This is a genomic window from Streptomyces sp. LMG1-1-1.1 (assembly GCF_040815545.1).
In the GTDB taxonomy this organism is placed as follows: Bacteria; Actinomycetota; Actinomycetes; order Streptomycetales; family Streptomycetaceae; genus Streptomyces.
The window spans coordinates 1-55,386 of sequence record NZ_JBFPNH010000087.1 but is presented as its reverse complement, the minus strand read 5'-3'; the positions used below and the strand labels follow the sequence as shown (position 1 = coordinate 55,386).

Below are 55,386 nucleotides of genomic sequence, written 5' to 3'. Positions count from 1 at the left end.
CTGGTGCGGCGCGGCGGCCCGCACGGTCGCCGCCAGGTGCAGCTTGGTCAGCGCGCCCCGCGGCCGGGTCGAGCCGGTGGTACGGCCGTGCTCGGTGCGGGCGCGGGAACGGCGCCCGGCCGCACCCTCGCCGAGGCCGGGCACGCTCAGCATCCTCGTACGGAACGGCTCCGCGGCCTTCACCGCGGCCCGCTCACCGGACGCGGCACCCGAACCCTGCGGCGCGGGCGCCGGCTCGGGCGCCGGCGCGTCTCCGGCCGCCGGCGCGTCCTCCGGCGCCGGTACGTCCTCGGGCGCGGGCCCCTCGCCCTGCGGAGGGATGCCGCCGCCCTCGGGGCCGCCGCCGGGACCCCCGTCACCGGGCCCTCCGTCGCCGGGACCGTCGGGCTCCGGGTCCTCGTCGGGCTCCTCGCCCTTGAACTGCTCAAGGGTCTCGTCGAGCTTGTCCTCGTCGAGGCCCGGCGCGTCGAACGGCGAGCGCCGCCGCCGGTGGGGGAGGGCGAGCAGCGCGGCCTGCCGCACGTCCTCCGAGGTCACCTCGGTCCGCCCCGCCCACGCGGCGAGCGCGCTCGCCGTCCTGGCCATCACGATGTCGGCGCGCATGCCGTCCACCTCGAACGCGGCGCAGGTCGCGGCGATCTGGAGCAGCACCGCGTCCCCGAGCGCCACGCTCGGCAGCAACGTCCGCGCGGCGACGATCCGTTCGCGCAGCGCGCTCTCCTCGCCCGCCCACCGCGCCGCGAAACCGGCCGCGTCGTCCTCGAACGCCAGCCGGCGCCGTACGACCTCCACCCGCTCCTCGGGCACCCGGGAGGCCGCGACCTCCACGGTCAGCCCGAACCGGTCGAGCAACTGCGGCCGCAGTTCCCCCTCCTCGGGGTTCATCGTCCCCACCAGCAGGAAGCGCGCCGCGTGCCGCACGGAGACGCCCTCGCGCTCGACGTGCGAGGCGCCCATGGCGGCGGCGTCGAGGAGATGGTCGATCAGGTGATCGCTCAGCAGGTTGACCTCGTCGACGTAGAGGATCCCCCGGTGCGCGGCGGCGAGCAGCCCCGGCTCGAAGGCCTTCACACCGTCGGCGAGCGCCTTCTCGATGTCGAGCGCTCCGACGAGCCGGTCCTCGGAGGCGCCGACGGGCAGTTCGACCATGCGCGCGGGACGGGAGGTCCCGGTCGCGTCGCCGTGCGGACCGTCCGGGCACGCGGGGTCGGGCGCGCCCGGGTCGCAGCTGAACCGGCAGCCGGCGACCACCGGCACCTCCGGCAGCAGTTCGGCGAGCGCCCGCACCGCGGTGGACTTCGCGGTGCCCTTCTCGCCCCGCACGAGGACACCGCCCACGGAGGGGCTGACCGCGTTCAGCAGCAGCGCGAGCCGTAGGTCGTCCATGCCGACGACGGCCGTGAACGGGTAGCGGGTGCTCATCGGGCGGTCACTCCTTCGAGAGGTACGGAAGTCGGGGCGGGGTGCGCGCTCACGGCGCGCCCGGCGGCACGAACGGCAGCCCCGCCGGGGCTCCCTCCTCGATGAGCCGGAGGAGCGCGTCGGTGTCGGCGTGCTCCTCGATCAGGTCGCCGAGCCGGTCGAGCTGTTCCTCGCGGAGGGTGTGGAACGACGTGTCGGGGGCGGGGACGAACCGGCGTCCCGCGGCCGCCGCGACCTCGCGCAGGAACGCCCGGCGGAAGCCGTCGCTCTCCAGCGAGCCGTGCCAGTGGGTGCCCCAGACGGAGCCGACGCGACAGCCGTCGAGGAACGGGTCCCCGCCGAGCACCTCGGCCACGCCGTGGTGGATCTCGTACCCCTCGACGCGCTCGCCGAGCGCCTCGCCGACCGGCCGGGCGAGGGTCTTCTCGACGCCGAACCGCACCCGTACGGGGAGCAGCCCGAGTCCGTCGACCACGCCGGCCTTCGACTCGACGTCGTCCTCGATGCGCTCGCCGAGCGCCTGGAAGCCGCCGCAGATGCCGAGCACCGGCCGGCCCTCGGCCGCGCGCCGGGCCAGCTCGCCGGCGAGCCCCCGCTCGCGCAGCCACGCCAGCGCCTTGACCGTCCCCCGGGTGCCGGGCACGACGACCAGGTCGGCGTCGACGAGCTCCTCCGGGCGGTCCACGAACCGGACGACGACACCGGGCTCGGCGGCCAGCGCGTCGACGTCGGTGAAGTTGGACATCAGCGGTACGGCGCAGACGGCGACCCGCAGCACGTCGGCGCCGACCGGCGGCGCGACGACGGACTCGCGGACGGTGCCGCGCAGCGAGACCCGGAGGCCGTCCTCCTCGTCGATGCCGAGCCCGTGGGCGTACGGCAGGACGCCGAACGTCCGGCGCCCGGTGAGGCCGTGCAGCATGTCGAGGCCGGGTTCCAGCAGGGTGACGTCGCCCCGGAACTTGTTCACCAGGTATCCGGCGACGAGGGACTGGTCCTCGGGGCTCAGCAGCGCCGTCGTGCCGAAGAACTGGGCGAAGACGCCGCCCCGGTCGATGTCGCCGACGACGACCACGGGCAGCTTCGCGGCCCGCGCGATGCCCATGTTCACGATGTCCGTGCGCCGCAGGTTGATCTCGGCCGGACTGCCCGCCCCTTCGCAGATCACGGCGTCGTACATGCCCCGGAGTTCCTCCAGGCACGCGAGGACGGGCTCGAAGAGTTCCTTCTGCCGGCCGCCGTGGTAGCCGCGGGCGCTCAGTTCGCCGACCGGCTTGCCCATGAGGACGACCTGGCTGGAGCGGTCGCTGCCGGGCTTGAGCAGCACCGGGTTCATCAGGGCGGTCGGCTCCACCCGGGCCGCCTGCGCCTGCATGGCCTGGGCGCGGCCTATCTCGGCGCCCTCCCTCGTGACGAAGGAGTTGAGGGACATGTTCTGTCCCTTGAACGGTGCGACCCTGATGCCCTGCCGGACCAGCCAGCGGCAGATGCCGGCCGTCACGACGCTCTTACCGGCGTCCGACGTGGTCCCGGCGACGAGCAGTCCGCCACCCCTCATGCGTTCCTCCGCTTCAGCGCGCTCACGATCAGCCGGCCGCCCACGCAGGCGGCCAGGGTCAGTCCGGTGATCCGGCGGGACAGCCGGACCGCCCGCTCGATGTCGGCGACCTCGACGGCCCGCCCCTCCCCGTTGAGCACGGGCCGGTGCTCGACCCGCCCGCCGTACGCGAGGGTGCCGCCGAGCCGCACGCCGAGCGCGCCCGCGAAGGAGGCCTCGACCGGGCCCGCGTTGGGGCTGGGGTGCTTCGCCGCGTCCGCCCGCCAGGCCCGTACGGCTCCGCGCGGATCGCCGCCGGCGACGGTCGCGAGGGCGGCGGTGAGCCGGGCCCCAGGCCAGCCGGCCACGTCGTCGAGCCGGGCCGAGGCCCAGCCGAAGCGGCGGTGGCGGGGGGACTTGTGCCCGACCATCGCGTCGAGGGTGTTGACGGCGCGGAAGCCGACGAGCCCCGGCACGCCCGCGACGGCGCCCCAGAAGAGGGCGCCGACCACGGCGTCGGAGGTGTTCTCGGCGACGGACTCGACGACCGCGCGGGCCATCGCGGGACCGTCGAGGGAGTGCGGGTCGCGGCCGCAGAGGTGGGGCAGCCGCTCGCGGGCCCCCTCCAGGTCCCCGGCGGCGAGCGCGCCTCCGATGGTGCGGGCCTCTCGCCCCAGGGTCGTGCCGCCGACGACGGCCCAGACGGTCGCCGCGGTCAGGGCGACGGAGGCGGCGCGGTTGCCGCGTACGGTCCGGGCGGCGAGGGCGCCGGCGGCCGCGGTGGTGCCGGCGCAGACGGCGGTGTGCAGGGCGCCCCAACCGCGGTGGTCGCGCCACAGGGCCCGTTCGACGCCGGCCGCGGCCCGGCCGAACACGGCGACGGGATGTCCGCGTCGGGGATCGCCGACGAGCCGGTCGACGACGAGGCCGAGGGCCGCACCGTACGCGAAGACACCGGTGGCTCGGGAAACGCTGCGGCTGCAGCCGGGCATGGCGCTATGTCCTCACTCAGGGTCCGCGCCCTGGATCGACGTGACGGGCGGCGCGAGTTCCTGGCTCCCGGACCCTGCGGATCCGGTCACAGTGGCGGGACCGCGCCGGATTCGCACCGGGCTTCCTCTGCTGCCGCCGTAATGGCCTCGGCAGTCCACCACGGCCCGAGAACACCCGTCAACTCACCCTTGACCTGCGTCGCGTCACTGTGCGAAGCACCACAAACACGACGGCCGGGCGGTCCGCACCCAAGGTGCGGACCGCCCGGCCGAGGTACCCGGGACCGTCAGGCGACGATCAGGTAGATGCCGTACGCCACGGCCGCGAGGCAGAGGCCGAAGCAGGCGTAGGCGCCGGTGCGGGCCAGGGTGGCGGAGCCGCCCTGGGCGGCGGCCTGCTCCTGCTTGGAGAGGCCGATGACGCCGAGGGTGAAGAGGCCCACCAGGGCGACGGTCGCCACGAGGCTGACTCCGAAGACGGAGCCGAGAGCTGCCCAGTCGATCTTCATGTCGTTGGTTCCTTACACCGCTGCGGCGGGGGCCTGGGGAGCGGCCGGGTCGATGGGAGCCGGCGCGGGGATGGTGGTCTTGAGGTCCTCGTCCGCGACGGCGGCGACGGAGCCGGCCGGCGGCGGGGTGACGGCCGCGATGGCGGTGGTCACGACACCGTCCGCCTGGGCCTCGTCCTCGACGTCGTTGACGTTGGTGTGGTCGACGACCTGGCGGCGGGAGACGAGCCAGATGCCGAGGCAGGAGGCGACCAGGAAGGCCGCGACGAGGTAGACGCCCCAGTCGCCCTGGCGGGCGACGTACTCGGCTCCGGCGGCGACCAGGCCGGCGGCCGGCAGGGTCAGGCCCCAGGCCACGAACATGCGGGTGGCGGTCGACCAGCGGACGACGCCGCCCTTGCGGCCCAGACCCGCGCCCATGACGGCACCGGAGACGGAGTGCGTGGTCGAGAGGGAGAAGCCCAGGTGGGAGGAGGCCAGGATGACCGTGGCCGCGCTGGTCTGGGCGGCGAAGCCCTGCTGCGGCTTGAGGTCGGTGAGGCCCTTGCCCATGGTGCGGATGATGCGCCAGCCACCGAGGTAGGTGCCGAGGGCGATGGCCGCACCGGCGGAGACGATGACCCAGACCGGCGGGTTGGAGCCGGGGGCGAGGGTGCCGCCGGCGACCAGGGCGAGGGTGATGATGCCCATCGTCTTCTGGGCGTCGTTGGTGCCGTGGGCGAGGGAGACGAGACCGGCGGACGCGATCTGGCCGACCCGGTAGCCCTTGGCGGTGTGCTGCTCCTCGGTCTTCGCGCCGATCCTGTACGTCAGCTTCGTGCCCAGCATCGCGGCGATGCCCGCGACGACCGGGGCGGCGACGGCCGGGATGAGGACCTTGGTGACGACGACCTCGCCGTTGACACCGCTGAGGCCGATGGAGGCGATGGTCGCGCCGATGAGGCCGCCCATGAGGGCATGGGAGGAGCTGGACGGCAGTCCGACCAGCCACGTCACCAGGTTCCAGAGGATCGCGCCGACGAGCGCGGCGAGGATCACTTCGGGCTGGATGCCCTCCTCGTTCACCAGGCCCTTGGAGATCGTCTTGGCGACCTCCACGGACAGGAACGCTCCGACGAGGTTCAGCACGGCGGACATGGCCACCGCCGTCTTGGGCTTGAGCGCACCGGTCGAGATGGTCGTGGCCATCGCGTTGGCGGTGTCGTGGAAACCGTTCGTGAAATCGAACACGAGAGCTGTCACGACCACAATGGCGAGCAGCAGCGTGATGTGTTCCATTTACCCAGGCAATCGTTTGACGTCAGTGGCTCGTTGAACGTAGGCAACCTGGGTGAACGGAAGATGAACTGGGGCGGGCGGCGTGGTGTCCCTATCCGGTGTCAAGAGATTCCGCTTAGCTCCCGGACCGGGGTCCTGTCCACGATGCGGTCGCCCTGCGACCCCTGGTAATCCAGGCGGTTCCCGGGCACATGCGACCTGCCCCGGTTCCTCCCCCACCACCCCGTTCCGCTCCCTGGACCGGACCATCCGACCGGGGGACCCCGTCGAGGAGACCCATGTCACCCCCAGGGGGAGTGCGGGCGCACCGGTCCGGAGCCCCCGACCGGGTCCGTCCGGTGGCAGGCCGCCGCCGCCCTGCCGACACTGGGAGCGTGCGCCCGGCTACAGCGACGGCAGCGGCCGTCACCACCCTGATCGGTGTCGGCGCGGCCGCGGTAGCGGCCGGCCGGTACGCCAGCGACGTCGCCCTCAAGGTGCCGTCAGGACGTCCCCTGCCCGGGGACCCCCGACTGACCGTGCACGCCACGGGCCCCGAACGGATCACCCTCACCCGCAGCCTCGCCTCGCTGCGCCCCGGCACGTACGGACTGGAGGCCCCCGGCCTGCACGCCGTCGTCGGCCCCGTCCTCGACCGCGTCCCGCACACCGCCGACACCGTCGTCCGGCGTCTGGAACGCGTCGAGCTCGGCACCCCGGGGCCCGGCGCCCGCGTCCGCCTCACCCCCCAGCTGCACCGCGGCACCCCGGCCGCCGCCCTCGGCCTCCCGTACGAGGACGTCGAGATCCCCGGCGAACTCGGCCCCCTGCCCGCCTGGCTCGTCCCCGGCCCGCGCACCATCTGGGTGATCGCCCTGCACGGCCTCGGCACCACCCGCGAGCACCCGCTGAACGTCGTCCCCTTCTTCAACCGGCGCAAGATCCCCGTCCTCGTCCCCACCTACCGCGGCGACGAGGGCGCGCCCCCGTCCCCGGACGGCCTCGCCCACCTCGGCGACTCCGAGTGGCGGGACGTCGACGCCGCCATCCGCTACGCCGTCCGCCGCGGCGCCGCCCAGGTCGTCCTGCACGGCTGGGGGACCGGCGCATCGATGGCCCTGCGCGCCGCCGCCGAGTCCGGGGTGCGCGACCGGATCGCCGGCCTCGTCCTCGACTCGCCGGTCCTCGACTGGGAGGCCACCCTCCGCAACCTCGCCGCGGCCCGGCACGTCCCCGGCCCGCTGCTCCCGCTCGCCGTCCGCGCCGCCCAGGGCAGGACCGGCCCGCACGGCGACCGCATCCGGGCCGCCTCAGCGCCGGACGCCCTGCGGGTCCCGGTCCTCCTCGTGCACGGCCCCGACGACACCATCGCCCCCTGGGAGTCGTCGGTCGAGCTCGCCGCCCGCCGCCCCGACCTGGTCAGTCTGCGGACCGTCCGACAGGCCCCGCACGCGGCCATGTGGAACGCCGACCCGGTCCACTACGAGGAGTCCCTGCGCCGCTTCCTCACCCCGCTGCTCTGACGGCGGCCCGCGCGACGCCCCCGAGGAGCCGCCCCGGGCCGCGGTTCGGGGGCCGTTCTGACGGGGCTGCGGATTCCGATTGGGCTTTCGGGCCGTCAGCGGGAAGACTGCCCCCGTGACGTCTCGAAAGCCCGATGAACCATTGGCGCGCAACTCCAGACTCCGACTCGTCCGCCCGCGGGCCCTGGCCACCGCCCGACGGGCCGTGACGACCCGGCGCACCCGGCCGGCGCCGCGGCCGCCCGAGGGCACTCCGCCCCGCGCGGAACTCGCCCGCCAGGCCCGGCAGGTCCTCGCCGACGCCGTACGGCTCGCCCGCTGGGCCGCCGTCGAGCACGGGGCCGACATCGCCGCCCGCACCGGCTCCGGGCCCGTGCCCGCACCGGAACGGGCCGCGGCCGCACTGGACCTGACGGCCGACCGGATCCGGGCCGGCTGGGACCGTGCCCGGCTCGCCGGCCTCGTCGAACTGCACGGCGACACCGTCCGCCCCGGCTGGCGGCTGCACGCCTGGGACCGCGACGACTCCGCCGTACTGCGCGGCTGGGTCGCCCTCTTCGACGCCTGGTCCCTGGTCCACCCGGCCCCCGAAGGGGTCGCGCCGAGCGCCGTCGCCGAGGTCGTCGAGGCCGTCCCGCAGGTGCTCTCGCTGCTCCAGCTCTCCCAGGGCCCGGTGCTCGTCCCGGTCCTCCTCGACCTCCTCGGCCAGCGGGTCGAGGAGCTCCGCGAGGAGCGCTGCGAGGTACCCGCGGCCGAACCGGCTCCCGAGGCGGGGACGGCCACCCCCGGCACCGACGGACTCCCCGCCCTCCTCGACTGGGCGCTGGAGGGCCTGGCCGCCGTCGGCGCGCTCACCCTCGACCTCGGCGCGGAGGGACGTCACGCCACCCTGACCCCGCTCGGCAACTGGGCGGTCTGGGTCAAACTGGAGCAGATCTGCGTCGCCGCGCAGAGCCCCGCGGGCAACATCGAGCAGTCCGCCGAGGACATGCTCCGCGGCTGCGCCCGGCTCACCCCGGGCCCGGCCCGCGACGAGTACCGCGCCTGGCTCGCGGCCCGGACCCTGTCCAGCGCGGTGACCGAACTCCTCGCCGTCGCCCGCGGCGAGGACGCCCTGCTGCGCGGGCTCGCGTTCGAGGCGCTCCGGGTCGTCGGAGCCCCCGCCGAGGCCGAGGTCCGGGCCACCGTCGCCGAGCCCTCGCTGCGCCCGTACGCGCTGCTCTGGCTCGCGGAGTACGACGGCGCGGACCCGGACGACGCCCAGGAGGTGCTGACCCGCGAGGAGGCGACCTGGCTCTGGGTGGACACAGCGGCGGCCGTCGCCGACCACGGTGAGAGCGCGCTGCTCGTCCGCCACCTCGAGTCCGCGGTGCAGGGCACGGTCCCGGCGCTGCTCGACGAGGTCAGGGCCGTCGGCCACCCCCGTACCGTGCAGGTCCTGGTGGCCCTCGCCGCCGCCCACCCGGACCCGGCGCTGGCCAAGGCCGTCCGCAGGGCCGCCTTCCAGGTGCACACCGGAGGAGCCTGAGCCGGGGCCGTCCGGGGCGGTCAGCCCGTCGTCGCGCCGGGGGCGTACGTACCGAAGCTCCACACGTTGCCCTCGGCGTCCCGGGCCGTGTAGTCCCGGGAGCCGTACTCCTGGTCCGCGGGCGGCATGACGATCTCGATGCCCTGGGCCACCGCACGGGCGTGGTGCTCGTCCACGTCGGCCACGCGCACGTACACCGCGACGGGGCCGGCGCCGGCCATGAGCTTGTCGAACTCGGTGCCGCTGCCCTTGCTGCCGAGCATCAGCATGCCGTTCCCGTACGCGAGCTCGGCGTGCACCACACGGCCGTCCTCGCCTTCGTAGACGGCGTGCTCGGAGAAGCCGAAGCCCTCCGTGAGCTGCTTGATCGCCGCCTTCGCGTCCTCGTACCGCAGGGCCGGACAGATGTCGGGTGTGTCAGCCATCCCGATCGTTTCCTCTCGCGCAGCCGAATGTGACCTGGATCTCAGTCTCGCAGCCGCCGCCGACAAGTCAGCGGAAGGTGTTGCACTGGGCCATGTCGCCGGTCCGGTAGCCCTGGTAGAACCACTGCTGCCGCTGGGCCGCCGAGCCGTGCGTCCAGTTCTCCGGCGTCACCCGGCCCTGGAACCGCTCCTGGATCCGGTCGTCGCCCACCGCGGCCGCCGCGTCCAGGCCGTCCCGGATGTCGTCGTCGGTGAGCCGGGTCAGCAGCGGCCGGCCCGTCCTCTCGTCAGGGGTGGTCGTCGCGTGGCGCGCCCAGACGCCGGCGTAGCAGTCGGCCTGGAGCTCGACCCGTACGGCGTTGGAGTTCGCGCCGGTCCGCCCGTCCTGGGCGCGGCTGAGGGTCCCCATCAGGTTCTGGATGTGGTGGCCGTACTCGTGGGCGACCACGTACGCCTGGGCGAAGGGGCCGCCGCTCGACCCGAACGTCGTGCGCAGCTCGTCGAAGAAGCCCAGGTCCAGATAGACCTGCCGGTCGCCGGGGCAGTAGAAGGGCCCCACCGCGGAGGTCGCCGAGCCGCACGCGGTCCCGACCCGCTGGGCGAACATCACGGTGGCGGCGGCGCCGTAGGTGCCGCCGCGGCGCGCGTACTCGGTCCGCCAGTAGTCCTGGAGGCTGTTGACCACGGCGACGATCCGGCAGTCCTCGCGGGTGTTGGCGTCGGAGCCCTTCCGGCAGGTCCGGCTCACCTGGGTCGCGGACGAGGAGCTCGCGACCGGCTCGTCGCCGCCGCCGGAGAGCCCCAGCTGGTCGGGGCCCACGCCGAAGAGGACGCCCAGGACCAGCGCGATGAGCCCGATGACGCCGCCGCCGACGGTCGCCTTGCCGCCGGGGATGCGGCTGCCGCGGACGTCCCGTACCTCCGAGGTGTCCAGGTCGGCGTCGTCGTCGAACTGCACGGTCCACCACCCTCCGCGTCACCGCCGCGGCAGTGGCCGCCGCCCTTCGCCGAGTATCGGACGATCTCGACCGCATCGCCCCTTTTGAAGGGCATCAGCGGTAATGCGAGGAAGGTCCAAGGGTGCTCCCGTGCCCCACATGGCCGAAAACCAGTTGCAGAAGCCCGTTAGACTGGCTGTATGGCCATTCTCCCCTGGGTGCATTAGCGGCGCTGAAGCCCGCCACCAGTCGTCCTTCCGCCGTTTCCCACCGCCCTGGAGTCTGTCCGTGATCACCGCTTCCGGCATCGAGCTGCGCGCCGGCGCCCGCGTCCTCATCGAATCCGCTTCCTTCCGCATCGCCAAGGGCGACCGCATCGGCCTCGTCGGCCGCAACGGAGCGGGCAAGACCACCCTCACCAAGTGCCTCGCGGGCGAGGGCCAGCCCGCCGCCGGCGCCATCGCCCGCTCCGGCGAGGTCGGCTACCTCCCGCAGGACCCGCGCACCGGCGACCTCGACGTCCTGGCCCGCGACCGGATCCTCTCCGCCCGCGGCCTCGACACGCTCCTCAAGAAGATGCGGGCGAACGAGGAGCGCATCGCGACCGGCTCCGGCGCCACCCGCGACAAGGCGATGCGGCAGTACGAGCGCCAGGAGACCGAGTTCCTCACCAAGGGCGGTTACGCGGCCGAGGCCGAGGCCTCCACCATCGCCGCCGCCCTCGGCCTGCCCGACCGGGTCATGGGCCAGCCGCTGCACACCCTCTCCGGTGGTCAGCGCCGCCGCGTCGAGCTCGCCCGGATCCTCTTCTCGGACGCCGACACGCTCCTGCTCGACGAGCCCACGAACCACCTCGACGCCGACTCCATCATCTGGCTCCGGGACTACCTGAAGACCTACCGCGGCGGCTTCATCGTCATCTCCCACGACGTCGACCTCGTCGAGACCGTGGTCAACAAGGTCTTCTACCTGGACGCCAACCGCTCCACGATCGACGTCTACAACATGGGCTGGAAGCTCTACCAGCAGCAGCGCGAGGCCGACGAGAAGCGCCGCAAGCGCGAGCGCCAGAACGCCGAGAAGAAGGCCGCCGCCCTCAACTCGCAGGCCGACAAGATGCGCGCCAAGGCCACCAAGACCGTCGCCGCGCAGAACATGGCCAAGCGCGCCGAGCGGCTGCTCTCCGGCCTGGAGGCCGTCCGCGCCTCCGACAAGGTCGCCAAGCTCCGCTTCCCGGACCCGGCGCCGTGCGGCAAGACCCCGCTGACCGCCGAGGGGCTCTCCAAGTCGTACGGCTCGCTGGAGATCTTCACCGACGTGGACCTGGCCATCGACAAGGGCTCCCGCGTCGTCATCCTCGGCCTCAACGGCGCGGGCAAGACGACCCTGCTGCGCCTCCTCGGCGGCGTGGAGAAGCCCGACACGGGCGAGGTCACCCCCGGCCACGGACTGAAGCTCGGCTACTACGCCCAGGAGCACGAGACGCTCGACCCCGAGCGGACCGTCCTGGAGAACATGCGCTCGGCCGCGCCCGACCTCGACCTGGTGGACGTCCGCAAGACGCTCGGCTCGTTCCTCTTCTCCGGCGACGACGTCGACAAGCCGGCCGGGGTGCTCTCCGGCGGCGAGAAGACCCGTCTCGCGCTCGCGACCCTGGTCGTCTCCTCGGCGAACGTGCTGCTCCTCGACGAGCCGACCAACAACCTGGACCCGGCCAGCCGCGAGGAGATCCTCGGCGCCCTGCGGACGTACAAGGGCGCCGTCGTCCTCGTCACCCACGACGAGGGCGCCGTCGAGGCGCTCGACCCGGAGCGGATCATCCTGCTCCCGGACGGCGTCGAGGACCTCTGGGGCGCCGACTACGCGGACCTGGTGTCCCTGGCCTGACCCGGCACACGGCTCCGGATGCGTCCGAAGGGGTGCTTCCGGAGCCCGGAGTGATCATGCGGGGCTGGATCATTCGGCTCATCGGTGATCCTTCATCTGAGTGAGGGTCTCTGGTACATCCCGGCGCGGTGCTCTGCCGAATCCTTCCGGCAGGCCCGCGCCGCACGTGTGTTCCCCCTCTGCCGCTGACCTGGTACTTCCCATGCCGACCGGTACGGACGTGGCGTTTCGTTCCTGCGGAATCAGAGGTTCCGTCTGTGATGACGCCGTACTCCTCCGCAAACCCGGCGGCACGGACCTTGTCGAATGGGTGGCCAGGAGCGCGGGGAGGGGTGATCATGAGAAGTCCAGAGCGCACTTCCCATGAGGAGGCACGGGTGGCCGAGACTCTGAAGAAGGGCAGCCGGGTGACCGGCGCCGCGCGCGACAAGCTCGCGGCAGACCTGAAGAAGAAGTACGACTCCGGTGCGAGCATCCGGGCGCTGGCCGAGGAAACGGGCCGCTCCTACGGATTCGTCCACCGGATGCTCAGCGAGTCCGGAGTCACGCTGCGTGGACGCGGCGGAGCGACACGGGGCAAGAAGGCGGCCTCGGTCTGACGTAGGGGCGGCTCGACCGGGCCACCGGGTCTCTCGGTGGCCACCCGGTCGGCCCTGCGTTCGGCCGGGTGGTTACTGTGCAGTCACTTAGCATCCCCATGCAGTGCCGCACAGGAACCGGAGGCGCCCCATGTCCACGCTCGAAGACTCCGAGCCCGTATTCGACAAGGACGGTGTACGGCTCACCGTCGAAGACGCCGTTGCCACGGTGACCCTGACCAACCCGGCGAAGCGCAACGCTCAGTCTCCCGCTCTGTGGCGGGCGTTGACGGAAGCCGGCCGGTCACTGCCGGGCAGCGTGCGGGTCGTCGTCCTGCGCGGTGAGGGCAAGTCCTTCTCCGCCGGGCTCGACCGGCAGGCGTTCACGCCGGAAGGCTTCGACGGAGAGCCGTCCTTCCTCGATCTCGCGCGCGGTTCCGACGCGGACCTCGACGCGGTCATCGCCGAGTACCAGGAGGCGTTCACCTGGTGGCGCCGCAGCGACCTCGTGTCGATCGCGGCCGTGCAGGGCCACGCCATCGGCGCGGGCTTCCAGCTCGCCCTCGCCTGCGACCTGCGGGTCGTCGCCGAGGACGTGCAGTTCGCCATGCGCGAGACCAGCCTGGGCCTCGTCCCGGACCTGACCGGGACGCACCCGCTCGTCTCGCTCGTCGGCTACGCCCGCGCGCTCGAGATCTGCGCCACCGGCCGCTCCGTCCACGCGGAGGAGGCCGAGCGCATCGGTCTCGCCAACCTGTCCGTGCCCGCCGACGAGCTCGACGCGGCCGTACGGGACCTCAGCGCCGCCCTGCTCGCGGCGCCCCGCGACGCGGTCACCGAGACCAAGGCACTGCTCCAGGGCGTCTCCGGCCGCTCCTACGAGGAGCAGCGTGCCGCCGAGCGCGCCGCCCAGGCCCGCCGCCTGCGCGACCTGGCGGGGATCGGCGACTGACGGCACGCGCGCGTCTCAGCGCAGCTCCGACACCAGCACCGTGACCGCGGTCGCCCCACCGGCGACCGCGGTCACGGCGTTCCGGACGGCGCGGGCGACGTGCAGCGGGTGCCGGCCCGCCGTGACGGCCAGTTCGATCCGCACGTCGCCGCCCGGACCCCGGCGCACCGGCGGGCCCAGGGCGTCCGTCACCCCGGCGACGCCTTCGACGCGCAGGGCCGCGAGGGCCACCGGGTCGTCCGTCGCCGGTGAGGGCCGCCCCGGCGGGGGAGCGGCGGGACCGGCCGCGGCCGGCGCGGTGTCGAGAAGGGCCGTCACCCGAAGGTCCACCCCCGCCACCGGCAGCCCGAGCCCGTCCTCCGCCGCCACCAGCAGGACCGACCGCAGCTCCTCGGCCACCTCCGGCAGCGGGCGGCCCGCCACTGCCGCGAAGTCGGCGGTGATCCGCAGCGGACCCGGCGGCAGCCCGCCCGGCGGCACCGGAAGCGAGTCAAGGTCCTCCGTCTCGGGGTCCGGCCCGGCGTCCGGGTCGGACCCGACCCGCAGCCTGCCGGGCGCCACCCCCCGTACGGCCGAAGCGGCCCGGTCGAGAACCGTCCGTGCCGCCCGCTCCGTGATCCACACGCCGTCCGCCGCCGCCCCCAAGGGCAGCAGCCTGCCCGGAGCGAGCCGATCCCGTACCGCCGCGGTCCAACCATCAGTCGTCGTCATTCCCCCAGCCTGCCGCATCCCCGGGGCGGATCGGGGCAAGCGCCCTTAGTGTGGGCGAGGAACCCCGAACTACCACGGAAGGGGCGAAACATCATGGCTGATGCCAATACCCCCACGAACCCCGGGACCGACGAACCGCGCCGCGCCAACGTGACCAAGCGCGGCGGCGGTGCCCCGGCCTCCCGGGGCCGGACGACGATCGCCGACGGCGTCGTCGAGAAGATCGCCGGCCTCGCCGCCCGCGACGTCGTCGGCGTCCACGCGATGGGCAGCGGACTCTCCCGCACCTTCGGCGCCGTACGCGACCGGGTCCCCGGTGGAGGCGGCGGCAAGGCGAGCGTCACCCGCGGCGTGAAGGCCGAGGTCGGCGAGGTCCAGACCGCACTCGACCTGGAGATCGTCATCGACTACGGCGTCTCCATCGCCGACGTCGCCGGCGAGGTCAGGGAGAACGTCATCGCCGCAGTGGAGCGGATGACCGGCCTCGAGGTCGTCGAGGTCAACATCGCGGTCAGCGACGTGAAGCTGCCCGAGGAAGAGGACGAAGAGCCGGAGTCCCGGCTCCAGTAGCCGCAGCCGCTCAGGCGGCACGGAAGGGGCGCAGGATGAGCATGGCGGTGGTCGGCCTAGTGGCCGGCATGGCCCTCGGCTTCGCCGGATACTTCGGCGGCTTCGGGGCGTTTCTCCTGGTCGCGGCGTTGGGAGCGGTCGGCTTCGTGGCCGGTCGGTTCCTCGACGGCGACCTCGAACCAGGCGACCTCTTCCGGGGTCGCGATCGCGGCGAACGGCGGCGGTGACGCGGGGTGGTGACGGACCTGGCGAGGGACCGGGGGGCGACGAAGATCGCCGACCGGGTCGTCGCGAAGATCGCCGCCCAGGCGGCCAAGGAAGCCCTGGACGCCGTGCCCGAGGGCGGCTCGAGGCCGCACGCCTCGGTCGTCGTCCACCGGGACGTGGCCCGGGTCTCGGTCAGTCTCGACCTCGACTACCCCTCGGACGTCGGCCGCCAGTGCGGCGCCGTCCGGGGCCGGGTCCGCACGCGCGTGGAGTCGCTCGCCGGCATGGAGGTCCATGAGGTCACCGTCCACGTCGAGCGCCTCCACTCCGCGCTCACCCGCCAGGCCGCGCACCGGGACCGTCTCTCATGACGGCGACCCCGGGGCCGCCCCCGGTCGGCGAAACCGGGGGCGCCGGGAGCCCCGAAGCCCCCGGTGCCGTACCCGTCCTCGCGGACGCCACCGCCGAGCCGGTCCGCCGCTTCTGGGCGGTGCGCCGCATCCCCGCCGGGCTGCTGGCGGCGGTCGTCCTCGGCGGGGCGGGGCTGCTCCTGTACGACGTGGCCGCCGTGCGGGCCGACCATCCCGCGATGGCCTGGCGGCGGGAGCTCGCCGACGCCCTGGCGACCCGGCCGCTGGACAGTACGTGGGTCGTCGTCGGCGCCGCGGTCGCCGTCGTGCTCGGCGTCTGGCTGCTCGTCCTGGCCGTCACCCCCGGGCTGCGCGCCGTGCTCCCCATGCGCCGCGAGCACGCCGACGTACGGGCGGGTCTCGACCGCGAGGTCGCGGCCCTGACCCTGCGCGACCGGGCGATGGAGGTCTCCGGCGTGCAGTCGGTCCAGGCGCGCGTCGGCCGGTCCAAGGCCGTCGTCCGGGCGGTCTCGCACTTCAGGGCGCTCGACGAGGTCCGCGCCGACATCGAGGCGGTCCTCGCCACCGGCATCGACGAACTCGGCCTCGCCCACCCGCCGGCGCTGACGGTACGGGTGGCCCGGCCGCGCAAGAAGGGATGAGCCGATGAGGTCCCACGACCACGAGGGGAGCCACCGGTGAGGGTCGTCCTCCGGCGCGTCAACCGCGTCCTGCTCGGGCTCGCCGGGCTGCTCCTCGTCCTCGGCGGCGGGGCGGTCCTCGCCGCCGCCCTCGACCTGTCCGTGCCGTCCTGGTGGCCCTGGTCCGGCCCCTCCGACGTGCTGCTCACGGCATCCCAACGGCAGCACTGGCGCGACGAGGGCTGGTGGTGGCCGGTGGTCATCGCCGTCCTCGGGATCGTCGTGCTGCTCGCCCTGTGGTGGCTGCTCGCCCAGTTCCGGCGCGCCCGGCTCTCCGAGGTCCTCGTCGACACCGGCGACGGGGAGGTGGCGATCCTGCGCGGCCGGACCCTGGAGAGCGTCCTGGAGGCGGACGCCACCGCCCAGGAGGGCGTGGCCAAGGCCCGGATCTCCCTCACCGGCCGCCGCACCGCCCCCCACACCCGCGTCGCCCTCCAGCTGGAGCCGTACGCCTCCCCGGGCGCCGCGCTGACCACCCTCAGCGCCCGAGCCCTCGCCCACGCCCGTACGGCGACGGGCCTGCCCGCCCTGCCCACCGAGGCGCGCCTGCGGGCGGTCAAGCACCGGGCCCGCCGCGTCACCTGACGGACGGGCGGCACGAACCAGGCCCGTGAGAACCAGCCCCGCACCGACCAGGGCCCTGCCCCAACCGGGGCCCGACGCGAACCAGGCCCGCACGAACCAGGCCCGCACGGGCCGGATCGTGCGGGCCTGGTTCGTACGGCTGGCGGCGGCTCAGAAGCCCCTGCGCGCCCCGCCGTCCACCGGGAGCATCAGCCCGGTCAGGTACGAGGCGGCCGGCGACAGCAGGAAGGCCGCCGTACGCCCGAACTCCTCCGGGGTGCCGTAGCGGCGCAGCGGGATCCTGGCCTCGTTCGCCGCACGGGACGCGTCCGCGTCGCCGGAGAGCGCGTCGAGCGAGCGGACCCGGTCCGTGTCGATCCGGCTTGGCAGCAGGCCGATCACCCGGATGCCGCGCGGCCCCACGTCGTTGGCGAGGGACTTGGCGAAACCGGCGAGACCGGGGCGCAGTCCGTTGGAGACGGTCAGGCCGGGGATGGGCTCGTGGACCGAGCCGGACAGCACGAAGCCGATCACCCCGCCCTCGGTGAGCGTCTCGGCCGCCGCGCGCGCCAGCCGCACCGCACCGAGGAAGACCGTGTCGAACGCGGCCGTCCACTGCTCGTCGGTGTTGTCCGCCGCGAAGCCGGGCGCCGGGCCGCCGACGCTGATCAGGATGCCGTCGAAGCCCCCGAACCTGGCCCGCGCCTCGGCGATGAGCCGGGCCGGGGTCTGCGGGTCGGCGTTGTCGGCGGCGATCCCGGCGGCGCCCTCGCCCAGCTCGGCGACCGCGTCGGCGACCGCCTTCTCCTCGCGCCCGGTGATCAGCACCCGGGCGCCCTCCGCGAGCAGCGCCTCCGCCGAGGCCCTGCCGAGCCCCCGCGTCGCGCCGGTCACCACGTACACACGGTCCTTCAGTCCAAGATCCATGGCCCTATCCTGCCGCCTCCTCGGCGGCGAGCGCGAGGGCGGTCCCCACCAGGCCGATGTGGCTGAACGCCTGCGGGAAGTTCCCCAGCTGGCGGCCCGCCACCGGGTCGTACTCCTCGGCGAGGAGCCCCACGTCGCTGCGGAGCGCGATCAGCCGCTCGAAGAGCTCGCGGGCCTCGTCGGGCCGTCCGGTCAGCCGCAGGGCGTCCGCGAGCCAGAACGAGCAGACGAGGAACGTGCCCTCCTGCCCCGGCAGTCCGTCCACGGCGCCCGAGTCGACGCTGTAGCGCCGTACGAACCCGTCGTGCGTCAGCTCCGCCCGTACCGCGTCCACCGTGCCCACCACCCGGGGGTCGTCCGGGGGCAGGAAGCCGACCTGCGGGATGAGCAGGGTGGCGGCGTCCAGCTCCGCCGAGCCGTAGGACTGGGTGAAGGTGTTCCGGACGGGGTCGTACGCCCGGGCGCAGACCTGGGCGTGGATCTCGTCCCGCATGGCCCGCCACCGCGTGGCGTCGCCGGGCAGCGAGGGGTCGGACTCCAGGGTGCGGACGGCGCGGTCGGCGGCCACCCAGGCCATCACCTTCGAGTGGGTGAAGTGGCGGCGCGGCCCGCGTACCTCCCACAGGCCCTCGTCGGGCTCCCGCCAGGTCGATTCCAGGAAGCCGAGCAGGCTCAGCTGGAGGTTCCAGGCGTGCCGCTCCGGCGGGATGCCGGCCTCGCGGGCGCGGTAGAGCGAGTCCATGACCTCGCCGTACACGTCGAGCTGGAACTGGTCCACGGCCGCGTTCCCGGTCCGCACCGGCGCCGAGTCGGCGTAGCCGCGCAGCCACGGCAGGGTCGTCTCGGGGAGCCGGCGCTCCCCGGCGGGGCCGTACATGATCTGGAGGTCGGCGGGGTCGCCCGCGACGGAGCGGAGCAGCCAGTCCCGCCAGGCGGCGGCCTCCTCGGCGTACCCGGCGGCGAGGAGCGCGCCGAGGGTGAGGGAGGAGTCGCGCAGCCAGCAGGCGCGGTAGTCCCAGTTCCGTACGCCGCCGAGCTCCTCCGGCAGCGAGGTGGTGAGGGCGGCCATGATCCCGCCGGTGGGGGCGTAGGTGAGGGCCTTGAGGGTGATCAGGGAGCGCAGCACGGCCTCCCGGTGGGGGCCCTTGTAGGTGCAGCGGGCCGACCACTCCCGCCAGTCGGCGAGGGTCTGCTCCAGGGCCTCGTGGGGGTCGACGAGTTCGGGGCGCGGCTCGTGCGAGGGGTGCCAGGTCAGGACGAAGGCGACCTGTTCGCCGGCGGTGACGGTGAAGGCGGAGCAGGTGGAGAACTGCTGGCCCCAGGTCTTCACATGGGGTTCGCTGCGCAGCCAGACCGAGTCCGGCCCGGCGATCGCGACCCGGTGGCCGTCGGAGCGGCGCACCCAGGGCACGATCGAGCCGTAGTCGAAGCGCAGCCGCAGGACGGCGCTCATCTCGACGCTGCCGCTGATCCCCTCGACGATCCGCATCAGGTCCGGGGATCTGTCCCGCTGGGGCATGAAGTCGACGACCTTGACGGTGCCCGTGCGGGTCTCCCAGTACGTCTCCAGGACGAGGGAGTCCTCGGCGTAGCGGCGGCTCGTGCAGGTCGTGGCGCCTTTGGGGGAGATCTGCCAGTGGCCGTTGTCCTCGTCGCCGAGGATCGCGGCGAAGCAGGCGGCCGAGTCGAAGCGGGGCAGACACAGCCAGTCGACCGACCCGTCGCGGCCGACGAGCGCGGCGGTCTGGAGATCGCCGATGAGGGCGTAGTCGTCGATACGTTGCGTCACGCTTTGGGCTGTTCCCGGAAGCGGCGCCGGTCAATCAGCGGGACGGGACGGCCTCGACCGGAGCCGTGTCGCCTTCCGGGGATCCGGGGACGTCGGAGGCCTGCCCGGCCTGCCGGTCGTACTTCTCCCGGCGGACGAGGATCACCCAGCCGACGGGTACCCCGGCCGCGAACAGCCACCACTGGACGGCGTACGCCATGTGGGCGCCGATCGAGTCGTGGTCGGGTTCGGCGATCTGCTCGGGGGTGTCGCCCGCGGAGGCGGGCGCGGTCTGTTCGAGGTAGCCGCCGAGCACCTCGCGGCCGATCAGCTCGGCCTGCTGCCGGCTGCTGATCAGCATGACCTGGCGGTCCGGCAGGCCCTTCAGGTCCTTGATCCCGCTGGCGCCGGTGGTCTCGTCCGCCTTGAGCCGGCCGGTGACGGTGACCTCGCCCCGGGGAGCGGGCGGCACCGGGGGGTAGGCGTGCTGGTCGGCGGCGGCCGGTACCCAGCCCCGGTTGACCAGGACGACCTTGCCGTCCTTCAGGACCAGCGGGGTGAGGACGTGCACGCCCACCCGGTCGTCGGCGTTGGTGCGGCGGCGGACGACGACCTCGTGTGCCGTGTCGAAGGTGCCGGTGGCGGTGATCCGGCGCCAGTAGTCGGCGCGCGGGACGGTGTGGCCGGGGGAGGTGAGCTCCTCGACCGGTACCGGCTTCGCGGCGATGTTGTCCGCGATCAGGGCGTTCTGGGCGACCCGGCGCTCGTGCCGGTGGAACTGCCAGAAGCCCAGCTCGATCATCGTGGGGACGAGGACGAGGGCGATGAGGGTGAGGATCACCCATTGCCGGGACAACAGGAAGCGGTACACCCCATGACCGTACATCCGGGTCCCCGGGGTGGACGCAGGGGGGTTCGGCTCGCCCGGAGGCGAGCCCAGGATCGTTTCCTCAGGTCCTGTCCCGTTCACACCCTGTCGACGATGCCCACCTTTCCCTCCGCGCGGGCGCAGTGGCCGCCGCAGTACCAGCTGCCGTCGACCTCGACGCCCTGTCCGATGACCTGGACCCGGCAGTGCTCGCAGATGGGCGCCATGCGGTGGATGGCGCAGGCGAAGCAGTCGAAGACGTGCACCGCGCCCTGCGCGTGCACCTCGAAGGACATGCCGTAATCGTTTCCGCAGACCTCACAACGTGCCATGCGCCACAGGGTGGGGCTCCCGGGCGGGCGCGCGCAGCACGCCGCGCCCGCCGGGTCGGCGGTGTCACCCGTCTGCCGGGGTCACGTCCCGCAGCAGCTGCGTGTAGGCGGCCTCGTCGACGACCGGGGTGCCGAACGACTTGGCCTTGAGCGTCTTGGAGGTCGCCGAGTCCGGGTCGTTGGTGACGAGGAGGCTCGTCAGCCGGGAGACGCTGGAGGCGACGTGGAGCCCGGCCTCGACCGTGCGGTCCTCCAGGAGTTCACGGTCGACCGAGGTGTCCCCGGAGAAGGCGATCCGCATGCCCTGCTTGAGCGGTTTGTCCGACTCGTAGCGGCCGGGGTTGGGGTACGGGCACGCCGGGCGCTTCCGCGACGGGCGCCAGCTGTTGGCCCGGTAGGAGGACTGGTGGCCAATCCGGGGCTGCGCGGGCGTCGCGGCCCACTCCGTCAGCGGCCGGCACTCCAGGAGCGGCAGCCGTACGTTCCGCTCGGCCGCCGCGTGCAGACTCGGCCGGAACGCCTCCGCGAGGACCCGGGCGTCGTCCAGCGCGTTGTGCGCGCGCTGCTGCACCACGCCGAAGTGCGCGGCGAGCGACTCCAGCTTGTGGTTCGGCAGCGGCAGCGACAGCTCCTTGGCGAGCGCGATCGTGCACAGCCGCTGGCGCACCGGCGCCGCCGACTCGGCACGCGCGTACTCCCTGGCGATCATCTGCCAGTCGAACATCGCGTTGTGCGCCACGAGCACCCGCCCGTCGAGACGCGCCGCGAACTCCGCCGCGATCTCCGGGAACAGCGGCGCGCCCTCCAGGACGTCGCTGGTCAGTCCGTGGATCCACACCGGCCCCGGGTCCCGCTCGGGATTGACCAGGGTGTACCAGTGGTCCTCGACGTTCCCCTGGGCGTCCAGCCGGTAGACGGCAGCCGACACTATCCGGTCGTCGCGGGCGAGTCCGGTGGTCTCCACGTCGACGACCGCGTACCCCTGCGGGTAGGCGGCCGGCCACGTCGCTGCTGTCGTACGGTCGTCAAGCACGGTCACAGAGAATACGGCCCGCGACCGACGACTCCGTCCCCGGTGTCCCCCGGGGCACCCGCGAGGAGCCCGTCCACGAGCGCGCGTACGGAGTCCACGAAGAGCCGTTCGGTGTCGATCGGAGCGGCCAGGGCGCGCGCCAGCGGCCCGTCGGCCTCGGCGTCCTCCCCGCGCCACAGCTCCTCCTCGGCGGGGGACTGGGCCGGGGCGCGTTCGCGGTTGCGTTCGACGAGGACGTAGCCGACGACCTGGAACTGGAGGGCGCGGACGGACCGGGCGGCGGCCGCGCCGCGCAGACCGGCGGCGTGGGCCTCGTGGACCAGGGCGCGCTGGGCCGGCAGGAACATGCGCTCGGTGAGGCCCCGTTCGTGGACCATCGCGACGAGGTGCGGGCGCTCGCGCAGGGCCCGGCGCAGCGAGCGGGCGACGGAGACCATCCGCTCGGCCGGTGTCGACCCGTGCGGGCGGATGGCGCCGAGGTCGGCCACCGTGCGGGCGACGAGCGCGTCGAGGAGCGACTCGCGGTTGCCGACGTGCCAGTAGATCGAGGTGACGGCGGTGCCGAGTTCGGCGGCGAGCCTGCGCATGGTGAGGGCGTCCGGGCCGTGCTCCCTCACCAGCGCGGCCGCGGTGTCCAGTATCTCGTCGCGGCTCAGTGCGGAACGTGCCATCGCATCCCCCAACTCCTCTGCGTGCACGGGTCTTTACCGTTCATCGCCATCGGTGTAACTGTGTTACAGGCCGACGATCCCGAAGGGTGGTACGTCATGGCACGAGTACGGTACGGGGCGCGCAGCGACGCGGAGGCGGCAGCGGCCCGCGAGCGGTCCGCCAGGCTCCCCGACATCTGGTCCACCGGTGTGGTCGCCGTCTGGGAGACCGACCCCGACGTCGTCGCGGCGGTCCTGCCGCCGCCGCTGAAACCCACCGCGCGCCCCCTCGTGCGCGCCAACATCAGCCGGGTCGACCTGACCGGCTACCCCCTCGGCGCCGGCTCGGTGGCGGTCGCCGCGGCCCACGGCGACAAGGAGGGCTGGTACCCGCTGGTCATGCCGATGACCCACGAGCGCGCCCTGACCGGCGGGCGCGAGGTCTTCGGCGAGCCGAAGAAGCTGGGCGAGGTCACGGTCGAGCGCGACGGGCTCGTGGTCCGCGCGGTGCTGGCCCGGCACGGCATCGCGTTCGTGGAGGTACGCGGCGCGGTCTCCGGCCCGCTGCCGCTGCCGGAGCCCGTCGAGAAGACCGACTTCTACTTCAAGTTCCTGCCGGGCGTGGAGGGTTCGGGCTTCGACGCCGACCCCGTCCTCGTCCACTGCGTCCGCAACGAGAAGGTGCGGAAGCTGGAGCGGATCACCGGTGACGTGGTGCTGCGCGAGTCCATGTACGACCCGGTCGCCGACCTCCCGGTACGCCGGCTCGTCGAGATCACGATCGGCGAGAAGACCACCGACCAGAAGGGCACGGTCGCCGAACGCGTCTCCGCGCGGGCCCTGCTGCCCTACATCCACCAGCGGTACGACGACCCGCTCCAGATCCTCGACGGACCCCCCGAGGCCAGCGTCCGGAAGGAGACGTCCGATGGAGCTGCGTGAGGGGCAGGTCGCCGTCGTCACGGGCGCGGCGAGCGGCATCGGGCTCGCGATGGCCCGCCGGTTCGCCGCCGAGGGACTCGCCGTCGTCCTCGGGGACGTCGAGCGGGCCGCCCTGGAGGAGGCCGCCGACGAGCTGATGGCGAGCGGGGCGCAGGTCCTCGCCCGGACGGTCGACGTCTCCGACCCCGACGGGGTCCGGGCGTTCGCGGACGCCGCGTACGACACCTTCGGCGCCGTCCACGTCCTCTGCAACAACGCCGGCGTCGGCTCGGGCGCCGAGGGCCGCATGTGGGAGCACGAGCCCAACGACTGGAAGTGGGCCTTCTCGGTCAACGTCTGGGGCGTCTTCCACGGCATCCAGGCCTTCGTCCCGCGCATGCTCGCGGGCGGCGAGCCCGGCCACGTCGTCAACACCTCCTCGGGCGACGGCGGCATCGCCCCGCTGCCCACCGCCTCCGTGTACGCGGTCACCAAGGCGGCCGTCGTCACCATGACCGAGTCGCTCTACGCCCACCTCAGGGCCGAGCACGCGCGCGTGGGCGCGTCCGTGCTCTTCCCCGGCCCCCACATGCTCCGCACCGGTCTGTGGGAGTCGCACCGCAACCGGCCCGAGCGGTACGCCAAGGAGCGGCCGCGCCGGACCCCGTACCGCAGCCTCGACCAGTGGGAGGCCGCCATGAAGGAGGCCGGGCACGAGGTGGCCTTCACGCCCGTCGAGGAGGTCGCCGAGCACGTCGTCGAAGGCATCCGCGCCGACCGCTTCTGGATGCTGCCGCAGAGCGAGCACAGCGACCGCCAGATCAGGGCGCGCTCGCAGGCGATGCTCGACCGCGCCAACCCGTCCTACCTGGAGAGCTTCATCCTCGACTGACCGGCCAAGGAGCCCGACGTGAGCTTCGAAGACCCGTACCTGATCATCTCCTCCGACTGCCATGCCGGGCTTCCCACCGAGGAGTACCGGCCCTACCTCGACCCCCGCTTCCACCGGGACTTCGAAGAGTTCCTGGCGGGACGCGAGGCCCGCCGCGAGGCCATGACCCGGCTGGGCGTGCGCAACGAGGCCTTCGCGAACAAGTGGTTCAACGACAACGAGGAAGGCCTGCGCGGCGGCTGGGACGCCGCCCAGCGGATCAAGGAGCTCGACGGCGACGGGGTGGCCGCCGAAGTCGTCTTCCCCGACGCGGACGCCGTCGACAGCCAGACCGCCGCGCCCTTCGGCGTCGGCCTCGGCCTCTCCGGCGACCAGGACCCGGAACTCGGCATGGCGGGCGCGAAGGCGCACAACCGCTGGCTCGCCGAGTTCGTCGGCCGGAACCCCGACCGGCACTGCGGGGTCGCCCTGCTCCCCGTCACCGCCGACGTCCGCGAGGTCGTCGCCGAGATCCACCGGGCCAAGGAGTCCGGACTCGGCGCGCTCATGATCCCCTCCATGTGGGTCGACAAGACGCCGTACCACGACCGGCACTACGACCCGGTGTGGGCCGCCGCCGCCGAGACCGGCATGCCCGTCGTCACCCACTCCGGGGCCGCGCCCCGCGAGGAGTACGGCGACCACCTCGGGATCTACGTCTCCGAGGTCACCTGGTGGCCGGCCAGGCCGCTCTGGTTCCTGCTCTGGTCCGGGGCCTTCGAGCGGCACCCCGGGCTCCGGTTCGGCGTCGCGGAGTCCGGCTGCTGGTGGCTGCCGAACCTGCTCTGGTTCATGGACCGGCTCTACCTCGGCGCGCACGGCGGCAAGAAGCTGTCCCCGTTCGCCGAACTGAAGCGGCCGCCGAGCGAGTACCTGGACCGCCAGGTCTTCGTCTGCGCCACCAACACCAAGCGGCGCGAACTGGCCCAGCGGTACGAGATCGGCGTCGACAACATCCTGTGGGGCTCCGACTTCCCGCACCCGGAGGGCACCTGGCCCGACACGCGCGCGTGGCTGCGGCGGACGTTCCATGACATCCCGGTCGAGGAGACCCGGCGGATGCTCGGCCTGGCGGCGGCGGAGGTCTTCGGCTTCGACCTCGGCGCCCTGGCGCCGATCGCACGCCGGATCGGCCCCACCCCCGCCGACCTCGGCCAGTCCGCCGACCAGGCCGCCGTGGAGGCCTCCTGGGCCCGCTCGCGCGAGGTCGGCCGCCACTGGCTCACGGACCACGACTTCCCGGTCCTCGGGACGCACTGATGGGAGGCGAACCGATGGACAGGTACACCGTCATCTCCGCCGACTGCCACGCGGGCGCCGACCTCCTCGACTACCGGCCCTACCTGGAACGGCGGCACCACGAGGCCTTCGACGCCTGGGCCGCCGGCTACGTCAACCCGTACGAGGACCTGCTCGCCGACACCGCCGACCGCAACTGGAACTCGCGCCGCCGGCTGCGCGAGCTGGAGACGGACGGGATCGTCGCCGAGGTCGTCTTCCCCAACACCATCCCGCCGTTCTTCCCCTCCGCCTCCCTCATGGCCCCGCCGCCGACCCGCGAGGAGTACGAGCTCCGCTGGGCGGGCCTGCGCGCCCACAACCGCTGGCTGGCCGACTTCTGCGCGGACGCGCCGGGCCGCCGGGCGGGCGTGGCGCAGATCCTGCTCAACGACGTGGGCGAGGCGGTACGGGAGATCCGCCGCGCGAAGGAGGCGGGCCTGACCGGCGGCATCCTGCTGCCGGGCGCCCCGCCCGGGTCCGGTGTGCCCGAGCTGTACTCGGAGGCGTACGACCCGATCTGGGCCGTCTGCGCGGAGCTCGGCGTGCCGGTCAACCACCACGGCGGCTCGGCCTCGCCGCCGCTCGGCGACGAACCCGCGGCCCGCGCCGTCTTCATGGTGGAGACCACCTGGTTCTCCCACCGGGCCCTGTGGCACCTCGTCTTCGGCGGCGCCTTCCGCCGCCACCCGGATCTCAGGCTCGTCCTGACGGAGCAGGGCTCCGGCTGGATCCCCGGGGTCATGGACATGCTGGACTACTACCACGCCCGGCTCGTCGCGGCGGCGACGCGGGCCACGACCGCCGAGTCCCGGTTCGGCGCCGGTCTCGCCGCCTCCATGGGCAAGGGCCCCAGCGAGGTCTGGCGCGACAACTGCTACGTCGGCGCGAGCTTCATGCGCCCGCACGAGGTGCCGCTGCGCGACCGGATCGGCCTCGACAAGATCATGTGGGGCAGCGACTACCCGCACGACGAGGGCACCACCCCGTACTCCCGCGAAGGGCTGCGCATCGCCTACGCGGGCGTGCCGAGGGACGAGGTCGCCGCCATGGTCGGCGGCAACGCGGCCCGCGTCTACGGCTTCGACCTCGACCTCCTCGACCGGCTCGCCGCCGTCCACGGCCCGACCGTCGAGGAGATCGCCGAGCCGCTGAAGGAGGTCCCCGCGGGCGCCACCAGCCCGGCGTTCGCCCCGGGCGGGTCGGTCCGCGTCTGGTGACCCGCCGGGTGCGACCCTCCTGACGTGACGTCACCCCCCGTACCGGACACCGCCCACGACGAGGCCCACGGCGGAGGCCTCGGCTCCCGTCTCAACTGGCTCCGGGCCGCCGTGCTCGGAGCCAACGACGGCGTCGTCTCCACCGCGGGCCTCGTCGTCGGTGTCGCCGGCGCCACCGAGTCCCAGGCCGCCCTGCTCACGGCCGGCCTCTCGGGGCTGCTCGCCGGTTCGATGTCGATGGCGGCGGGGGAGTACGTCTCCGTCTCCACCCAGCGCGACTCCGAGAAGGCCGCGCTCGCCCAGGAGAAGCGCGAACTGCGCGAGCAGCCGGAAGCCGAGCTCCGCGAACTGACCGGCCTCCTGGCCGCCCGCGGCCTCTCGGCGGACGTGGCCCGCGAGGCCGCCGAACAGCTCACCGAGCGCGACGCGCTGCGCGCCCACGCGCGCGTGGAGCTGGGCATCGACCCCGACGCCCTCACCAACCCCTGGCACGCGGCCGGCGCCAGCTTCCTCGCCTTCACCGTCGGCGCCCTGCTGCCGCTCCTCGCGATCGTCCTCCCGCCGGCCTCCGCCCGCCTCTGGGTCACCGTCCTCTCCGTCCTCGCCGCCCTCACCTTCACCGGCTGGTGGAGCGCCCGCCTCGGCGCCGCCCCCGCGGGCCCGGCGATCCTCCGCAACGTGGCCGGCGGCGCCCTCGCGATGGCGGTCACCTACGGTGCCGGGTCACTCCTCGGCGCGGCCGGGGTGTAGCGGGTGACGCGGGGCCGTTGTCGGAAGGTGCCAAAGCTTGCTGACAACCCGTCTCGCATACTTGTTGGTAACCACGTCTAGCGGGGCCCGCCCCGTCCCGCCTACCGTCGACGGCATGCCGAACCTGCCCGATGTCGTGCTCTGGTCCATACCGGCGTTCGTCCTGCTCACCGTCCTGGAGATGGTCAGCCACCGGATCCACCCCGACGAGGACGCCGCCGGATACGAGACCAAGGACGCCGCCACCAGCATCGGCATGGGCCTCGGAAGCCTCGCCTTCGACGCGCTGTGGAAGATCCCCGTGGTCGCCATCTACACCGCCGTCTACGAGCTGACCCCGCTCCGCGTCCCCGTCCTGTGGTGGACGATCCCGCTCATGCTGCTCGCGCAGGACTTCCTCTACTACTGGCAGCACCGCGGCCACCACGTCATCCGGATCCTCTGGGCCTGCCACGTCGTCCACCACAGCAGCCGCAAGTTCAACCTCACCACCGCGCTGCGCCAGCCGTGGACCAGCGTGACCGGCTGGCCGTTCTACCTGCCGATGATCGCCCTCGGCGTGCACCCGGCCGCCGTCGCCTTCTGCTACTCGCTCAACCTCGTCTACCAGTTCTGGATCCACACCGAGCGCGTCGACCGGCTGCCCCGCCCCTTCGAGTACGTCCTCAACACCCCCTCGCACCACCGCGTCCACCACGCCTCCCAGGGCGGCTACCTGGACCGCAACTTCGGCGGGATCCTCATCGTCTGGGACCGGATGTTCGGCTCCTGGGTCGGCGAGACCGACCGGCCCGTCTACGGGCTCACCAAGAACATCGAGACCTTCAACCCGCTGCGCGTCGCCACCCACGAGTACGCCGCCATCGCCCGCGACGTCCGGGCCGCGAACAGCTGGCGCGAGCGCGCCGGCCGGGTCTTCCGAGGCCCCGGCTGGCAACCGGCCCCCACCGCCGCCGCGACGCACCCCGTCGCGGGGCCGACGACCGCCCCGGAGGCCGCCGCGTGAGCACCGCCCCCACCGCCGTCCGCGCCGTCCCGGCCACCGTCTCCCGCGCGCTGCTCGCCGCCTTCGCGCTCGCGGCCACCGTCGACCTGGTCTCCCTGCTCGCCGGAGCCGACCTCGGCCACCAGATCGCCAAGCCGCTCCTGATGCCCCTGCTCGCCGCGTACGCCGTCACCCTCGGCGCCCCGAAGACGCTCACCGCCGCCCTCCTCTTCGGCTGGGGCGGCGACGTCTTCCTGCTCTCCGACGCCGACTGGGCCTTCCTCGTCGGCATGGGCTCCTTCGCCGCCGGACACGTCTGCTACCTCGTCCTCTTCGGACGCGGTCGTACGTCCCCGGCGCTCGGCGCCCTCTACGCGGTGGCCCTCACCGGAACCGTCGTCCTCCTCTGGCCCGACCTCCCCGCCGACCTGCGCATCCCCGTCGCCGGCTACTCCCTGCTCCTCACCGCCATGGCCTACCGGTCCAGCGCCCTCGGGCTCCTGGCCGGCCTCGGCGGCGCCCTGTTCCTGCTGTCCGACACCCTCATCGCCACCGGCGTCGCCGAGTGGCCCCAGCTGCCCGCACCCGACTTCTGGGTCATGCTGACCTACATCGCGGCGCAGTACCTGCTGGCGGCGGGAGCACTCCACGCGATATACGGTGCACGTCGTACAACCGTCTGACAGCGAGGAGCGCCACCCATGCGCGCCACCACCATCCACGCCCCGTTCGACATGCGCGTGGAGGACGTACCCGATCCTGTGATCCAGGACTCCACGGACGTCGTCCTGCGCGTCCTGCGCGCCTGCATCTGCGGCAGCGACCTGTGGGCGTACCGCGGCGAATCCGCCCGGCAGCCCGGCCAGCGCATCGGCCACGAGTTCCTCGGCATCGTCGAGGCGGCGGGCTCCGACGTCACCGGCTTCGCCGCCGGCGACCTCGTCGTCGCCCCCTTCGTCTGGTCCGACGGCAGCTGCGAGTACTGCGCCGAGGGCCTCCAGACCTCCTGCCCGCGCGGCGGCTTCTGGGGCTCGGTCGGCTCCGACGGCGGCCAGGGCGAGGCCGTCCGCGTCCCCTTCGCCGACGGCACCCTCGTCAAGCTCCCCGTCGAGGCCGCCTCCGACGACCGGCTGCTCACCGCGCTGCTCGCCCTCTCCGACGTCATGGGCACCGGCCACCACGCCGCCCTCGGCGCCGGGGTGAAGCCCGGCTCCACCGTCGCGGTCGTCGGCGACGGCGCCGTCGGCCTCTGCGGCGTCCTCGCGGCCAAGCGCCTCGGCGCCGAGCGGATCATCGCCCTCGGCCGCCACACCGCCCGCACCGACATCGCCCGCCTCTTCGGCGCCACCGACGTCGTCGCCGAGCGCGGCGAGGCCGCCGAGGCCGCCGTCCGCGAGCTCACCGGCGGCCAGGGCGCCCACGGCGTCATCGAGGCCGTCGGCACCGAGCAGTCCATGCGCACCGCGGTCGCCATCGCCCGCGACGGCGGCTCGATCGGCTACGTCGGCGTCCCCCACGGCAGCGGCACCGGCCTCGACCTCGACGTCATGTTCGACCGCAACATCGCCCTCCGCGGCGGCGTCGCCCCCGTCCGCGCCTACATCCCCGAGCTCCTCCCCGACATCCTCTCCGGCGCCATCGACCCCTCCCCGGTCTTCGACCTCACCGTCGACCTCGACGGCGTCCCCCACGGCTACAAGTCCATGGACGACCGCTCCGCCCTCAAGGTCCTCATCAAGCCCTGACCCCCACCCACCCGGCGCCCCCCTCGGGGGCGCCGGCCGCGCGTGGCTCTGTCCCCCCGCGGCCGGCACCCCCTTCCGTGGGGGCAATCGTTCCGCAGGGCGGAACGGGTGGGCACGCGCCCCGTTGCCGGGCGCCCGTCCCGGCCCGCCTCGCCCGTACGCCCCCCAGCCAGGCCCCGAGCCGCTCCGGAGCGTCGGCGCCCGTACGCCCCGTCAGGCCCCGAGCCACTCGGGAGCGTCGGCGCCCGCGAGGCCCGGCGGCCGTGACCACCCGGAAGCCCCACCCTCGTAGGACACCGGGGACAACGCGTACCGCAGATGTCCCAACGGCCCCTCGGACTCCCCGAGATACCGCCCGGCGTCGTACCGCGGCAGCGCGTGCGTCAGCCAGTGCCCCGTCTGCGCCAGCGCCAGCCGGACGAGCCGCGTACCACCGTCCCGGTCCTGCTCCGTCAGCGCCCGCAGCACCGCCGCGGCCAGCAGATAGCCGGTTCCGTGGTCCAGGGCCTGGGCCGGCAGCGCCCCCGGCTCCTCGGCGGACCCCTCCACCGTGGCGATGCCCGTCGCCACCTGCACGAGGGAGTCGAAGCCGCGCCGCTCGCGCCACGGCCCGTAGTCGCCCCAGGCGGAGAGCCGGGCGGTCACCAGACCGGGCCGGTGGAGGTCGAAGCGGTCGAGCGCGCCCGGCCGGTAGCCGGTGACCAGCACGTCGGCGGAGTCGAGGAGTTCGCCGAAGGCGCGCCGGTCCGACGGCCGGTCCAGGTCGAGCGCGGCGGTGCGCTTGCCGATGTCCGTGTCCGCGTGCTGGTCCGGCAGTTCGGGGCGGTGCGGCGAGTCGATCCGCAGCACGTCCGCGCCGAGCAGCGCGAGGGTCCGGGTGGCGACGGGCCCGGCGATGACCCGGGTCAGGTCGAGGACCCGCAGCGGCCCCGTACGGCGCCGGGGCGGCGGGGCGTCGTCGAGTCGCTCCCGGGTCAGCAGCGGCCGGGCCGCCACCTCCCTGCCCTGCTCGCTCGCGGCCCACTCGCCGGGCGTCCGCAGGGCGACGGCCAGGCCGCCGGCCGCGTACACCGCCGTCTCGACCTCGACGGCCTTCCGTTCGCCGATCGCCGCCGCGACGGCCTCGACGGAGTCGGAGGCGTCCAGCGCGGCGAGCAACGCGGCCTTGTGGTGCGGGTAGTTGGCATGGGTGCGCACCCAGCCGTCGGCGGCCCGCCAGAACCGTGACAGGGGTGCGAAGCTCACCGGCGCCCGCCCGTCGATCCGCAGATGGCGCTCGCTCACGAAGGCGGTGGCGACGGCCCCGTCGTCCACCCGTACCGGTCCGGGAAGGCCCGCGTGCTCCACGGCGGCGAGCGAGCAGGCGGCGACCGAGGCCCGCGCCAGGTCCATCACGGGCAGCCGGGCGGGCAGCAGCCCCGAGGTCCCGCCGTACTCCACGCGGTCGACCAGGGCGGGATCGCCGCCGAGGGCCGACCACAGCAACTCCGTACCGGAACGCACTGTGTTGTCCATGACGGCACTATGGCACTCAGTGCCACGCAAAGGGCCCCGGTGTGGCACACCACACCGGGGCCCTCCGTCACCGAACCTCCGCGACTAGCGGCGGACGGCGTCCAGCGCGTCGATCAGACCGGCTCCGTAGAAGCCGTTCTTGTTCTTGCCACCCTCGCAGACGGCGTCGATCTTGCCGTCGCCCTCGATGTCGTACGGGTTGGTGCAGGCGAGCTTGTCGGCCTGCGCGTACAGCAGCGCCTTCAGCGCCGCCGGGCTCGCGTAGGGGTGCGTCGACTTGATGAGCGCCAGGACGCCCGCCACGTGCGGCGAGGCCATCGACGTACCGGCCTTGTAGTTGTAGCCGCCGTTGACCGTGGTCGACAGGATGCGGCCGTTGACCGCCGGGGCGTCCGGGGTCTGGTACTCGGTGCGGTCACCGCCCGGGGCGGCGATGTCGATCACGCCGAGCCCGTAGTTGGAGTAGGACGCCTTCAGGCCCTTGGCGCCGGTCGCGGAGACCGTCACGACGCCCGGCAGCATGGCCGGGTAGTCGAAGCACTCCTTCGGGTCGATGACCCGGTCGCCCGGAGTGCCGTCGTTCGGGCTGCTGTTGTCCAGGATCGAGTCGGCCGCGAGGTCGAACTTCGAGTTGCCGGACGCGGCGACGTTGACCGTGCCGCGGTGCTCCGCGTAGCGGGTCGCGCGGGTGACCGCCTCGATGAGGGCCTTCTGGTCCTCGTCGTTCTTGCAGGCGAACATCCACGGGTCGGTGTAGTAGCTGTTGTTCGTGATGTCGACGCCGTGCTCGGCCGCCCACACGAATCCGCAGACGACGGCCTCGGTGTAGAAGTAGCCGTCCGGGGTGGACACCTTGATGCCGGAGACCTTGACGCCCGGGGCGACACCGGTGATGCCGACGCCGTTCTTGGCGGCCGCGATCGTTCCGGCGACGTGGGTGCCGTGGTCGCTCTCGCCCGGGTTGGGGCGCCAGGATCCGGCGGTCGTGTCCGGCTTGCCGGAGACGCAGTTGGCGGACGCGGCGGCGTCGAAGTTCGGCGCCAGGTCCGGGTGGGTGTCGTCGACACCCGTGTCGATGACGCCGACGGTGACGCGCTTGCTGCCCAGCGTCCGCTGGTGGGCCTTGTCGGCCTTGATCGCCGGGAGGTCCCACTGCAGGGGCTCCAGCGGGTCCTGCTCGTCCGTGGCGCTGGCGGCGGCGGCCTTGGCCTCGGCGGCGGTCAGCGTCTGCGCGCCCTCGTCGACGGAGTCGTCGGACTGGACGGAGAGCGGGGCGTTGCGGGTCGCACCCGCGGACACCACACCATGCGCCGTGCGGATCGTCTTCGCGAACTCGGGGTTCTGCGAGTGGACGACTATCACGCCTATCTGGTCGTACGAGACGACCACCTCGCCGCCGGCGGCGGCGATCGCCTTCTTCACCGAGGCGGCGGTCCAGCGGCCCCCCTCGACGTTGACCACGTACGACAGCTTCGGACCGTTCGCCGTCACGGTGGCCGAGGCGCCGCTCAGTTCCGCGGCGGAGGCGGCGCCGGGGGCAAGGAAGCCGAGCGAGGCCGTGAGCGCGAGACCAACCGGCAGAGCGAGAGCTCGGCCGCGCCTCGATCCCAGATGAGCCATGGGTTCTCCACATCATCCGTATGTACTGCTCGCACGCGGGTTTGCGCGTGAGCAGGTGCATGACGAGTGAAGCTATCGCTGATCTTCCCGAACCTTCAATGAGTTGAGAAGACTTCATGAAGATCTGTTCAAGGAATTCCCCCGCGTGAACCGCTTCGCTTCCGGCTCCGTGCCGTTGGTCAGGGGAGGGGCTCCGCCCGGAGCCCCGGTCCCGCACCCCCCGGTGAGGCCCCCTTGACCATGCCGTCCGCCCCCGCGTCACGAGGAGATTCCGTGGCTACCGAAGCACCGCCGCCGCCCAGGAACGGGACGGAGACCGACCACGGTCCCGCGTCGCCCACGACGGAAGAGTTCATCGAGGTGCAGGAGGGCCCGGAGTTCGGGGAACTGCGCCGCACCTACCGCTCCTTCGCCTTCCCCCTCACCCTCGCCTTCATCGCCTGGTACCTGCTCTACGTCCTGCTCTCCAACTACGCCGGCGACTTCATGGGCACCAAGGTCTTCGGCAACATCAACATGGCCCTCGTCCTCGGCCTCGGCCAGTTCCTCACCACCTTCCTCATCGCCTGGCTGTACTCCCGGCACGCGGCGAACCGCCTCGACCCCCGGGCCGAGGCCATCCGACACCGTATGGAGGGCGACGCATGAGCACCCCCGTCCTGCTCGCCGCCGGAAACGCCACCACCGAACACCGGCCGCTGATCATCGCCCTCTTCGGCGCCTTCGTCGTCGCCACACTCGTCATCACCGTCTGGGCCGGCCGCCAGACCCGCAGCGCCGCCGACTTCTACGCCGGCGGACGCCAGTTCACCGGCTTCCAGAACGGCCTCGCGATCTCCGGCGACTACATGTCCGCCGCGTCCTTCCTCGGCATCGCCGGAGCCATCGCGCTCTTCGGCTACGACGGCTTCCTCTACTCGATCGGCTTCCTGGTCGCCTGGCTCGTCGCCCTGCTCCTGGTCGCCGAACCCCTGCGCAACTCCGGCCGCTTCACCATGGGCGACGTCCTCGCCTACCGGATGCGCCAGCGGCCCGTCCGGACCGCCGCCGGCACCTCGACCATCGTCGTCTCGATCTTCTACCTGCTGGCCCAGATGGCGGGCGCCGGCGTCCTCGTCTCGCTGCTGCTCGGCATCACCAGCGACGGCGGCAAGGTCGCGATCGTCGCGCTCGTCGGCCTCCTGATGATCGTGTACGTGACCATCGGAGGCATGAAGGGCACCACCTGGGTGCAGATGGTCAAGGCGGTGCTGCTCATCGCGGGCACCCTCCTGATCACCTTCCTCATCCTCCTCAAGTTCCACTTCAACGTCTCCGAGCTGCTCGGAGCCGCCGCCACCAACAGCGGCAAGGGCACGGCCTTCCTGGAGCCCGGCCTGAAGTACGGCGCCACCGCCACCTCCAAGCTGGACTTCCTCTCGCTCGGCATCGCGCTCGTCCTCGGCACCGCCGGCCTGCCCCACATCCTGATCCGCTTCTACACGGTGCCGACCGCCAAGGCCGCCCGTAAGTCCGTCAACTGGGCCATCGGCATCATCGGCGCCTTCTACCTGATGACGATCGTCCTCGGCTTCGGCGCCGCCGCCCTGCTCAAGAACAGCGACATCGTCGCCTCCAACAAGGCCGGCAACACCGCCGCCCCGCTCGCCGCCCTGGAGATCGGCGGCGGAGCCGGCTCCACCGGCGGCGCGATCCTCCTCGCCGTCATCTCCGCCGTCGCCTTCGCGACCATCCTCGCCGTCGTCGCCGGCCTGACCCTGGCCTCCTCGTCGTCGTTCGCCCACGACATCTACGCCAACGTCATCCGGCGCGGACAGGCCACCGAGAAGGAGGAGGTCAGGGCAGCCCGTTGGGCGACCGTCCTCATCGGCATCGTCTCCATCGCCCTCGGCGCCCTCGCCCGCGACCTCAACGTCGCCGGCCTGGTCGCCCTCGCCTTCGCGGTCGCCGCCTCCGCGAACCTGCCGACGATCCTCTACTCGCTCTTCTGGAAGCGCTTCACCACCCAGGGCGCGCTGTGGTCGATCTACGGCGGTCTGATCTCCGCCGTCGTCCTCGTGCTGTTCTCGCCGGTCGTCTCCGGCAAGCCCACGTCGATGTTCAAGACGGCCGACTTCTACTGGTTCCCGCTGGAGAACCCCGGCCTCGTCTCCATCCCGCTCGGCTTCCTGCTCGGCTGGCTCGGCTCGATCCTCTCCAAGGAGGAGCCGGACAAGGGCAAGTACGCGGAACTCGAGGTCAAGTCCCTCACCGGCGTCGGAGCGCACTGACCCGCACACGGTGCGCGGTCGCCGGACGGTCGCGTCGTAGGGTTCTACGACGCGACCGCCCCGGTCCTCGTGACAATTCACCCTGCTCGCCGGCCGTCGACTCACGTAGGCTCGGATCACACGCATCCACACGACGGGGAGGGGGCCCACAGTGCTCATCGACACCTACGGCAGGGTGGCCACCGACCTGCGCGTCTCGCTCACCGACCGCTGCAACCTGCGCTGCACCTACTGCATGCCCGAAGAGGGCCTCCAGTGGCTCGCCAAGCCGGACCTGCTCACCGACGACGAGATCGTCCGGCTGGTCCGCATCGCGGTCACCGACCTCGGCGTCACCGAGGTCCGCTTCACCGGCGGCGAGCCGCTGCTCCGCCCCGGCCTCGTCGGCATCGTCGAGCGCTGCGCGGCCCTGGAGCCCCGCCCCCGGATGTCCCTCACCACCAACGGCATCGGGCTCAAGCGCACCGCGAGCGCCCTCAAGGCCGCCGGGCTCGACCGGGTCAACGTCTCCCTGGACACCCTGCGCCCCGACGTCTTCAAGACCCTCACCCGCCGTGACCGCCACCAGGACGTCCTCGACGGCATGGCCGCCGCCCGCGACGCCGGCCTCACCCCGGTCAAGGTCAACGCCGTCCTGATGCCCGGGCTCAACGCCGACGAGGCACCCGACCTCCTCGCCTGGGCGGTGGAGGAGGGCTACGAGCTCCGCTTCATCGAGCAGATGCCCCTCGACGCCCAGCACGGCTGGAAGCGCGACGGCATGATCACCGCCGGTGACATCCTGGAGTCCCTGCGCACCCGCTTCACGCTGACCGCCGAAGGCGCCGATGAGCGGGGCTCAGCCCCGGCCGAGCGCTGGGTCGTCGACGGCGGGCCGCACACGGTCGGCGTCATCGCCTCCGTCACCCGGCCGTTCTGCCGGGCCTGCGACCGGACCCGGCTCACCGCCGACGGTCAGGTCCGCACCTGCCTCTTCGCCACCGAGGAGACGGACCTGCGGGCCGCCCTCCGCTCGGACGCGGGGGACGAGACGGTCGCGGAGATCTGGAAGAAGGCCATGTGGGGCAAGAAGGCCGGCTCAGGCCTCGACGACCCGAGCTTCCTCCAGCCCGACCGCCCGATGTCAGCCATCGGAGGCTGAGTCCCAGTCGCCCAGCGGGACGACGTCCTTCAGGAAGCCCCGTACACCCAGGAACTGGGAGAGGTGCTCGCGGTGCTCCTCGCACGCGAGCCAGGTCTTGCGCCGCTCGGGCGTGTGCAGCTTGGGGTTGTTCCACGCGAGGACCCAGACGGCGTCGACGCGGCAGCCCTTGGCGGAACAGATCGGCTTCTCTTCACTCACCTGATCATTGTCCAGCAAGGGCGATGCCGGGCAGCCACGGGGGGAGCTGCCCGGCATCGGTCCGTCGCTCCGACGGGGGATGCGGAGCGCGTAGGAAGTATGTCACGGCACATGGGGTGTGGTGCACTGGAACTTCATGATTGATCTGAGGTTTTCTTGAGGTTTCCGGCCACTGTCCGTGATCAGTTCCGGCCCGACGAGCGCTCCGTGTCCGCGTCCGCCGCCGCCTCCGCGCTGTCGAGCGCGGGTCGCACCGGCGTCGGGACGAACGTGGAGGGAAGGGACGGAGCGGACTCCCGGCCCGCGTTGGCGATGACCACCGCCACATAGGGGAGCAGGATGCCCAGGGCGAGGGCCACGAAGGCCACGTGCCGCTCGACGTTCCACAGCACCGCGGCGGCGATCACGGAGAGCGTCCGCACCGTCATCGAGATGACATAGCGCCGCTGCCGTCCCCGCACGTCGTCGGCGAGCCCCTGCCGGGCCCCGGTGATCCGGAAGACCTCGGTCCCGCCACGCTTCGGCATCGCCGTCCACCACCCACAGATCGCGCCGGACCCTCCCCGGCCCGGACCTCTCTCCACCGTACGCCCGCGCCACCGCACCGACGAGACCGGGGCACGTATGGCGCTGTCCGACATGCGCCGTATGGCCGGTGAGCCCAGACTGGGCCCACATGCGTACAAGGAGGCGACGATGAGTTGGTTGTGGGCGATCATCGTGGGATTCGTCCTCGGCCTGATCGCGAAGGCGATCCTGCCGGGGAAGCAGCAGATCCCGCTCTGGCTGACGACCGTGTTCGGCATTCTCGGCAGCGTGCTCGGCAACGCCGTCGCGACCTGGATCGGTGTCAACGACACCAAGGGCATCGACTGGACCCGCCACCTGCTCCAGCTGATCGGCGCCGTCGCGGTGGTCGGAGTCGGCGACATGCTGTGGGCCTCGATGAAGGGCAACCGGCAGCGCACCTAGCCTCTGTCCGGAACGTCCCGCCCGGCCCGCGGCACCTGACACGGGGTGTCCCGCGGCCGACGCGCCGGAGGCCCGGTGCGGCACCCACGGGGGTGCCCGCACCGGGCCTCCGGCGTGCGGATCGGGCGGGTCAGCCCTCCGCGCCGGCGAACTCGATCGCCGCCAGGTTCTTCTTGCCGCGCCGCAGCACCAGCCAGCGGCCGTGCAGCAGCTCGTCCGCCGACACCTCGGCGTCCTCGGCTGTCACCTTCACGTTGTTCACGTAGGCCCCGCCCTCCTTCACCGTGCGCCGCGCGCCCGACTTGCTCGGCGCGAGACCCACCTCGGTGAACAGGTCCACGACCTGGCCGAGCTCGGCCACCCGCGCGTGCGGCAGCTCGGACAGGGCGGCGGCCAGCGTCGCCTCGTCCAGCTCCGCCAGCTCGCCCTGGCCGAACAGCGCCTTGGAGGCGTTGATGACGGCCGCGCACTGGTCCGCGCCGTGCACCAGCGTGGTGAGCTCCTCGGCCAGCGCCCGCTGGGCGGCCCGCGCCTGCGGCCGCTCGGCGGTCTGCGCCTCCAGCGCCTCCAGCTCCTCGCGGGACTTGAAGGACAGGATCCGCATGTACGTCGAGATGTCCCGGTCGTCCACGTTCAGCCAGAACTGGTAGAACGCGTACGGCGTCGTCATCTCCGGGTCGAGCCAGACGGCCCCGCCCTCGGTCTTGCCGAACTTGGTGCCGTCCGCCTTGACCATCAGCGGGGTCGCCAGCGCGTGCGCCTGCGCGCCCGGCTCCAGGCGGTGGATCAGGTCGAGCCCGGCCACCAGGTTGCCCCACTGGTCCGAGCCGCCCTGCTGGAGCGTGCAGCCGTAGCGGCGGTACAGCTCCAGGAAGTCCATGCCCTGGAGCAGCTGGTAGCTGAACTCCGTGTAGCTGATGCCCTGCTCGGACTCCAGGCGCCGGGCGACGGAGTCCTTGGTCAGCATCTTGTTGACCCGGAAGTGCTTGCCGATGTCCCGCAGGAACTCGATCGCCGACAGGCCGGCGGTCCAGTCCAGGTTGTTCACCATGACCGCCGCGTTCTCCCCCTCGAAGGAGAGGAACGGCTCGATCTGCGAACGCAGCCGGTTCACCCAGTTCGCGACCGTCTCGGGGTCGTTCAGGGTGCGCTCGGCCGTCGGCCGCGGGTCGCCGATCTGCCCGGTGGCCCCGCCGACCAGAGCCAGCGGCCGGTGCCCGGCCTGCTGGAGCCGGCGGACGGTGAGCACCTGGACCAGGTGACCGACGTGGAGACTGGCCGCGGTCGGGTCGAAACCGCAATAGAACGTGACGGGACCGTCCGCGAGAGCCTTGCGCAGTGCGTCCTCGTCGGTGGACTGGGCGAAGAGCCCACGCCACTTCAGCTCGTCGACGATGTCCGTCACGATCGTCAGTCTCCTCAGGTTGTGGTGGTCGACGACTCAGTCTAGGTGGGTCAGACCCCCTTGCTGACCGAGCTCATGTTGAAGTCGGGCACCCGCAGGGCCGGCATCGCGGCCCGGGTGAACCAGTCGCTCCACTCGCGCGGCAGCGTCTTCTCCGTACGGCCCGCCTCGGAGGCCCGCGACAGCAGGTCCACCGGCGACTCGTTGAACCGGAAGTTGTTCACCTCGCCGACCACCTCGCCGTTCTCGACGAGGTAGACGCCGTCCCGGGTCAGACCGGTCAGCAGCAGCGTCGCCGGGTCGACCTCGCGGATGTACCAGAGGCAGGTCAGCAGCAGCCCGCGCTCGGTCGAGGCGACCATCTCCTCCAGGGAGCGCTCGCCGCCGCCGTCCAGGATCAGGTTCCCGGCCCCGGGCGCCACGGGGAGTCCCGTGAGCCCCGCCGTGTGCCGGGTGGTGATCAGGTGCGCCAGGCTTCCGGCCTGCATCCAGTCGATCGGCCCGACCGGCAGCCCGTTGTCGAAGACGGAGGAGTCGTCGCCGGACGAGTGCGCGATCACGAACGGCGCGGACTCCAGGCCCGGCTCGTTCGGGTCGCTGCGCAGCGTCAGCGGCAGCGGCGAGAGGTTCTCGCCCAGCCTCGTGCCGCCGCCGGGCTTGGAGAAGACCGTACGGCCCTCCACCGCGTCCCGGGCCGCGGACGACCACAGCTGGTAGATCATCAGGTCGGCCACGGCCGTCGGCGGCAGCAGCGTCTCGTACCGCCCGGCGGGCAGCTCGATCCGCCGCTCGGCCCAGCCGAGGCGGGTCGCCAGCTCCGCGTCGAGCGCGCCCGGGTCGACGTCCTTGAAGTCCCGCGTCGAGCGGCCGGCCCACGCGGACCGCAGCCGGTCCGGCGACTTCGCGTTCAGCTCCAGCGTCCCGTTGGGCTGGTCGTGGCGGAGCCGCAGCCCCGTCGACGTACCCACGTAGCTGGAGGTCATCTCGTGGTTCGCGAAGCCGTACAGCTCACGGCCGCCGGCCTTCGCGCGGGCGAAGGCCTCGCCGAGCGCGGGCGCGAAGTCGGCGAAGACCGCGGAGGACGTCTCCGCCGGCGCGTCCGTGAAGTCCGGCGACGCCGGCACGCCCTCCACCAGCGGCTGCGCGTCCTCGGCGGGCCCGGCGGCGCGGGCGGCGGCCTCGGCGGCCCGCACCAGCGGCTCCAGGTCGTCGGCCGTCACGGCCGACCGCGACACGACACCGGAGGCCGTGCCCTGCGCGCCGCCCACGGTCGCGATCACCGTGAGCGTCCGGCCCCGCGTCACCCCGTTCGTGGTGAGCGCGTTCCCCGCCCACCGCAGGTTCGCCGACGACTCCTCGTCGGCGATCACGACACACCCGTCCGCACGGGACAGCTCAAGCGCCCGCTCGACGATCTCGTACGGCTTGCTGACGCGGCTCATCGACCGGCCTCCTGCGTCGTGTTCAGGCTGTGCTGACCCCGGGGACGCCCCCCGGACCCCCGGCAAATCTCGTGGCGCGCGCTCATCGACCGGCCTCCTGCGTCGTGTTCAGGATGTTGACGCCCCGGAAGAGGGCGGAGGGGCAGCCGTGCGAGACGGCGGCGACCTGACCCGGCTGGGCCTTGCCGCAGTTGAAGGCGCCGCCGAGTACGTACGTCTGCGGGCCGCCGACCTGCTCCATCGAGCCCCAGAAGTCGGTGGTCGTCGCCTGGTAGGCCACGTCCCGCAGCTGCCCGGCGAGGCGGCCGTTCTCGATGCGGAAGAAGCGCTGACCGGTGAACTGGAAGTTGTAGCGCTGCATGTCGATCGACCAGGACCGGTCGCCGACCACGTAGATCCCGCGCTCCACCCCGCCGATCAGGTCCTCGGTCGACAGACCGCCCGGGTCGGGCTGGAGGGAGACGTTCGCCATCCGCTGCACCGGCACGTGCGCGGGGGAGTCCGCGAACGCGCAGCCGTTGGAGCGGCCGAGGCCCGTCAGCTTCGCGATCCGCCGGTCCAGCTGGTAGCCGACCAGCGTGCCGTCCTTCACCAGGTCCCAGGACTGCGCCTCGACGCCCTCGTCGTCGTACCCGATGGTCGCGAGGCCGTGCTCGGCGGTCCTGTCACCCGTCACGTTCATGATCGAGGAGCCGTACGCCAGCTTGCCCAGCTGGTCGAAGGTGGCGAAGGAGGTGCCCGCGTAGGCGGCCTCGTAGCCGAGGGCCCGGTCCAGCTCGGTGGCGTGCCCGATGGACTCGTGGATCGTCAGCCAGAGGTTCGAGGGGTCCACGACCAGGTCGTACCGGCCCGCCTCGACGCTCGGCGCCCGCATCTTCTCGGCGAGCAGCCCCGGGATCTCGTCGAGTTCCTTGTCCCAGTCCCAGCCGGTCCCGGTCAGGTACTCCCAGCCGCGCCCGACCGGCGGCGCGATCGTCCGCATCGAGTCGAACTCGCCGGTCGTCTCGTCGACGGCGACCGCCGTCAGCTGCGGGTGCAGCCGGACGCGCTGCTGGGTGGTGACCGTGCCGGCCGTGTCCGCGTAGAACTTGTTCTCGTGGACGGTCAGCAGCGACGCGTCCACGTGCGCCACGCCGTCCGCCCGCAGCAGCCGCGCGCTCCAGTCGGCGAGCAGCGCGCTCTTCTCCTCGGCGGGGACGGAGAACGGGTCGATCTCGTACGAGGAGACCCAGGTGCGCTCCTCGTGCACCGGCTCCTCGGCCAGCTCCACGCGCTCGTCCGAGCCCGCCGCCGCGATGACCTTCGCCGACAGCTTGGCCATGGCGACCGCCTGCGAGGCGACCCGCGCGGCGCCGTCCATGGTCAGGTCCACTCCGGACGCGAAGCCCCAGGCCCCGCCGTGCACCACCCGCACCGCGTAGCCGAGGTCCGTGGTGTCCGACGATCCGGACGGCTTGGCGTCCCGGAGGCGCCACGAGGCGCTCCGCACCCGCTCCAGCCGGAAGTCCGCGTGCTCGGCGCCCAGCGCCCGCGCCCGCGCGAGCGCCGCGTCCGCGAGCGCCCGCAACGGCAGCGCCAGAAACGTCTGATCGACCTGATGGGCCACGAAGTCTCCCCTTCTCGAGTTGTGTCCGCAGTGAATCATGCAGACCGCGCCTTGTGGGCTGCCACACGTTTCCAGGACACGAACCCGAGGCGCCGCGGGATGTCGACACGGGGAACTGTAGGGACCCGACAGGGTGGGACTCACCGCACTGTCGGGGCCCGATTCTCTGGATGGGGGGCGGGCCCGATAGGTTTTCGGTGTTCAGACCGCTATCGAAAGGGTGATCCGTTGAGCCGCTCGGTTCTCGTCACCGGAGGAAACCGGGGCATCGGCCTCGCCATCGCCCGCGCGTTCGTCGAAGCCGGCGACAAGGTCGCGATCACGTACCGCTCCGGCGATCCCGCCGAGCTGGAGAAGGCCGGTCTGCTGGCCGTCAAGTGCGACATCACCGACTCCGAGCAGGTCGACCAGGCCTACAAGGAGATCGAGGAGAAGCACGGTCCTGTCGAGGTCCTCGTGGCCAACGCCGGCGTGACCAAGGACCAGCTCCTCATGCGGATGTCGGAGGAGGACTTCACGTCCGTCCTCGACACCAACCTCACCGGCACCTTCCGCGTCGTCAAGCGGGCCAACCGCGGGATGCTGCGCGCCAAGAAGGGCCGCGTCGTCCTGATCTCGTCGGTCGTCGGTCTGCTGGGCTCCGCGGGCCAGGCCAACTACGCCGCCTCCAAGGCCGGCCTGGTCGGGTTCGCCCGCTCCCTCGCGCGTGAGCTGGGCTCGCGCAACATCACCTTCAACGTCGTCGCCCCCGGTTTCGTCGACACCGACATGACCGCGGTGCTCACCGACGAGCAGCGTGCGGGCATCGTGTCCCAGGTGCCGCTCGGCCGCTACGCGCAGCCGGAGGAGATCGCCGCCGCGGTGACGTTCCTCGCCTCCGACGACGCCTCGTACATCACTGGAGCCGTCATCCCGGTTGACGGCGGATTGGGCATGGGTCACTGATCACCATGAGCGGAATTCTCGAGGGCAAGCGCATCCTGATCACCGGTGTGCTGATGGAGTCCTCCATCGCCTTCCACACCGCGAAGCTGGCCCAGGAGCAGGGTGCGGAGATCATCCTCACCGCGTGGCCGCGGCCGTCGCTGACCGAGCGCATCGCCAAGAAGCTCCCCAAGCCCGAGAACGTGAAGGTCCTGGAGCTCGACGTCTCCAACGACGAGCACCTCGCGCGCCTGGAGGGCCAGGTCCGCGAGCAGCTCGGCGACCGGCTCGACGGCATCGTGCACTCGATCGGCTTCGCGCCGCAGGACGCGCTCGGCGGCAACTTCCTCAACACGCCGTTCGAGTCCGTCGCCACGGCCATGCACGTCTCCGCCTTCTCGCTGAAGTCGCTGACGACGGCGCTGCTGCCGCTGATGACCGAGGGCGGCTCCGTCGTCGGCCTCACCTTCGACGCGCAGTACGCCTGGCCGCAGTACGACTGGATGGGCCCGGCCAAGGCCGCCCTCGAGGCCACCAGCCGCTACATGGCGCGTGACCTGGGCAAGCGGAACATCCGCTGCAACCTGATCTCGGCGGGCCCGATCGGCTCGATGGCCGCCAAGTCCATCCCGGGCTTCAGCGAGCTCGCGGCCGTCTGGGACAGCCGCTCCCCGCTGGAGTGGAACCTCGCCGACCCCGAGCCGGCCGGCCGCGGTGTCGTGGCGCTTCTCTCCGACTGGTTCCCGAAGACGACGGGCGAGATCGTCCACGTCGACGGCGGCCTGCACGCGATCGGCGCCTGACGGCTCCCCGCGGACGACGCGAACAGCACCGAGGGCCGTGTGCCCGCCTCCCGGAGGCGGCACACGGCCCTCGCCGTTCCGCAACTCCTGCCCGACTCGAAAAGTCGAGCGAATCACCCCAGACTGGGGCAGAGCGTGATGTTCCTGCTGCTGACGGGGAGGAGGTGCGGGCATGCGCGCGATACGTCACGGGTTCGGCGCGTTCGCCACCGTCGCCGTTCTGCTCACCGGGATAGCCGTCGCCGACGAGGTGCGCACCGCGCCCGCGCCGGCCGAGGAACGCCCCGCCGCCGCCCCCGCGGCCGGGGAGCAGGAGGTCTTCGAGGCCTCCTGCCGCACCGTCGTCCAGGGCTCTAGCGTCACCGCGCACTGCCACAACCCGTACCCCCGCACCGACAGCGTCCGGCTGCACGTCGAGTGCGACCGCTGGTGGGACGTCGACTCCGACAGCGCCCCCGTGGAGGTCGGCCCCGCCGACTACGCCAAGGTGACCGGCCGCTGCTGGAAGGAGGTCCGGTCGGCCTGGATCACGCACCAGCCGGCGGACCCGGCTCCGGCTCCGGGCTCTTCAGGCACATGAAGGGGTAGCCGGCCGCCTCCGTGCCGGCCCGTCCGGCGTCGCCGTCCCGGATCGCCTCCACCAGGCGCGCGTGGTCCATGTGGTTCTCCGGCCGCAGCTCCTGCCCCACGTCGTCGCGCAGCCAGTCCCGCAGCAGATCGCCCAGGTCCGCGTAGAGCTCCGTGAGCACCTCGTTGCCCGAGGCGGCGACGACCGCGTGGTGGAAGGCCGCGTCGACCGTCACGAACCGCTCCGCGTCCCCGGACTCCCATGCCTGCTCGCGTCGTTCGAGCAGGGTGTCGAGCTGCTTCAGGTCCCGCTCCGTGCGCCGCTCGGCGGCGAACCGGGCCGCGGCGGACTCCAGTGTCGAGCGCAGCTCGGCGACGTGCCGGGGGTCGGAGCCCGCGAAGCGCCGGTGCATCACGCCGGACAGCTCGCTGGTGGCGACGACGTACGTCCCCGAGCCCTGGCGGATGTCGAGCAGCCCGTTGTGCGCGAGCGCCCGGACGGCCTCGCGGACCGTGTTGCGGGCCACGCCCAGCTGCTCGACCAGTTCGGGTTCGGTCGGGATGCGCGACCCCACCGGCCACTCGCCTGAGGTGATCTGGTTCCGCAGCTCGGCGATCACCTGATCGGAGAGTCCTGCGCGCCGGGGGTGACCGAGGGCCATGGAGCACCTTCCTGTTCGTTCGAGATTGGACAACCAATCATCCCATGATTCTATGATGGCCCCATGCCTGACGAGCCGAAGACCCTCGACCCCGCCGCACCGCCCCTCACGACCCCGACCGGAACGACCGTCACCGCCGCGCACCCCGCCGCGCCGGCCCGGCCCCACGGGCGCGGCGCGTCCCCGGTGCTCCCGGCGGCCGCCCCCGGCCCCCGCTGGACCGTCGCCCTCGTCACCATCGGACTCGTCCTGGCCGCGCTCAACCTCCGCCCGGCCATCACCAGCTTCGGCGCCCTCCTCCAGGACGTCAGCGACGGCCTCCACATGAGCGGCAGCGTCGCCGGCGTCCTGACCTCGGTCCCGCCGCTCTGCTTCGCGGTCTTCGGCATCACCGCGCCGCGCCTCGCCCGCCGCTTCGGCCCCACCGCCGTCGTCTGCGCGGGCATGGCCGCGATCTTCGCCGGCCTCGTCCTCCGGCCCTTCGCCACCGGCACCGCCGGCTTCCTCGCCGCCAGCGCCCTCGCGCTCATGGGCATCGCCGTCAGCAACGTCCTGATGCCCGTCATCGTCAAGCGGTACTTCCCCGACCGCGTCGGCAGCATGACCGGCCTCTACTCCATGGCCCTGGCCCTCGGCACCTCCGTCGCCGCGGCCGCCACCGTCCCGATGACCGACGCCCTCGGCGGGGACTGGCGCCTGGGCCTCGGCGTCTGGGCCGCCCTCGCCGCCCTCGCCGTCCTGCCCTGGATCCCGCTCCTCCGCGACCGCGCCCGCGACGGAGCCGGCGGTACGGGGGAGCGGACCGCCGCCCCGGCCGAGGCCGCCGCACCGCCGCGCGTCGCCCGCAGCCGCACCGCCTGGGCCCTCGGCTGCTTCTTCGGCCTCCAGGCCACCGGCGCCTACATCACCATGGGCTGGATGCCGCAGATCTTCCGCGACGCCGGCGTCCCCGCCTCGACCGCGGGCGTCCTCCTCGCCGTCACGATGGTCATGGGCGTCCCGCTCGCCTTCGTCATCCCCCGGCTCGCCACCCGGATGAAGAACCAGGGCCCGATCGTCGTCGCCCTCGGCCTGTGCGGCCTCGCCGGCTACACCGGCCTCTTCTTCGCCCCGGCCGCAGGCGCCTGGGTCTGGGCCGTGCTCCTCGGCGTCTCCAACTGCTCCTTCCCGCTCGCCCTCACGATGATCGGCATGCGCTCGCGCACCGGCGCCGGCGTCGTCCGGCTCTCCGCCTTCGCGCAGAGCGTCGGCTACCTCATCTCCATCCCCGGCCCCCTCCTCGTCGGCGTGCTCTACCAGCACAGCGGCGGATGGGGCCTGCCGATCGCGCTCATGGGCGGGCTGATGGTGCCGCAGATGATCATCGGATCCCTGGCGGGACGGGACCGGACCGTCGAGGACGAATGCTGAGATGCGAGACTGGTCCCATGCCAGTCCTCGAACCCAACCCCCCGAACGGCCAGAAGAAGCTGCTCGTCGTGCTCGGCGCGATGCTCGGCATCACGGTCGTGATCGCCGTCATCGCCTCCGCCTTCTCGCCGTGAGCCGGCCGCCCGTCGCCACGGGCCGGCCGTGAGACCGCCGCGGGGTGGGGGTAACCCCCGCATCCCCTAGGGGGCGAGTGTCAGGGTGAAGTGGGTGGATCACCGGATGGGCCGACGATCCCGCGATCCGTACGTTGGAGACATCAGCGAAAGCGCGTGATCTCACCTACGGAGGCGGCCATGTCGGCCCCCACACACCCCCGCGTCAGGACCTCGACGGCCGGTGTCGACACCCGGCTGCCCTGGTGGGCCCTCGCCCTGCCCGTGGCCGCTTTCGTCGCCCTCCTGCTGCTGATAGCAGGGCCGGGTGAGGCCCACGCGACCACGGGTGACCTGGGCGTCGGCCGCGTCATCGACCACCTCCAGCAAACGCTCTCTCTCTGAGTCGCCGCGAGCCGATTCGTGCGAAGCTGTTGACCATGAGCGTCGATACACCCCGCAGGATCGTGCTCCTCCGCCACGCGAAGGCAGACTGGAGCGACGAGTCGGACCACGAGCGCCCCCTCGCCGAACGGGGCCGCAAGGACGCCCCGGTGGCGGGTCGCCGTCTCTCCGAGACCGGCATCCCCTTCGACCTGGCCCTCTGCTCCACCGCCGTCAGGACGCGCGAGACCTGGAAGCTCGCCGTACCGGAACTGCCGCAGCGTCCCAGGACCGTGTACGAGGACCGCCTGTACGAGGCCTCGCTCGGCGAGCTCATCGCCGTCCTCAACGAGACCTCGGACGAGGTGTCCGACCTCCTGGTGATCGGCCACAACCCCGGGATGCACGCGCTCGCCGACGCGCTCGCCGGCGACGTCGAGGGCGACGCGCTGTCCCGCATGAACCGCAGCGGCTTCCCGACCTCCGCCTTCGCCGTCCTCACCTTCAACGGCTCCTGGAAGTCCGTGGAGCACGGTGTCGGCCGCCTCACCGCCTTCTGGGCCCCGAACGCCTGACCGGCACGCCCCGCCCGTACGAGAAGGGCCCGGCCGTCCCACGACGACCGGGCCCTTCTCCGTACCGCGGCGACGGCTCAGTGCAGCAGCTCCTCGCCACCGTCCGCGGCCTCGACCTCTTCGCGCGTGATCCCGAGCAGGTACAGCACCGTGTCCAGGAAGGGCACGTTCACCGCCGTGTCGGCGGCCCGGCGCACCACCGGCTTGGCGTTGAACGCCACCCCGAGCCCGGCCGCGTTCAGCATGTCCAGGTCGTTGGCCCCGTCGCCGATCGCCACCGTCTGCGCCAGCGGCACACCCGCCTCCGTGGCGAACCGGCGCAGCAGCCGCGCCTTGCCCGCACGGTCCACGATCTCGCCCGTCACCCGGCCGGTCAGCTTGCCGTCCACGATCTCCAGCGTGTTGGCCGAGGCGAAGTCGAGCCCGAGCCGCTCCTGCAGATCGTCGGTGACCTGGGTGAAACCGCCCGACACGACCCCGACCTGGTAGCCGAGCCGCTTGAGCGTACGGATCAGGGTCCGGGCCCCCGGCGTCAGCCGCACCTCGGCGCGGACCTTGTCGACCACCGAGGCGTCGAGGCCGGCCAGCAGCGCCACCCGCGCGTGCAGCGACTGCTCGAAGTCCAGCTCCCCCCGCATCGCCGCCGCCGTCACCTCGGCGACCTTGTCCTCGCAGCCCGCGTGCGCGGCGAAGAGCTCGATCACCTCGTCCTGGATCAGGGTCGAGTCGACGTCCATCACCACCAGCCGCTGCGCGCGCCGGTGCAGCCCGGCCGAGACCACGCCGACGTCGACCCCGATGGAGTGCGCCTCGGTGGCCAGGGCCGTCCGCAGCGGCTCCGTCTCACAGCCGGAGACCGCGAACTCGACGGCCGTCACCGGGTACTTCGCCAGGCGGAAGATGCGGTCGATGTTGCCGCCGGTCTCCGCGATCCTGGCCGCTATGGCCGCCGTCTGCTCCGCCGTCAGGGGGTGCCCGAGCACGGTGACGTGCGAGCGTCCCTCGCCGCGCGGCCGGTTGTCACCGGTGCCGGAGATGATCTCGGCCTGGAGCTTCAGCGACTCGGCCCAGCTGTGCACGGTGGCCCTGAGCTCGCCGGCCGTGGCGACGGTCGGCTCCGTGACGAGCGCGCACAGGACGAGGCGGCCCCGGGAGACCACCTGCTCGATGTCCACGACGTCGACGGAGTAGGCGGCGAGGGTGTCGAAGAGTCCCGCGGTGATCCCGGGACGGTCCTTCCCGAAGATCTTGACGAGAAGGGTGGGAACGTCTGAGGTCTGCGATGCGCTCATGGTGGTTCCACCGTATCGGGGACCGCGCACCGCCTGACCCCCCGTCCCGCGTAGCGGACACCCGTGCGGTCGAGGGACGCCCCGAAGGTCTTCACACGGCCCGACTTTCCGAGACGGGACCGGGCCTGAAATAGTTCCCCAGGATGATTCGCCATCCCTGGACTCCCGCAGGCGGGGGTACATCGGGGGACAAGTAGTGGGGCTCGGAGTGCCAGAACTCGTACTGGAATTGAACGGCAGGACCTGGACGCTCGATCCGTCCCGGTCGTACACCCTGGGCAGAGACCCGCAGGGTGACCTGGTCATCGATGATGCCAGGGTCTCGTGGCGGCACGCCACGATCAGCTGGGGAGGCCGGAGCTGGGTCATCGAGGACCACGGCTCCACCAACGGCACGTTCCTCCAGGGGCAGCGGATCCACCAGATGGAGATCGGCCCTGGCTCGGCCGTCCACCTGGGCAACGCGACCGACGGCCCGCGGCTCAATCTCGCCGCCGGAGCCCAGGCGGCGCAGCAGACCCCGCAGCAGGCCCCGGCCCAGCAGCAGCCGGTGGCACAGTCCGTGCCGGCGCACCAGGTGGCCGACCAGGCCGCCGCCCAGGCGGACTGGGCCACCCAGGGTCCGCCGCAGCAGCAGGGCTGGCAGCAGCCGCCCGCGCAGCAGCCGCAGTTCCCGCACCAGCAGGGCGCCCCCCAGGGCGGGCACGGTCAGGGCGCCGCCGCGGGGGCGTCGTCGGCCTACGCCGACCGCAGCCCCACCACGTTCCACCAGCTGGCCCTCGGCCACGTCATGCGCATCGGCCGCGCCCTGGAGAACGAGCTGGTCGTCTCCGACCTCCAGGTCTCGCGGCACCACGCCGAGTTCCACGCGACGCCCGACGGCCGGTTCGAGATCCGCGACCTCGGCTCGCACAACGGCACCTACGTCAACGGCCAGCCGATCACCAAGGGCGGCTCCGCCCTCCTCGGCCCCCAGGACATCGTCGGCGTCGGCCACTCGACGTTCCGGCTCGTCGGCGGCCAGCTCGAGGAGTTCGTCGACACCGGCTCCGTCTCCTTCTCGGCCCGCCACCTCACGGTCACCGTCGACGGCGGCAAGCAGATCCTCAAGGACGTCACCTTCGGCGTCCCCGAGAAGTCGCTGATCGGCGTCATCGGCCCGTCCGGCTCCGGAAAGTCCACCCTCCTCAAGGCGCTGACCGGCTACCGCCCGGCCAACGAGGGCGACGTCCTCTACGACAACCGAAGCCTCTACAAGCAGTTCGCCGAGCTGCGCCAGCGCATCGGTCTGGTCCCGCAGGACGACATCCTGCACAAGGAGCTGACCGTCCAGAAGGCGCTGCGCTACGCCGCCAAGCTCCGCTTCCCCGGCGACACCGCCACGGTCGAGCGCGAGGCCCGCATCGACGAGGTGCTGCGCGAGCTCAAGCTCGACATCCACAAGGAGAAGAAGGTCACGTCCCTCTCCGGTGGCCAGCGCAAGCGCGTCTCCGTCGCCCTGGAGCTCCTCACCAAGCCGTCGCTGATCTTCCTGGACGAGCCGACCTCCGGCCTCGACCCGGGCATGGACCGCGATGTCATGCAGCTCCTGCGCGGCCTCGCGGACGACGGCCGCACGGTCCTCGTCGTCACTCACTCGGTGGCCGAGCTCGGCCTGTGCGACAAGCTCCTCGTCATGGCGCCCGGCGGCTCGGTGGCGTACTTCGGTCCGCCGGAGGAGGCGCTGAACTTCTTCGGCTACTCCACCTGGGCCGACGTCTTCTCCGCGTTCGAGAACTACCGCGACTACGACTGGGCGGGCCGCTGGAAGGGCTCGCAGCACTACCAGATGTACGCCGCGGACATCGACGCCGTCGCCGCCCAGCCCGTCCAGATGCCGCAGCAGGCGATGGCCCGGCCGCCCAAGCCGCAGGGCTGGGGCTCCCAGCTGTGGACGCTGATCCGCCGCTACGTCTCGGTGATCGCCTCCGACAAGGGCTTCCTCGGCCTCATGGTGATCCTGCCGGCCGTCCTCGGCGCGGTCTCCGTCGTCATCCCCGCCGACTTCGGCCTGGGCTCGCCCAAGCCGCCGTCCCGCTTCAACGGCGACGCCGGCACGATCATGCTGATCCTCGCGGTCGGCATGTGCTTCAGCGGCGCCGCCAACTCCGTACGAGAACTGATCAAGGAACGGGTCATCTACGAACGGGAGCGCGCCACCGGCCTCTCCCGCTCCGCCTACCTGATGTCCAAGGTCATCGTCCTCGGCCTGATCACGGCCTTCCAGGGCGTCATCATCTGCGGCATCGGCTTCTCCACCCGGGCGCTGCCCGAAGAGGGCCTCTTCATGCCGCCGGCCGTGGAGCTGTGCATCCAGGTCATCGCCCTCGGCCTGACCTCGATGATGTTCGGCCTGGTCATCTCCGCCCTGGTGAAGACCGCCGAGAAGACCATGCCGCTGCTGGTCATGTTCGCGATCATCCAGGTCGTCTTCACCGGCATCCTCTTCCAGGTGTACGGCTCCCCGGGCCTGGAGCAGTTCGCCTGGCTGATGCCGTCCCGCTGGGGCATCGCCGGTGCGGGCACCACGCTCGACCTGGCCCGCCTCATGCCGCCGTGGGACCCGAAGAACCCCACGAACACCGACCCGCTGTGGGAGCACGCGGCCGGCCAGTGGGGCTTCGACCTCGGCGTCCAGCTGTTCATGGCGGTCGTCTGCTGCGTCGCGGTGGCGCGCCTGCTGCGCCGCCACGAGCCCGAGGTCATGCGCAAGTAGTCGCCACGGCAGTACGCCGAAGGGCGGCACCCCGCACAGGGGGTGCCGCCCTTCGGCGTACGGGGTGCGACAGCGGATCAGTACGCGCTGTTGACGTTGTCGATCGAGCCGTAGCGGTCGGCCGCGTAGTTGGCCGCGGCGACGATGTTGGCGACCGGGTCGTACTGGTCGAACGCGGTGCCGGGCACGTGGTAGGCCTTGAAGGTCGGGTAGATGACCTGGAGGAGACCCTTGGACGGGATGCCGTTGATGGCGTTGATGTCCCAGTTGTTGATGGCGCGCGGGTTGCCGCTGGACTCGCGCATGATGTTCTTGTGCAGGCCGTTGTAGCTGCCCGGAATGTTGTGCTTGTCCATGATGAACAGCGCCTCGCGGATCCAGCCGTCGAGGTTGTTCGCGAAGACGGGGGTACGGGCGACGGAACGGCTCGCGGCCGTCTTCGCCGCGGCGCGCTTCTTCGCGGCGGCCTTCGCGGCGGCCTTGGCCCTCGCGTCCGCCTTCGCCTTCGCGTCCGCCTTGGCCTTCGCCGCGGCCTTGGCCTTGGCGTCCGCCTTCGCCTTCGCGTCGGCCTTCGCCTTCGCGGCGGCCTTCGCCTTCGCCTCGGCCTCCTGCTTGGCCTTCAGGCCGACGGTGCTCTGCTGCTCGCTGACGCTGGCGGCCAGCGCCTTCGCCTGCGGGCTGGCGGCGTCGTAGGACCAGGCGACCTGCTGCGTGCCCGACAGGGCCTGCGGCTCGGTCTCGGTGGAGCCGTTGCCCGGCACCAGGGAGAGGGTCAGCGCTGCGGCGCCCAGAGCGGCGACGCCGGCGATCGTGGCCTTGTGGGTCTTCTTCAGACCACGACTGTGGCCAGGGGTGTTCGCAGACATGCAGAAACCTCTTCGAATCGCTGGGGGGTCGCTCCGCCGGGGCGGTGCTGCTTCGCCTTGCTCGACGGCGACGGGGGCAATTCTTAGCGGCCGCAAAATGCCGTGGCAAAGGTGTGACGTACGATCCCGGGTAGTGGATCAGGGGCCCGGGCACCGGCCACCGACACCCCTTCCGGGCCAGCCCTCACCGCCCCTGCCTGCACCTCTCGCCTCCACTAGGCAGCTTCGTAAGTGATGTGGGTCCTATGCGCGGGCTCACATCGCCCCCCTAACAACCTCACCAGGCGTTGCGCCCGCAATGCGCACGGTGAGCACCTCTCCCCCCAGCGGTGGAGACGCCCTTCCGGGGCCTACGACCTAGGTCCCACGGCCCTCCCGTGCCGTCCCCGGTCGGATACGGACGGTCACACCCCGCCGGTACGGTGAACACATGAGCCATCGACCGAGCTCCGGCCTGGCCGCCGTGAGCACCGCCCTCCTCGCGATGAGCCGCCACCTGGAGGTCCGCGACGTCCTCAAGACGATCGTCGCCTCGGCCCGCGAGCTGCTCGACGCCGAGTACGCGGCCCTGGGCGTCCCGGACGACCACGGCGGCTTCGCACAGTTCGTGGTCGACGGAGTCAGCGAGGAGCAGTGGAAGGCGATCGGCCCCCTGCCCCGGCAGCACGGCATCCTCGCCGCCATGCTCCAGAAGGCCGAGACCGAACGGCTCGCCGACGTCCGCCTCGACCCCCGCTTCGAGGGCTGGCCGGCCGCCCACCCCGAGATGTCCGACTTCCTCGGCCTCCCCGTCAGGGACGGCGACGAGATCCTGGGCGCCCTCTTCCTCGCCAACAAGCGCTGCCCCAAGGAGAGCGGCGGCTGCGGCTTCACCGCCGAGGACGAGGAACTGCTCTCGATCCTCGCCCAGCACGCCGCCATCGCCCTCACCAACGCCCGCCTGTACGAGCGCAGCCGCGAGCTCACCATCGCCGAGGAGCGCTCCCGCCTCGCCCACGAGCTGCACGACGCCGTCAGCCAGAAGCTGTTCTCGCTCCGACTGACCGCCCAGGCCGCCGCCGCCCTCGTCGACCGCGACCCGGCCCGCGCCAAGGGCGAGCTCCAGCAGGTCGCCGCACTCGCCGCCGAAGCCGCGGACGAACTGCGCGCCGCCGTCGTCGAGCTCCGCCCCGCGGCCCTCGACGAGGACGGCCTCGTCCACACCCTCCGCACCCAGATACAGGTCCTCGACCGCGCCCACACCGCCCGGGTCACCTTCGACAGCCAAGGCGCCCGGGCCCTGCCGGCCGCCCAGGAGGAGGCCGTGCTCCGGGTCGCCCAGGAAGCCCTGCACAACGCCCTGCGGCACGCCGACGCCGCACACGTCACCGTGACCCTCGCCCGCAGCGGCCAGGGCGCCCGGCTCACCGTCGCCGACGACGGCAGGGGCTTCGACCCGCGTACGGTCCGCAAGGCCGGCCGCCACCTCGGCCTGGTCTCCATGCGGGACCGGGCGAGCGGCGTCGGCGGAGCACTCACCGTGACCTCCGCCGCCGGCGAGGGCACCACGATCGAGATGGAGGTTCCCGGTGGCTGACCGACCGATCCGAGTCCTGCTGGTCGACGACCACCAAGTCGTCCGCCGCGGCCTGCGCACCTTCCTCGAGGTACAGGACGACATCGAGGTGGTGGGGGAGGCCGCCGACGGCGCCGAGGGCGTCGCCCGCGCCGAGGAGCTCCGCCCCGACGTCGTCCTCATGGACGTGAAGATGCCCGGCACGGACGGCATCGAGGCGCTCAAGCGGCTCCGCGAGCTCGCCAACCCCACCAGGGTCCTCATCGTCACCAGCTTCACCGAGCAGCGCACGGTCGTCCCCGCGCTCCGCGCCGGCGCCTGCGGCTACGTATACAAGGACATCGACCCCGACGCCCTGGCCGGCGCGATCCGCTCCGTCCACGCCGGGCACGTCCTGCTCCAGCCCGAGGTCGCCGGCGCGCTCCTCGCCCAGGACGACGCCCCCGGGGGCACCGGACGCGGCACCACGCTCACCGAGCGGGAGCGCGAGGTCCTCGGCCTCATCGCCGACGGCCGCTCCAACCGCGAGATCGCCCGCGCCCTCGTCCTCTCCGAGAAGACGGTCAAGACGCACGTCTCGAACATCCTCATGAAGCTCGACCTCGCGGACCGCACCCAGGCCGCCCTCTGGGCCGTACGCCACGGTCTCACCGACTGACGCGCCCCCCTTACGCGCCGGGCGCACGACCGTTCAGTCCTTCATACCGTCGTGTGTATATCCCCCGTTCGGCGTAACCGGGCGGGGGGCCCGGCGTTCTCCAAGGCGTACTGCGGCGGACCTGCCGCAGCGATGACCAGGAGGATGTACCAAGTGAAGAACCTCAAGAAGGCCGCTGCCCTCACCATGGTCGCCGGTGGCATCGTCGCCGCCGGTGCCGGTGTCGCCTCCGCCCACGGCGGTGCCGAGGCCACGGGTCAGGCCCTCAACTCGCCGGGCGTCGCCTCCGGCAACCTGGTGCAGGCCCCCGTCCACGTCCCCGTGAACGTCTCCGGCAACACGGTCAACGTCATCGGCCTGCTCAACCCCGCCTTCGCCAACAACGCCCTCAACAACTGACCCCCCGGCCCCCGGCCCACCCCGGGGGCCACCCCTCTCCCCCCACCCCGGGGGCACCCCTTTCCCCCCACCCCGGCAACCGCCCCCCGCGCCCCGCTCGTCTGCAGCCGCCAGCCGCCAGCCGCCAGCCGCCAGCCGCCAGCCGCCAGCCGCCAGCCGCCAGCCGCCCGCCGCCAGCCGCCAGCCGCCCGC

56 protein-coding genes and 1 riboswitch (1 of these 57 only partly in view) are annotated in these 55,386 nt (G+C 72.6%); of the genes, 32 read left to right on the top strand and 24 right to left on the bottom strand.

What is annotated here, in order from left to right; all coding sequences use genetic code 11:
* The 5 genes from MRBLMG1_RS35310 to MRBLMG1_RS35290 form a co-directional block, all read right to left on the bottom strand.
* A protein-coding gene (locus tag MRBLMG1_RS35310) for a putative cobaltochelatase (RefSeq protein ID WP_367828247.1) crosses the window boundary here: on the bottom strand, window positions 1-1,422 show its 5' portion. It extends 672 nt beyond the left edge of the window; only the first 1,422 of its 2,094 coding nucleotides appear in the window; the start codon lies at window positions 1,420-1,422; the stop codon falls past the left edge of the window.
* Between the two features lie 49 nt (window positions 1,423-1,471).
* Entirely contained in the window at window positions 1,472-2,980 is a 1,509-nt protein-coding gene (locus MRBLMG1_RS35305; protein ID WP_367828246.1) for a cobyric acid synthase, read from the bottom strand.
* A complete protein-coding gene (locus MRBLMG1_RS35300) occupies window positions 2,977-3,951 on the bottom strand; it encodes a cobalamin biosynthesis protein (RefSeq protein ID WP_367828245.1) in 975 nt (324 codons plus the stop codon). The genes MRBLMG1_RS35305 and MRBLMG1_RS35300 overlap by 4 nt, the downstream gene beginning before the upstream one ends.
* A 38-nt stretch (window positions 3,952-3,989) precedes the next feature.
* Window positions 3,990-4,126: riboswitch (cobalamin riboswitch) on the bottom strand.
* A 112-nt stretch (window positions 4,127-4,238) separates the two neighbouring features.
* A complete protein-coding gene (locus MRBLMG1_RS35295; protein ID WP_367828244.1) occupies window positions 4,239-4,460 on the bottom strand; it encodes a hypothetical protein in 222 nt (73 codons plus the stop codon).
* A gap of 12 nt (window positions 4,461-4,472) precedes the next feature.
* Complete coding sequence (locus tag MRBLMG1_RS35290) at window positions 4,473-5,738, bottom strand: inorganic phosphate transporter (RefSeq protein WP_367828243.1); 1,266 nt, start codon at window positions 5,736-5,738, stop codon at window positions 4,473-4,475.
* Between the two features lie 374 nt (window positions 5,739-6,112).
* Here MRBLMG1_RS35290 and MRBLMG1_RS35285 point away from each other — a divergent pair, with 374 nt between their 5' ends.
* The gene (locus tag MRBLMG1_RS35285) at window positions 6,113-7,240 is read left to right on the top strand and encodes an alpha/beta hydrolase (protein ID WP_367828242.1); all 1,128 of its coding nucleotides are present in this window, start codon (window positions 6,113-6,115) and stop codon (window positions 7,238-7,240) included.
* A 115-nt stretch (window positions 7,241-7,355) separates the two neighbouring features.
* Window positions 7,356-8,768 (top strand): hypothetical protein, encoded by a 1,413-nt coding sequence (locus tag MRBLMG1_RS35280; protein ID WP_414721713.1) that lies wholly within the window; start codon window positions 7,356-7,358, stop codon window positions 8,766-8,768.
* A 20-nt stretch (window positions 8,769-8,788) separates the two neighbouring features.
* On the opposite strand, the gene MRBLMG1_RS35275 is transcribed toward MRBLMG1_RS35280, so the two are convergent.
* Together MRBLMG1_RS35275 and ypfJ are read right to left on the bottom strand one after the other, a co-directional pair.
* Window positions 8,789-9,193, bottom strand: coding sequence for a VOC family protein (locus MRBLMG1_RS35275; protein ID WP_367828241.1), 405 nt, complete (start codon window positions 9,191-9,193; stop codon window positions 8,789-8,791).
* Between the two features lie 67 nt (window positions 9,194-9,260).
* Window positions 9,261-10,151, bottom strand: coding sequence for a KPN_02809 family neutral zinc metallopeptidase (gene ypfJ, locus MRBLMG1_RS35270; protein WP_367828240.1), 891 nt, complete (start codon window positions 10,149-10,151; stop codon window positions 9,261-9,263).
* 268 nt (window positions 10,152-10,419) lie between these two features.
* Between ypfJ and MRBLMG1_RS35265 the strand changes: the two genes are divergently transcribed.
* From MRBLMG1_RS35265 to MRBLMG1_RS35255, 3 genes are all read left to right on the top strand, one after another.
* Window positions 10,420-12,018, top strand: a complete 1,599-nt coding sequence (locus MRBLMG1_RS35265) for an ABC-F family ATP-binding cassette domain-containing protein (protein WP_367828239.1) — start codon at window positions 10,420-10,422, stop codon at window positions 12,016-12,018.
* 377 nt (window positions 12,019-12,395) lie between these two features.
* Entirely contained in the window at window positions 12,396-12,617 is a 222-nt protein-coding gene (locus MRBLMG1_RS35260; protein ID WP_024756249.1) for a helix-turn-helix domain-containing protein, read from the top strand.
* A gap of 130 nt (window positions 12,618-12,747) precedes the next feature.
* Window positions 12,748-13,548 carry an enoyl-CoA hydratase/isomerase family protein gene (locus MRBLMG1_RS35255; protein ID WP_367828238.1) on the top strand — a complete coding sequence of 267 codons (801 nt, stop codon included), beginning with the start codon at window positions 12,748-12,750 and terminating at the stop codon, window positions 13,546-13,548.
* Between the two features lie 15 nt (window positions 13,549-13,563).
* Here the strand turns inward: MRBLMG1_RS35255 and MRBLMG1_RS35250 are convergent, their stop codons facing one another.
* Window positions 13,564-14,259 carry a hypothetical protein gene (locus tag MRBLMG1_RS35250; RefSeq protein ID WP_367828237.1) on the bottom strand — a complete coding sequence of 232 codons (696 nt, stop codon included), beginning with the start codon at window positions 14,257-14,259 and terminating at the stop codon, window positions 13,564-13,566.
* Window positions 14,260-14,352: 93 nt separating this feature from the next.
* On the opposite strand from MRBLMG1_RS35250, the gene MRBLMG1_RS35245 reads away from it, so the two are divergent.
* The 5 genes from MRBLMG1_RS35245 to amaP are packed head-to-tail and all read left to right on the top strand — an operon-like array spanning window position 14,353 to window position 16,672.
* Entirely contained in the window at window positions 14,353-14,829 is a 477-nt protein-coding gene (locus MRBLMG1_RS35245) for an Asp23/Gls24 family envelope stress response protein (protein WP_367828236.1), read from the top strand.
* A gap of 35 nt (window positions 14,830-14,864) precedes the next feature.
* Window positions 14,865-15,056 carry a hypothetical protein gene (locus MRBLMG1_RS35240; protein WP_367828235.1) on the top strand — a complete coding sequence of 64 codons (192 nt, stop codon included), beginning with the start codon at window positions 14,865-14,867 and terminating at the stop codon, window positions 15,054-15,056.
* 6 nt (window positions 15,057-15,062) lie between these two features.
* On the top strand, window positions 15,063-15,407 hold the full coding sequence (locus MRBLMG1_RS35235) for a hypothetical protein (RefSeq protein WP_367828234.1): 345 nt from the start codon (window positions 15,063-15,065) through the stop codon (window positions 15,405-15,407).
* Complete coding sequence (locus tag MRBLMG1_RS35230; RefSeq protein ID WP_367828233.1) at window positions 15,404-16,048, top strand: DUF6286 domain-containing protein; 645 nt, start codon at window positions 15,404-15,406, stop codon at window positions 16,046-16,048. The genes MRBLMG1_RS35235 and MRBLMG1_RS35230 overlap by 4 nt, the downstream gene beginning before the upstream one ends.
* Before the next feature lie 36 nt (window positions 16,049-16,084).
* Complete coding sequence (gene amaP, locus MRBLMG1_RS35225; protein ID WP_367828232.1) at window positions 16,085-16,672, top strand: alkaline shock response membrane anchor protein AmaP; 588 nt, start codon at window positions 16,085-16,087, stop codon at window positions 16,670-16,672.
* A gap of 150 nt (window positions 16,673-16,822) precedes the next feature.
* Here amaP and MRBLMG1_RS35220 read toward each other — a convergent pair whose 3' ends face one another.
* The 6 genes from MRBLMG1_RS35220 to MRBLMG1_RS35195 all read right to left on the bottom strand — a co-directional run bounded on the left by MRBLMG1_RS35220 (window position 16,823) and on the right by MRBLMG1_RS35195 (window position 22,250).
* Entirely contained in the window at window positions 16,823-17,578 is a 756-nt protein-coding gene (locus tag MRBLMG1_RS35220; protein ID WP_367828231.1) for an SDR family oxidoreductase, read from the bottom strand.
* A 4-nt stretch (window positions 17,579-17,582) separates the two neighbouring features.
* Window positions 17,583-19,367 (bottom strand): glycoside hydrolase family 15 protein, encoded by a 1,785-nt coding sequence (locus tag MRBLMG1_RS35215; protein ID WP_367828230.1) that lies wholly within the window; start codon window positions 19,365-19,367, stop codon window positions 17,583-17,585.
* Window positions 19,368-19,401: 34 nt separating this feature from the next.
* Window positions 19,402-20,217, bottom strand: coding sequence for an SURF1 family protein (locus tag MRBLMG1_RS35210; RefSeq protein WP_367828229.1), 816 nt, complete (start codon window positions 20,215-20,217; stop codon window positions 19,402-19,404).
* Between the two features lie 95 nt (window positions 20,218-20,312).
* The gene (locus MRBLMG1_RS35205) at window positions 20,313-20,546 is read right to left on the bottom strand and encodes a hypothetical protein (protein ID WP_056561222.1); all 234 of its coding nucleotides are present in this window, start codon (window positions 20,544-20,546) and stop codon (window positions 20,313-20,315) included.
* Between the two features lie 64 nt (window positions 20,547-20,610).
* The gene (locus MRBLMG1_RS35200; protein WP_367828228.1) at window positions 20,611-21,585 is read right to left on the bottom strand and encodes a DEDDh family exonuclease; all 975 of its coding nucleotides are present in this window, start codon (window positions 21,583-21,585) and stop codon (window positions 20,611-20,613) included.
* The gene (locus MRBLMG1_RS35195; protein ID WP_367828227.1) at window positions 21,582-22,250 is read right to left on the bottom strand and encodes a TetR/AcrR family transcriptional regulator; all 669 of its coding nucleotides are present in this window, start codon (window positions 22,248-22,250) and stop codon (window positions 21,582-21,584) included. Before MRBLMG1_RS35195 ends, MRBLMG1_RS35200 begins: the two co-directional genes overlap by 4 nt.
* 96 nt (window positions 22,251-22,346) lie before the next feature.
* Between MRBLMG1_RS35195 and MRBLMG1_RS35190 the strand changes: the two genes are divergently transcribed.
* The 8 genes from MRBLMG1_RS35190 to MRBLMG1_RS35155 all read left to right on the top strand — a co-directional run bounded on the left by MRBLMG1_RS35190 (window position 22,347) and on the right by MRBLMG1_RS35155 (window position 30,059).
* Window positions 22,347-23,171, top strand: coding sequence for an acetoacetate decarboxylase family protein (locus MRBLMG1_RS35190; protein ID WP_367828226.1), 825 nt, complete (start codon window positions 22,347-22,349; stop codon window positions 23,169-23,171).
* A complete protein-coding gene (locus tag MRBLMG1_RS35185) occupies window positions 23,158-24,042 on the top strand; it encodes an SDR family NAD(P)-dependent oxidoreductase (protein WP_367828225.1) in 885 nt (294 codons plus the stop codon). Before MRBLMG1_RS35190 ends, MRBLMG1_RS35185 begins: the two co-directional genes overlap by 14 nt.
* Before the next feature lie 18 nt (window positions 24,043-24,060).
* Complete coding sequence (locus MRBLMG1_RS35180) at window positions 24,061-25,341, top strand: amidohydrolase family protein (RefSeq protein ID WP_367828224.1); 1,281 nt, start codon at window positions 24,061-24,063, stop codon at window positions 25,339-25,341.
* A gap of 14 nt (window positions 25,342-25,355) precedes the next feature.
* Entirely contained in the window at window positions 25,356-26,579 is a 1,224-nt protein-coding gene (locus tag MRBLMG1_RS35175; RefSeq protein WP_367828223.1) for an amidohydrolase family protein, read from the top strand.
* 24 nt (window positions 26,580-26,603) lie between these two features.
* Entirely contained in the window at window positions 26,604-27,329 is a 726-nt protein-coding gene (locus MRBLMG1_RS35170; protein WP_367828222.1) for a VIT1/CCC1 transporter family protein, read from the top strand.
* Between the two features lie 115 nt (window positions 27,330-27,444).
* Window positions 27,445-28,335, top strand: a complete 891-nt coding sequence (locus tag MRBLMG1_RS35165) for a sterol desaturase family protein (RefSeq protein WP_367828221.1) — start codon at window positions 27,445-27,447, stop codon at window positions 28,333-28,335.
* On the top strand, window positions 28,332-28,997 hold the full coding sequence (locus MRBLMG1_RS35160; RefSeq protein WP_367828220.1) for a lysoplasmalogenase: 666 nt from the start codon (window positions 28,332-28,334) through the stop codon (window positions 28,995-28,997). The genes MRBLMG1_RS35165 and MRBLMG1_RS35160 overlap by 4 nt, the downstream gene beginning before the upstream one ends.
* Window positions 28,998-29,015: 18 nt before the next feature.
* Window positions 29,016-30,059: a zinc-dependent alcohol dehydrogenase family protein gene (locus tag MRBLMG1_RS35155; RefSeq protein ID WP_367828219.1), complete on the top strand. Its 1,044-nt coding sequence runs from the start codon at window positions 29,016-29,018 to the stop codon at window positions 30,057-30,059.
* Window positions 30,060-30,272: 213 nt separating this feature from the next.
* Here the strand turns inward: MRBLMG1_RS35155 and MRBLMG1_RS35150 are convergent, their stop codons facing one another.
* Together MRBLMG1_RS35150 and MRBLMG1_RS35145 are read right to left on the bottom strand one after the other, a co-directional pair.
* On the bottom strand, window positions 30,273-31,574 hold the full coding sequence (locus MRBLMG1_RS35150; RefSeq protein ID WP_367828218.1) for a CoA transferase: 1,302 nt from the start codon (window positions 31,572-31,574) through the stop codon (window positions 30,273-30,275).
* Between the two features lie 84 nt (window positions 31,575-31,658).
* On the bottom strand, window positions 31,659-33,194 hold the full coding sequence (locus tag MRBLMG1_RS35145; protein WP_367828217.1) for a S8 family peptidase: 1,536 nt from the start codon (window positions 33,192-33,194) through the stop codon (window positions 31,659-31,661).
* A gap of 273 nt (window positions 33,195-33,467) precedes the next feature.
* Between MRBLMG1_RS35145 and MRBLMG1_RS35140 the strand changes: the two genes are divergently transcribed.
* The 3 genes from MRBLMG1_RS35140 (at window position 33,468) to moaA (ending at window position 36,605) form a co-directional block, all read left to right on the top strand.
* On the top strand, window positions 33,468-33,842 hold the full coding sequence (locus tag MRBLMG1_RS35140; RefSeq protein WP_367828216.1) for a DUF485 domain-containing protein: 375 nt from the start codon (window positions 33,468-33,470) through the stop codon (window positions 33,840-33,842).
* Window positions 33,839-35,464, top strand: coding sequence for a solute symporter family protein (locus MRBLMG1_RS35135; protein WP_367828215.1), 1,626 nt, complete (start codon window positions 33,839-33,841; stop codon window positions 35,462-35,464). Before MRBLMG1_RS35140 ends, MRBLMG1_RS35135 begins: the two co-directional genes overlap by 4 nt.
* A 151-nt stretch (window positions 35,465-35,615) precedes the next feature.
* On the top strand, window positions 35,616-36,605 hold the full coding sequence (gene moaA / locus MRBLMG1_RS35130; RefSeq protein WP_367828214.1) for a GTP 3',8-cyclase MoaA: 990 nt from the start codon (window positions 35,616-35,618) through the stop codon (window positions 36,603-36,605).
* Here the strand turns inward: moaA and MRBLMG1_RS35125 are convergent.
* Together MRBLMG1_RS35125 and MRBLMG1_RS35120 are read right to left on the bottom strand one after the other, a co-directional pair.
* Window positions 36,588-36,806 (bottom strand): hypothetical protein, encoded by a 219-nt coding sequence (locus tag MRBLMG1_RS35125; protein ID WP_414721712.1) that lies wholly within the window; start codon window positions 36,804-36,806, stop codon window positions 36,588-36,590. The genes moaA and MRBLMG1_RS35125 overlap by 18 nt on opposite strands.
* A gap of 182 nt (window positions 36,807-36,988) precedes the next feature.
* A complete protein-coding gene (locus MRBLMG1_RS35120) occupies window positions 36,989-37,333 on the bottom strand; it encodes a DUF3099 domain-containing protein (RefSeq protein ID WP_367828213.1) in 345 nt (114 codons plus the stop codon).
* A 169-nt stretch (window positions 37,334-37,502) separates the two neighbouring features.
* Between MRBLMG1_RS35120 and MRBLMG1_RS35115 the strand changes: the two genes are divergently transcribed.
* Complete coding sequence (locus MRBLMG1_RS35115; RefSeq protein ID WP_367828212.1) at window positions 37,503-37,778, top strand: GlsB/YeaQ/YmgE family stress response membrane protein; 276 nt, start codon at window positions 37,503-37,505, stop codon at window positions 37,776-37,778.
* 130 nt (window positions 37,779-37,908) lie between these two features.
* Here the strand turns inward: MRBLMG1_RS35115 and tyrS are convergent, their stop codons facing one another.
* The 3 genes from tyrS to MRBLMG1_RS35100 form a co-directional block, all read right to left on the bottom strand.
* The gene (tyrS, locus tag MRBLMG1_RS35110; RefSeq protein WP_367828211.1) at window positions 37,909-39,183 is read right to left on the bottom strand and encodes a tyrosine--tRNA ligase; all 1,275 of its coding nucleotides are present in this window, start codon (window positions 39,181-39,183) and stop codon (window positions 37,909-37,911) included.
* Between the two features lie 50 nt (window positions 39,184-39,233).
* A complete protein-coding gene (locus MRBLMG1_RS35105; protein WP_367828210.1) occupies window positions 39,234-40,625 on the bottom strand; it encodes a metallopeptidase TldD-related protein in 1,392 nt (463 codons plus the stop codon).
* A gap of 82 nt (window positions 40,626-40,707) precedes the next feature.
* On the bottom strand, window positions 40,708-42,231 hold the full coding sequence (locus MRBLMG1_RS35100; RefSeq protein WP_367828209.1) for a TldD/PmbA family protein: 1,524 nt from the start codon (window positions 42,229-42,231) through the stop codon (window positions 40,708-40,710).
* A 228-nt stretch (window positions 42,232-42,459) separates the two neighbouring features.
* On the opposite strand from MRBLMG1_RS35100, the gene fabG reads away from it, so the two are divergent.
* The 3 genes from fabG to MRBLMG1_RS35085 all read left to right on the top strand — a co-directional run bounded on the left by fabG (window position 42,460) and on the right by MRBLMG1_RS35085 (window position 44,538).
* Window positions 42,460-43,176 (top strand): 3-oxoacyl-[acyl-carrier-protein] reductase, encoded by a 717-nt coding sequence (gene fabG, locus MRBLMG1_RS35095; RefSeq protein ID WP_367828208.1) that lies wholly within the window; start codon window positions 42,460-42,462, stop codon window positions 43,174-43,176.
* A 5-nt stretch (window positions 43,177-43,181) separates the two neighbouring features.
* Window positions 43,182-43,958: an enoyl-ACP reductase FabI gene (gene fabI, locus MRBLMG1_RS35090; protein WP_367828207.1), complete on the top strand. Its 777-nt coding sequence runs from the start codon at window positions 43,182-43,184 to the stop codon at window positions 43,956-43,958.
* 172 nt (window positions 43,959-44,130) lie between these two features.
* A complete protein-coding gene (locus MRBLMG1_RS35085; RefSeq protein ID WP_367828206.1) occupies window positions 44,131-44,538 on the top strand; it encodes a hypothetical protein in 408 nt (135 codons plus the stop codon).
* Here MRBLMG1_RS35085 and MRBLMG1_RS35080 read toward each other — a convergent pair.
* On the bottom strand, window positions 44,486-45,187 hold the full coding sequence (locus MRBLMG1_RS35080) for a FadR/GntR family transcriptional regulator (RefSeq protein WP_367828205.1): 702 nt from the start codon (window positions 45,185-45,187) through the stop codon (window positions 44,486-44,488). The genes MRBLMG1_RS35085 and MRBLMG1_RS35080 overlap by 53 nt on opposite strands.
* A 63-nt stretch (window positions 45,188-45,250) precedes the next feature.
* On the opposite strand from MRBLMG1_RS35080, the gene MRBLMG1_RS35075 reads away from it, so the two are divergent.
* From MRBLMG1_RS35075 to MRBLMG1_RS35065, 3 genes are all read left to right on the top strand, one after another.
* Window positions 45,251-46,597, top strand: coding sequence for a CynX/NimT family MFS transporter (locus MRBLMG1_RS35075; protein WP_367828204.1), 1,347 nt, complete (start codon window positions 45,251-45,253; stop codon window positions 46,595-46,597).
* 17 nt (window positions 46,598-46,614) lie between these two features.
* A complete protein-coding gene (locus tag MRBLMG1_RS35070) occupies window positions 46,615-46,731 on the top strand; it encodes an SGM_5486 family transporter-associated protein (protein ID WP_367828203.1) in 117 nt (38 codons plus the stop codon).
* A 419-nt stretch (window positions 46,732-47,150) separates the two neighbouring features.
* Window positions 47,151-47,669 carry a SixA phosphatase family protein gene (locus tag MRBLMG1_RS35065; protein ID WP_367828202.1) on the top strand — a complete coding sequence of 173 codons (519 nt, stop codon included), beginning with the start codon at window positions 47,151-47,153 and terminating at the stop codon, window positions 47,667-47,669.
* Between the two features lie 77 nt (window positions 47,670-47,746).
* Here the strand turns inward: MRBLMG1_RS35065 and serB are convergent, their stop codons facing one another.
* Window positions 47,747-48,961, bottom strand: coding sequence for a phosphoserine phosphatase SerB (gene serB / locus MRBLMG1_RS35060; protein WP_367828201.1), 1,215 nt, complete (start codon window positions 48,959-48,961; stop codon window positions 47,747-47,749).
* Window positions 48,962-49,157: 196 nt separating this feature from the next.
* Between serB and MRBLMG1_RS35055 the strand changes: the two genes are divergently transcribed.
* Entirely contained in the window at window positions 49,158-51,716 is a 2,559-nt protein-coding gene (locus tag MRBLMG1_RS35055) for an FHA domain-containing protein (RefSeq protein WP_367828200.1), read from the top strand.
* Window positions 51,717-51,793: 77 nt separating this feature from the next.
* Here MRBLMG1_RS35055 and MRBLMG1_RS35050 read toward each other — a convergent pair whose 3' ends face one another.
* Window positions 51,794-52,582, bottom strand: a complete 789-nt coding sequence (locus tag MRBLMG1_RS35050; protein WP_367828199.1) for a transglycosylase SLT domain-containing protein — start codon at window positions 52,580-52,582, stop codon at window positions 51,794-51,796.
* Window positions 52,583-53,012: 430 nt separating this feature from the next.
* Between MRBLMG1_RS35050 and MRBLMG1_RS35045 the strand changes: the two genes are divergently transcribed.
* The 3 genes from MRBLMG1_RS35045 (at window position 53,013) to MRBLMG1_RS35035 (ending at window position 55,194) form a co-directional block, all read left to right on the top strand.
* On the top strand, window positions 53,013-54,158 hold the full coding sequence (locus tag MRBLMG1_RS35045) for a GAF domain-containing sensor histidine kinase (RefSeq protein ID WP_367828198.1): 1,146 nt from the start codon (window positions 53,013-53,015) through the stop codon (window positions 54,156-54,158).
* Window positions 54,151-54,795 (top strand): response regulator, encoded by a 645-nt coding sequence (locus MRBLMG1_RS35040; protein WP_367828197.1) that lies wholly within the window; start codon window positions 54,151-54,153, stop codon window positions 54,793-54,795. Before MRBLMG1_RS35045 ends, MRBLMG1_RS35040 begins: the two co-directional genes overlap by 8 nt.
* Window positions 54,796-54,948: 153 nt before the next feature.
* A complete protein-coding gene (locus MRBLMG1_RS35035; RefSeq protein WP_367828196.1) occupies window positions 54,949-55,194 on the top strand; it encodes a chaplin in 246 nt (81 codons plus the stop codon).
* Window positions 55,195-55,386 lie beyond the last annotated feature (192 nt).

Bases quoted from the DNA above. Each gene is read 5' to 3' on its own strand.
- MRBLMG1_RS35175 (WP_367828223.1), top strand. From the start codon at position 25,356: ATGGACAGGTACACCGTCATCTCCGCCGACTGCCACGCGGGCGCCGAC.
- MRBLMG1_RS35070 (WP_367828203.1), top strand. From the start codon at position 46,615: ATGCCAGTCCTCGAACCCAACCCCCCGAACGGCCAGAAGAAGCTGCTC.
- MRBLMG1_RS35205 (WP_056561222.1), bottom strand. From the start codon at position 20,546: ATGGCACGTTGTGAGGTCTGCGGAAACGATTACGGCATGTCCTTCGAG.
- MRBLMG1_RS35120 (WP_367828213.1), bottom strand. From the start codon at position 37,333: ATGCCGAAGCGTGGCGGGACCGAGGTCTTCCGGATCACCGGGGCCCGG.
- MRBLMG1_RS35250 (WP_367828237.1), bottom strand. From the start codon at position 14,259: ATGACGACGACTGATGGTTGGACCGCGGCGGTACGGGATCGGCTCGCT.
- MRBLMG1_RS35080 (WP_367828205.1), bottom strand. From the start codon at position 45,187: ATGGCCCTCGGTCACCCCCGGCGCGCAGGACTCTCCGATCAGGTGATC.
- MRBLMG1_RS35165 (WP_367828221.1), top strand. From the start codon at position 27,445: ATGCCGAACCTGCCCGATGTCGTGCTCTGGTCCATACCGGCGTTCGTC.
- MRBLMG1_RS35300 (WP_367828245.1), bottom strand. From the start codon at position 3,951: ATGCCCGGCTGCAGCCGCAGCGTTTCCCGAGCCACCGGTGTCTTCGCG.
- MRBLMG1_RS35220 (WP_367828231.1), bottom strand. From the start codon at position 17,578: ATGGATCTTGGACTGAAGGACCGTGTGTACGTGGTGACCGGCGCGACG.
- MRBLMG1_RS35190 (WP_367828226.1), top strand. From the start codon at position 22,347: ATGGCACGAGTACGGTACGGGGCGCGCAGCGACGCGGAGGCGGCAGCG.
- MRBLMG1_RS35045 (WP_367828198.1), top strand. From the start codon at position 53,013: ATGAGCCATCGACCGAGCTCCGGCCTGGCCGCCGTGAGCACCGCCCTC.
- MRBLMG1_RS35145 (WP_367828217.1), bottom strand. From the start codon at position 33,194: ATGGCTCATCTGGGATCGAGGCGCGGCCGAGCTCTCGCTCTGCCGGTT.
- MRBLMG1_RS35240 (WP_367828235.1), top strand. From the start codon at position 14,865: ATGAGCATGGCGGTGGTCGGCCTAGTGGCCGGCATGGCCCTCGGCTTC.
- MRBLMG1_RS35075 (WP_367828204.1), top strand. From the start codon at position 45,251: ATGCCTGACGAGCCGAAGACCCTCGACCCCGCCGCACCGCCCCTCACG.
- MRBLMG1_RS35290 (WP_367828243.1), bottom strand. From the start codon at position 5,738: ATGGAACACATCACGCTGCTGCTCGCCATTGTGGTCGTGACAGCTCTC.
- fabI (WP_367828207.1), top strand. From the start codon at position 43,182: ATGAGCGGAATTCTCGAGGGCAAGCGCATCCTGATCACCGGTGTGCTG.
- MRBLMG1_RS35275 (WP_367828241.1), bottom strand. From the start codon at position 9,193: ATGGCTGACACACCCGACATCTGTCCGGCCCTGCGGTACGAGGACGCG.
- MRBLMG1_RS35050 (WP_367828199.1), bottom strand. From the start codon at position 52,582: ATGTCTGCGAACACCCCTGGCCACAGTCGTGGTCTGAAGAAGACCCAC.
- MRBLMG1_RS35085 (WP_367828206.1), top strand. From the start codon at position 44,131: ATGCGCGCGATACGTCACGGGTTCGGCGCGTTCGCCACCGTCGCCGTT.
- MRBLMG1_RS35185 (WP_367828225.1), top strand. From the start codon at position 23,158: ATGGAGCTGCGTGAGGGGCAGGTCGCCGTCGTCACGGGCGCGGCGAGC.
- MRBLMG1_RS35295 (WP_367828244.1), bottom strand. From the start codon at position 4,460: ATGAAGATCGACTGGGCAGCTCTCGGCTCCGTCTTCGGAGTCAGCCTC.
- MRBLMG1_RS35135 (WP_367828215.1), top strand. From the start codon at position 33,839: ATGAGCACCCCCGTCCTGCTCGCCGCCGGAAACGCCACCACCGAACAC.
- MRBLMG1_RS35105 (WP_367828210.1), bottom strand. From the start codon at position 40,625: ATGAGCCGCGTCAGCAAGCCGTACGAGATCGTCGAGCGGGCGCTTGAG.
- MRBLMG1_RS35065 (WP_367828202.1), top strand. From the start codon at position 47,151: ATGAGCGTCGATACACCCCGCAGGATCGTGCTCCTCCGCCACGCGAAG.
- MRBLMG1_RS35155 (WP_367828219.1), top strand. From the start codon at position 29,016: ATGCGCGCCACCACCATCCACGCCCCGTTCGACATGCGCGTGGAGGAC.
- MRBLMG1_RS35195 (WP_367828227.1), bottom strand. From the start codon at position 22,250: ATGGCACGTTCCGCACTGAGCCGCGACGAGATACTGGACACCGCGGCC.
- MRBLMG1_RS35305 (WP_367828246.1), bottom strand. From the start codon at position 2,980: ATGAGGGGTGGCGGACTGCTCGTCGCCGGGACCACGTCGGACGCCGGT.
- MRBLMG1_RS35150 (WP_367828218.1), bottom strand. From the start codon at position 31,574: ATGGACAACACAGTGCGTTCCGGTACGGAGTTGCTGTGGTCGGCCCTC.
- MRBLMG1_RS35245 (WP_367828236.1), top strand. From the start codon at position 14,353: ATGGCTGATGCCAATACCCCCACGAACCCCGGGACCGACGAACCGCGC.
- MRBLMG1_RS35255 (WP_367828238.1), top strand. From the start codon at position 12,748: ATGTCCACGCTCGAAGACTCCGAGCCCGTATTCGACAAGGACGGTGTA.
- MRBLMG1_RS35230 (WP_367828233.1), top strand. From the start codon at position 15,404: ATGACGGCGACCCCGGGGCCGCCCCCGGTCGGCGAAACCGGGGGCGCC.
- serB (WP_367828201.1), bottom strand. From the start codon at position 48,961: ATGAGCGCATCGCAGACCTCAGACGTTCCCACCCTTCTCGTCAAGATC.
- MRBLMG1_RS35115 (WP_367828212.1), top strand. From the start codon at position 37,503: ATGAGTTGGTTGTGGGCGATCATCGTGGGATTCGTCCTCGGCCTGATC.